The sequence below is a fragment of the Escherichia sp. MAL-1 genome (assembly GCF_052948035.1).
Window position 1 is genome coordinate 230,685 of sequence record NZ_CM129609.1, and the last position, 57,671, is coordinate 288,355.

A 57,671-nucleotide genomic window follows, 5' to 3' on the forward strand; every position below is an offset into this window, starting at 1 on the left:
CAGCGCAGCCAGCGTCACAAACAGCACAGGCAGGGTCATGATAATCCCTGTACGGAAGTAATATCCCCAGCTGATAGTCATATTCTTCTGCGAAAGTACGTGCAGCCAGAGTAGCGTAGCCAGGCTACCAATTGGGGTAATTTTCGGTCCCAAATCGCAGCCAATCACATTGGCATAAACCATCGCTTCTTTGATAACGCCAGATGCCGTGCTGCCATCAATGGACAACGCGCCAACCAGTACCGTCGGCATATTGTTCATAATAGAAGAGAGGAAGGCGGTGAGGAATCCGGTGCCGAGCGTCGCGGCCCACAGGCCGTTATCCGCCAGCACGTTGAGTACGCCAGAAAGATATTCCGTTAATCCGGCATTGCGCAGGCCATAAACCACCAGATACATGCCGAGCGAGAAGATGACAATCTGCCAGGGGGCACCGCGCAGGACTTTACCCGTATTAATCGCATGACCGCGTTTAGCGACGACAAATAATATCAGCGCGCCCACAGCTGCAATGGCGCTCACCGGAATGCCGAGCGGTTCCAGGACGAAAAATCCCACCAGCAGAAGCAGTAAAACAACCCAGCCAGTTTTGAACGTAGCAGGATCTTTGATCGCTTCTGCGGGAGATTTCAGCAGCGCCATATCGTAGTTCTGCGGAATATCTTTGCGAAAATAGAGATGTAGCATCACCAGCGTGGCAACAATCGCGGCGATATCCACCGGCACCATCACCGAGGCGTATTCGCGAAAGCCGAGGCCAAAGAAATCAGCGGAAACGATATTCACCAGGTTGGAGACAATAAGTGGCAGGCTGGCGGTATCGGCAATGAATCCGGCCGCCATCACGAACGCCAGCGTAGTGCCTTTACTGAACCCTAAAGCCAGCAGCATGGCGATGACAATCGGTGTCAAAATAAGCGCCGCGCCATCATTGGCAAACAGGGCGGCAACGGCAGCACCGAGCAGGACAATCCAGGTAAACAGCAAGCGACCACGACCATTACCCCAGCGTGAGACGTGCAGCGCCGCCCATTCAAAAAAGCCGGACTCATCCAGCAGCAGGCTGATGATAATGACGGCGATAAACGCAGCCGTCGCGTTCCAGACGATATTCCACACCACCGGAATATCACCCGGATGGACCACGCCCGTAACTAACGCCAGTACTGCGCCGAGCGTTGCACTCCAGCCGATGCCTAAACCTTTCGGCTGCCAGATAACCAATACGATGGTCAGGACAAAGATAGCGCCTGCCAGTAACATAATGCCTCCCGGATAAAACACATCTGAAAATTCATATGTGTTTAGCTAAATTTTTAACTGCAAATGTTCTTACTGTCCCCGGAACAGTTTTGTCGAGCCAGGTTGCGGACAATTGCCTGAATCTTTTCCTGTTCACATCGCCAGGCCTCATCAATAATTTTCGCCGCCCATGCTGGAATATGCGGTGATAAGCGGTAATGAACCCACTTACCTTGCTTGCGGTCCAGCAATAGCCCGCTTTCACGCAGCAATGCCAGGTGGCGGGAGATCTTGGGCTGCGACTGGTCGAGAGCAGTGCAGAGATCGCAGACGCATAACTCTCCCAGTTCGCTGAGCAGTAAAACGATGCCCAGACGGGTTTCATCAGCAAGAATTTTGAACAATTGGATGGGTAACAGAAATGACATATTGCGCTCCTGATTGTTGCAGGTAGTGTCTCTCTTCGAAGCGGATAAGTCAAAAACATATATGACTTAACGAATGTGTAAGTGCAGAGGAAGGTAATAGGTGTGAATTTTGAGTTGGCTATTCATTTGAAAGGAGGTCTGAATCAGGACGTAAAAAAACCGACTTTGCGTCGGTTTTTTACTTTCCAGCCCTGAGTTGGTGGCTCTGGCTGGAGTGAGAGAGTTCTTATCTAACAGCTCAATACTATTAGCCAGTGGCTAACATTGCAAGAATTAGCGATTTCTTCAGCTGGCGGAGGGAGCACTTCGGTATATATCGCAGTGACGATTTATATACTTTCACTAGGTCATCGTCATATTAAGCCTTGTCCGAATCCGGATGTAAAAAAACCGACTTTGCGTCGGTTTTTTACTTTCCAGCCCTGAGTTGGTGGCTCTGACTGGAGTGAGATAGCCATCATCTAACGCATCAATGCTAATACCATACTGAAACTATTGCAAGGACGTGCTGGTTTTATAACCTGCATGTACTGTATGATTATCCAGTTAGCTCTGAGGCATTTTCACTCTGGCAATGCGCATAAACGCTTTCAAAGTCCTGGTCAGAAGTACGGGTGGTGCCGTTAACTGATGCTCTGGCCGGAGTGAGAGAGTTCTTATCTAACAATGAGACATGCGCCGTGACAGGCAGTGGATGAGTAAGCGGATGCATTCTCACTCCATCGCATGGAGAAAACGGGTGATTGATAAAGCAATCATCGTTCTAGGGGCGTTAATTGCGCTGCTGGAACTGATCCGCTTTCTGCTTCAGCTTCTGAACTGATAGCGGAAACGTAATTAAGGGCTAAGAGCACACTACTCTTAGCCCTTTAACATTTAACGCATTGTCACGAACTCTTCTGCCGCCGTTGGGTGAATGGCGACGGTATTGTCGAAGTCTTTTTTGGTTGCCCCCATCTTCAGCGCCACCGCGAAGCCCTGCAACATTTCGTCCATACCAAAGCCAATGCCGTGAATACCGACAATCTTCTCTTCCGATCCAACGCACACCAGCTTCATGCGGCACGGCTGGCGGTGAGTGGTGACGGCGGTATACATCGCGGTGAAAGAGGATTTATACACTTTCACCTGATCGTCGCCATACTGCTCGCGCGCCTGCGGTTCCGTTAAACCAACAGTACCAATCGGCGGATGGCTGAAGACCACGGTCGGAATGTTGCTGTAATCCAGATGCTCATCCGGCTTGTTATTAAACAGGCGTTCAGAGAGACGGCGACCCGCTGCAACTGCCACCGGTGTCAGCTCCACTGCACCCGTGTTATCGCCCACCGCGTAAATACCTTCAATGTTGGTGTTTTGATATTTATCGACGACGATATAGCCTTTTTCGTTGGTTTTAACGCCAGCGGCTTCGAGGTTGATGTTGTCATTGGCAGGCTCGCGACCAATCGCCCAAATCAGGCAATCCACCGTTTCACTGCGACCATCTTCCAGCTCCAGCGTCAGGCTACCATCGGCATTTTTCACTACCGCTTTCGGGATGGCGTTGGTGTGCAGCTGCGGGCCTTCGGCGTTCATCACTTCGACCAGCGTTTCGGAAATCATCGGGTCGAAGCTGCGTAGCGGCGCATGTTTACGCACAAACAGATGCGTTTTCGTGCCGAGGCCGTTAATCACGCCCGCCAGCTCAACGGCGATGTAACCCGCGCCAACAACCGCCACGCGCTCTGGCAAAGCAGGAAGGGCGAAGAAGCCATCAGAATCAATACCGTATTCCACGCCCGGAATATCCGGGTGGCTCGGACGACCGCCTGTGGCGATCAGAATATGATCGGCCGTGATGGTTTCGCCGTTTACCTCCAGCGTTTTGGCATCAACGAAGCGGGCAAAGCCTTTGATTACATCAACGTTATTTTTACCGAGCACGTTTTCATAGGAAGTATGAATACGGTCGATATAGGCGGTACGGCTGGCGATCAACGTTTCCCAGTTGAACTTGTTGATGGTGGTATCGAAACCATAATCAGGGCCGTACATATGGATCGCTTCACGGATTTGCGCCGCGTGCCACATCACTTTTTTCGGCACGCAGCCGACGTTCACGCAGGTGCCGCCCAGCTCTTTGGCTTCAATCAGTGCGCATTTCTGGCCGTACATAGCCGCGCGGTTGATGGAGGCTATACCGCCGCTGCCGCCGCCGATGGCGATGTAATCATAGTGTTTAGTCATGACAGAGTGTCCTTATCGTTGATTACCGCGATTGTAGCGCGAGACGTAATAGGTGCCAGCAATGGCTGCAATTACTCCGGCACGATCCAGCTTACGGTGGCGTGCCCGGTGCCTGCCGGAACCAGTTTGCTGTGCAGCCACGGCAGCACGTTATTCATCTGCTGTTCCAGTTTCCACGGCGGGTTAATCACAATCATGCCGGAAGCGGTCATGCCACGGCGATCGCTGTCTGGCAGTACCGCCAGTTCAATTTGCAGAATTTTGCGAATACCGGTCGCTTCCAGATCGTGGATCATGCGCTTAATTTGCTGACGCAGCACCACCGGATACCACAGTGCGTAAGTACCAGTGGCGAAACGTTTGTAACCTTCTGCTATCCCGCTGACCACCGCCTGATAGTCGGTTTTCATTTCATACGGCGGGTCGATAAGGATTAAACCACGGCGGGAAACCGGCGGCAGTTTGGCCTTAAGCTGCTGGAAACCATCGGCTTTTTCGACGCGCGCACGGCTGTCTTTCTGAAATTCAGAACGCAGCAACGGGTAATCGCTCGGATGCAGTTCGGTCAGTTGCAGGCTGTCTTGTTCGCGCAGTAGCTGGCGAGCAATCAATGGCGAACCGGGGTAGTAACGCAACTGACCGCTACGGTTGAAGTGTTTTACCACATTGATGTACGCCTCCAGTTCTGCGGGCAAATCGTCCTGCTGCCAGATACGGGCGATGCCTTCGAGATATTCGCCGGTACGCTCGGCATGTTCGCTGCCTAACTGATAACGCCCGGCCCCTGCGTGGGTGTCGAGATAGAGAAACGGTTTATCTTTCTCTTTCAGCGACTCGATGATCAGGCTCTGAACGGTATGTTTAAGGACGTCGGCGTGGTTGCCAGCGTGAAAGCTGTGGCGATAACTGAGCATGGGTAAAGGTGTTCCGGTAAGTAAAAATCGGCCCGTATTCGGGGCGCACAAAAGCGTATCAGGACAGTATACCGAAAAGAGGCCGCCGCCGCGAAAGCGTAACGTTTCTCATTGAAATTCACTACACTTAACCCCATGCTACACACATTATGTAAAGCGCCTGTTGAGCGCTTCCTTAACCTCTTTAACCAGGACTGCGCGAATGACGAATCCGTTACTGACTCCCTTTGAATTGCCTCCGTTTTCTAAAATTCTCCCGGAACATGTCGTTCCAGCCGTGACTAAGGCGCTGAACGACTGCCGCGAAAATGTGGAGCGCGTAGTAGCGCAAGGAGCACCGTACACCTGGGAAAATCTCTGCCAGCCGTTGGCGGAAGTGGACGATGTGCTGGGGCGTATCTTCTCCCCGGTCAGCCACCTGAACTCGGTGAAAAATAGCCCGGAACTGCGTGAAGCGTACGAACAAACCCTGCCGCTGCTGTCGGAATACAGCACCTGGGTAGGGCAACATGAAGGGCTGTATAAAGCGTATCGCGACCTGCGCGATGGCGATCATTACGCCACGCTGAACACGGCTCAGAAAAAAGCGGTTGATAACGCACTGCGCGACTTCGAACTCTCTGGCATCGGTCTGCCAATAGAGAAACAACAACGCTACGGTGAGATTGCCACTCGTCTTTCCGAGCTGGGCAACCAGTACAGCAACAACGTCCTCGATGCGACAATGGGCTGGACCAAACTCGTTACCGACGAAGCGGAACTGGCGGGGATGCCAGAAAGCGCGCTGGCTGCGGCAAAAGCCCAGGCTGAAGCGAAAGAACTTGAAGGCTACCTGCTGACGCTGGATATCCCAAGCTACCTGCCGGTAATGACCTACTGCGACAACCAGGCTCTGCGTGAAGAGATGTATCGCGCTTACAGCACCCGCGCCTCCGATCAAGGCCCGAACGCCGGTAAGTGGGACAACAGCAAGGTGATGGAAGAGATCCTCGCGCTGCGTCACGAACTGGCGCAACTGCTGGGCTTTGAAAACTACGCCTTCAAATCACTTGCCACTAAAATGGCAGAAAACCCGCAGCAGGTGCTGGATTTCTTAACCGATCTGGCAAAACGCGCGCGTCCACAAGGCGAAAAAGAGCTGGCGCAATTGCGTGCCTTTGCCAAAGCCGAATTTGGCGTCGATGAGTTGCAGCCGTGGGATATCGCTTACTACAGCGAAAAACAAAAACAGCACCTCTACAGCATCAGTGACGAACAGCTGCGTCCGTACTTCCCGGAAAACAAAGCGGTTAACGGCCTGTTTGAAGTGGTTAAGCGTATTTACGGCATCACCGCTAAAGAGCGTAAAGATGTTGATGTCTGGCATCCGGATGTACGTTTCTTCGAACTGTATGACGAAAATAACGAACTGCGCGGTAGCTTCTACCTCGATCTGTATGCCCGTGAAAACAAGCGCGGCGGGGCGTGGATGGATGACTGCGTAGGCCAGATGCGTAAAGCTGATGGTTCTTTGCAAAAACCGGTCGCGTATTTGACTTGTAACTTCAACCGCCCGGTAAATGGTAAACCGGCGCTGTTCACTCACGACGAAGTGATCACCCTCTTCCACGAGTTCGGTCACGGCCTGCACCATATGCTGACCCGCATCGAAACCGCTGGTGTTTCCGGTATCAGCGGTGTGCCGTGGGATGCGGTCGAACTGCCGAGTCAGTTTATGGAAAACTGGTGCTGGGAGCCGGAGGCGCTGGCGTTTATCTCTGGTCACTATGAAACCGGCGAACCGCTGCCGAAAGAGTTGCTGGATAAAATGCTGGCGGCGAAGAACTACCAGGCGGCGCTGTTTATTCTGCGTCAGCTGGAGTTCGGCCTGTTTGATTTCCGCCTTCATGCCGAGTTCCGCCCGGATCAGGGGGCAAAAATCCTCGAAACTCTGGCAGAAATCAAGAAACTGGTTGCCGTGGTGCCATCTCCGTCCTGGGGCCGTTTCCCGCACGCTTTCAGCCATATTTTCGCCGGTGGTTATGCCGCAGGTTACTACAGCTACCTGTGGGCTGACGTACTGGCGGCAGATGCTTTCTCGCGCTTTGAGGAAGAGGGCATTTTCAACCGTGAAACCGGGCAGTCGTTCCTCGACAACATTCTGAGCCGTGGCGGTTCAGAAGAGCCGATGGATCTGTTCAAACGCTTCCGTGGTCGTGAACCGCAGCTGGATGCGATGCTGGAGCATTACGGCATTAAGGGCTGATCATTCAGTGAAAATCTGCTTAATTGATGAAACAGGCACCGGAGACGGTGCCTTATCTGTTCTGGCGGCCCGCTGGGGGCTGGAGCACGATGAAGACAACCTGATGGCGCTGGTGTTAACGCCGGAACATCTGGAATTGCGCAAGCGTGATGAGCCAAAACTTGGCGGCATCTTTGTTGATTTTGTTGGCGGAGCGATGGCGCACCGACGCAAATTCGGCGGTGGTCGCGGTGAGGCGGTGGCGAAAGCGGTGGGCATTAAAGGCGATTATTTGCCGGATGTGGTGGATGCCACTGCAGGACTTGGGCGCGATGCCTTTGTACTGGCTTCAGTCGGCTGCCGCGTGCGGATGCTGGAGCGTAATCCAGTGGTTGCCGCGCTACTCGACGACGGCCTGGCGCGTGGTTATGCGGATGCGGAAATCGGCGGCTGGTTGCAGGAGCGGTTGCAGTTAATTCACGCCTCCAGCCTGACGGCGCTGACTGATATTACCCCGCGCCCGCAGGTGGTTTATCTCGACCCGATGTTCCCGCATAAGCAGAAAAGCGCGCTAGTGAAAAAAGAGATGCGTGTCTTTCAGTCGCTGGTGGGACCGGATCTTGATGCCGATGGATTACTGGAGCCTGCACGCTTGCTGGCGACCAAACGCGTGGTGGTAAAGCGCCCGGACTACGCGCCACCGCTGGCGAATGTCGCCACGCCAAACGCGGTAGTCACTAAAGGGCATCGCTTTGATATCTATGCAGGTACGCCAGTGTAAAACTAAAACAGGGTAGCGATAACGCTACCCTGCTTTCTGCAAGAATAATTAATGGCTTTCCGGCGTCGCAATCATGCGTTTCAGCCACGGCACCATCAACAGCATCACTACTGCAACGCCCAGCGTGACCAGACCAATCTTACCAAACACGTTGGTATAGACGGGCAACGTCTCAAGCGGATCGGTAATGTTGTCCGGCACCGCGGTAAATGTTGCCACATAGCCGCCCAGCAAGAACGCGGCAGCCTGCGTCAGGAACCACATCCCGAGAATAAAGCCCATCAAATGCTGCGGCACCAGGGCAGCAATCATCGCCAGGCCAAGGGCGCTAATAAACAGTTCACCTAAGCTCTGGAATAAGTACACCAGCACGATAAACCATGGCGATGTCAGCCCTTGTGCATCCGCAAACCACATTCCCGCAGCTGCCGCCGTCAAAAAGCCCAGTGAGCACATAAACATGCCGAGAGTAAATTTCATCGGCATCGAGAGGTCTTTGCCTTTGTTACCCAGATGCGTGTAAATGCCTGCCAGTATTGGGCTGGCGAGTACCACCCAGAACGGGTTAAGCGCCTGGAAGCTGACCGGGTTGATGGAAAAACCGAGAATTTCATGATGCACGTTGTTGATGGCAAAGAAGTTCAGCGATGTTGGCATCTGGGCGTAGAGAATGTAAAACACCACCGCTTCGAGCATCAGGACAAAGGCGACAAACATTTTATTGCGCCCGGTTTTATCCAGCTTGAATGCCTGACGAAAGAAGATGATGGTGACGACGATGGAGAGAACAATCAGCACCAGATTGGCGACTTCTACGTTGTGCATCAGCCATGCGCATACGAAGATCATCACCACGCTGCCAAGTAACACGTACAACAGTTTGCTGAAGCTCATTGGCCGGAAGTCGGGTTCAGAACCAATGTCTTTCACCATTCCACGACAGGCGATGTAAACCAGTAATGCGATAATTAACCCCGCCCCGCACAGGTTGTAGGTGACTGAATAACCGAATCTATCAGCGATCACAGGGGCCAGCGATAACGCTATCAACGAGCCGATGTTGATCGACATATAGAACAGGGTGAATGCGCCATCAAGCCGCGGATCTTTCGGCGGATAGCACTTCGAAAGCAAGCTGGCTGGGTTAGCTTTAAACAGGCCGTTACCTACAGCGATAGTCCCCAGGGCGATGAAAATCAGGTCAGGCTTAAGTAGCGACATGCCGGTCATGAAGTAGCCAATCGCCAGCACAAGTGCACCAAGAACAATGGTGCGTTTGGTCCCCAGCAGGTGGTCGCCGACATAGCCGCCAATGGAAATGAGGCCATAGACCAGCGCAGCAAAAGCACCAAAAGTGACAAAAGCCTGCTCTTGCGAGAATCCAAGCTGTTTAACGAAGAAAACCGCCAGTACGCCCTGCACGCCGTAGTAGCCGAATCGCTCCCATAACTCGACAAAAAAGATCATGAAAAATGGGCGAGGTTGCTGCAGCATCCCCATGGGTGTTGTTGTATTCATATTTATTAACCTTCCAATACCATCCTGAAAAGTATGAACGCGTAAGGGATAACGCGCGAAAAAGTTTACATCTGTCAGAGATTCTTAATATTGATGCGGTGAATAGATTAATACACTATTACAACAGAAAATAACCAGCTGATCACACTAATGATGGAAAATATGATGGTGTTAAATGTTGTATTGGCAGGAGATTTTGATTGCGTACGCAGATCGTAGGCCAGATAAGGGGTTTACGCTGCATCAGGTAACAAGGCGCGCCAAAAAGCAAAACGCCCGCATATGCGGGCGTTCAGGAACACGTCGTGGAGGGATGATTATTCTTCTTCGTCGCGCAGCGGAACAATCAGCATATCAACGTGAACGGTGTTGATCAGCTGACGTGCGGAAGACATCAGTTTGCTCCAGAAGTCCTGGTGGTGACCACAAACCACCAGATCCATATCGTATTTCTTGATTGCATCGACCAGAACCTGGCCCAGGTCGCCGCTGCCGCTCAGGGTTTCAGTGATTGGGTAGCCTGCATTAGTGGAAAGCTCGGTCAGCGCATGATGTGTCTCTTCAGAGATGCGTTTCTGCATATCACCCAGATTCACATCAATAAGCCCGGTGTATAGGTCAGAGTAGTTTACATCTACGTGGATCAGAGAAACTTTCGCATTGTAGGGGCGAGCCATAGAGACTGCTTTCTCTACCAGAACTTTGCTTTCCGGGGAGAGATCGACTGCGATGAGAATGTGTTTATAAGCCATAGTGTTACTCCTTCCATAAAGTTGTCGATGACTGGCCAGCTAGCGTTTCTTGTGCCGTTACGTCACCCGCGTCCTGCGAACTACGTGCGCGGGGCTAACCCAGCCGTAAAGATTCAGTGTTAAGACCATCCTTACCTTATAGCGACCCGGATGATCCGTCAATCCGCCTTGCTTACCCGTTAGATAAACAAATTTTCGACATGAATATATTGATAGTGGTTAACCTTCTGGAAAAAAAACAACCTGATCTCCTACACTATCTATAGAGCCGCTCGGATGTTGGTCACCACAAAAGCGGTTTCTCCAGGACCTGGTGTTAACTGATTGGCAGCGTATCGGGAGCGGTAGCCCCGGGGTGGAACTCCGCGGGCAGGTCGCCGGGGAGGAGGTATGATAAGCACCGTCGCATTATTTTGGGCTTTATGTGTCGTTTGCATTGTTAACATGGCGCGCTATTTCTCATCACTACGCGCGTTGTTAGTGGTACTGCGTAACTGCGATCCATTGCTCTATCAATATGTTGATGGAGGGGGCTTTTTTACCTCACATGGCCAACCCAACAAACAGGTGCGTCTCGTTTGGTATATCTATGCCCAACGTTATCGCGATCATCACGATGATGAATTTATTCGCCGCTGTGAGCGGGTGCGTCGGCAGTTTATTCTGACCAGCGCATTGTGTGGTCTGGTGGTGGTCAGCCTGATTGCATTGATGATTTGGCATTAAGCACTTCAGCAATAATAACGCATAAAAAAAGCGGGCCAGTAAACTGACCCGCTCGAGACTGATTACAAACGCAAAATTGCCTGATGCGCTACGCTTATCAGGCCTACATAATCTCTGCAATCTATTGAATTTGCATGTTTTTGTAGGCCGGATAAGGCGTTCACGCCGCATCCGGCATGAACAAAGCGCACTATGTCACAATCTGAAGCGGGCCAGCTGACCCGCTCGTTTTGGTGCGTACGATTACAGGAACTGCAAGGAGAGCCAGTACAGCCCGCCGGAAAGCAGTACCGCAGCCGGAAGGGTAAACACCCAGGCCATCAGAATGCTGGTCACGGTTTTACGCTGTAAGCCGCCACCATCTACCACCATCGTCCCCGCGACAGAAGAGGAGAGTACGTGAGTGGTGGAAACCGGCATCCCGGTATAACTCGCCAGGCCGATAGACACTGCCGCCGTCATCTGGGCAGACATCCCCTGAGCGTAGGTCATGCCTTTCTTACCGATTTTCTCACCGATAGTCGTTGCCACTCGACGCCAGCCAATCATCGTACCGATACCTAACGCCAGCGCGACCGCCATGATGATCCACACCGGTGCATACTCGATGGTGCTAAGCATGTCGGACTTCAGTTTCTTCAACAGGCGCTGATCGTCAGCACTCACGCCAGGCATCTTCACCACTTTGTCGATAGTGTCAGAAACGCACAGCATAATGCGGCGCATCTGGCTACGTTGATCAAGCGACAGCTTGTCGTAGCTTTCCACATCGGTGGTCAACATACCTTTCAGGCGGTTGAGCGCGTTAATGGTATTCGACGGATGGCAGTGGAACTCCGCAGGTTGCGTTGCGCCAGCTTCCGGAGCCGGTACTAACTGATCAGCACCGGTAGCCTGTTTGAGCAGCGCAGGATGCTGCTCAAAGTAAGCTTCGACGTTGTTGATGGCATCACGGGTACGGGTGATTTCGTAGCCAGTGGCATTCATGTTCACCACGAAGCCTGCTGGCGCGACGCCAATCAATACCAACATAACCAGACCAATGCCTTTCTGACCATCGTTCGCGCCGTGCGAAAACGCCACGCCGATAGCGGAAAGGATCAGCGCGATACGCGTCCAGAATGGCGGCTTTTTCTTGCCGTCTTTCTTTTCACGCTCCGCTGGGGTCAGGTGGATACGGGCGCGTTTCTTGGTGCCGCTCCAGTAGCGACGCAGCAAGAAAATCAGACCGCCAGCAAACACCAGGCCGACAATAGGGGAAACGATCAGAGAACCGAAAATACTTAATACTTTCGGGATATTGAGTGCATCCACCACTGACGTCCCGGTCATCAACGCATTGGTTAAACCAATCCCGATGATCGCGCCAATCAGCGTATGAGAGCTGGATGCAGGTAAACCAAAGTACCAGGTACCCAGGTTCCAGATAATCGCCGCCAGCAACATAGAGAACACCATGGCAAGGCCATGAGACGATCCCATATTAAGCAGCAGATCCGTCGGCAGCATATGCACAATGGCATAGGCAACACTCAGACCACCCAGCAAAACACCCAAAAAGTTGAACACCGCCGCCATAACCACGGCGAGCTGAGAACGCATCGCGCGGGTATAGATAACGGTTGCCACGGCGTTGGCTGTGTCATGGAAACCATTGATGGCTTCGTAGAACAGCACAAAAGCCAGTGCAAGCAATAATAACAGCCCGGTATGCAAATCCAGGCCAGCAAACAAATGTAGCATAGGACGTTACGCCATTTTGAGGACATGAACGCGGCGCATTATCAGTGACTTTCGCGGCGCGGGCAAAGTGAAATATAGACTTTTTTTGATTTGCCTCCTGTATGGATTTCACTCAAAAAATAATTATCTTATATAATTCAGGCAAATACTTCCTTTTAGTAATATTGATGCTGGTGCGACCACTGAGGAATCTTTACAATTCACGCCCGTTTTTTCTAAGAGGAGCGCAACGTGGAAAGGTTTGATGCCATTATTATAGGCGCTGGTGCGGCGGGTATGTTCTGTTCTGCGCTGGCAGGTCAGGCAGGACGCCGGGTTCTGCTGATCGATAATGGTAAAAAACCAGGGCGCAAAATCCTTATGTCTGGCGGTGGGCGCTGCAACTTTACCAACCTTTATGTCGAACCAGGCGCTTATCTGAGCCAGAATCCGCATTTTTGTAAGTCTGCACTCGCGCGTTTTACCCAGTGGGATTTCATTGATCTGGTCAATAAACACGGCATCGCCTGGCACGAGAAAACGTTAGGACAACTCTTCTGCGATGACTCCGCGCAGCAGATTGTCGACATGCTGGTGGATGAGTGCGAGAAGGGCAATGTAACCTTCAGATTGCGTAGCGAAGTGCTGAGTGTGGCGAAGGATGAAACAGGCTTCACGCTTGAACTGAACGGCATGACTGTCGGTTGCGAAAAGCTGGTCATCGCGACCGGTGGGCTGTCAATGCCGGGGCTGGGCGCGTCGCCGTTTGGTTATAAGATTGCCGAACAATTTGGCCTCAACGTGCTGCCGACCCGTGCGGGTCTGGTGCCATTCACTCTGCATAAACCGTTGCTCGAAGAGTTACAGGTGCTGGCGGGCGTGGCGGTGCCTTCCGTGATTACCGCTGAAAACGGCATCGTTTTCCGTGAGAACTTACTCTTCACCCATCGCGGCTTGTCTGGACCGGCGGTGTTGCAGATTTCAAGCTACTGGCAACCGGGTGAATTTGTCAGTATCAATCTGCTACCTGATGTGGACCTCGAAACCTTCCTGAATGAGCAGCGTAACGCACATCCGAATCAGAGCCTGAAAAACACACTGGCGGTTCATCTACCGAAGCGGTTGGTTGAACGCTTACAGCAACTCGGGCAAATCCCGGATGTTTCGCTAAAACAGCTCAACGTGCGTGACCAACAGGCACTGATTAGCACATTGACCGACTGGCGCGTACAACCCAACGGCACTGAAGGCTATCGCACTGCCGAAGTGACGCTCGGCGGCGTGGACACCAACGAACTCTCTTCACGGACGATGGAAGCGCGCAAAGTGCCTGGGCTGTACTTCATCGGCGAAGTGATGGACGTCACCGGCTGGCTGGGGGGCTATAACTTCCAGTGGGCGTGGTCGAGTGCATGGGCTTGTGCGCAGGATTTGATTGCAGCGAAGTCGTCCTGACCTGTTACCTAAAGATGAAAATTATTAGAGCCGCATTAAAAATGAGCTAATTTTGATAGTGGCTATCTTGTGATTATTTTCTAATGAGCCCGTGAACTGAAACCCTCCAGGCTTAATATAAGGTGGAAGGAAAGGTGATTGAAAACTCACCCAGTGGCCAGATCTTTATAAAATATGAACAGGCTGAAAAAGACAGTAACTTTGTTGTTTTTTTATCCTTAACCACTATGCATTAATGCTGCGTTATTTCATGATGCCTAAGAAAAACCAGCGTTACGCAAATGGTCAACGCTGGTTTTATCCGGTACGTTGCAATTATTTTTTAGCAGAACCTGCTTCTAATATTGAAACGATTGAGAACAACGTAAAGCATACCGCTCCCAAACCGACCAAAACCCGCGAAGGAATAAAATATCCCATGTCGGTCTGCGCCATTTCCGCAAGAAACGATGCCAGGAAAAGGCAAAACAGGCAGGTGAAGACGGGAATCATCGGTATTCTGTTGGCTAACGAACAGGTACGTCTCCATACCAGTGCCAGTAGCCAGACTTTTGAGAATATGCTGTAACAGATCATTCCGAGGCAAATAAGAATAATGCCGGGAGCCAGTCGGGCGCTTGCATCGGAACTGACTAAGACGTATATCCCCTGCAGTACCGTGATTGAGCCGAGAAAAATAACCCAATAACACCACAGCCAGTGTTCTTTAGTTGAAAACGTATTACGTGTTTGATGGACAATTGTGGCAACAAGGCCAATTAGACAGGCACAGATTGCGGTTAACCCAAGCAATACGTGACCCGCGACATAATGCGGAGTTATGTCAGCACTACGTAACAGCGTAATAGACCAAATGAAACCGAGCAGGGTGAGTAAAACGGGAACGGCAATGAGGCAGTTACCGATTAATGAAGAATAAGCCTGTACCGGTGTTCCGTCGCTCTTGCTCCCCGCTGCATTTTTGGGAATGAGCAGAAAGTGACCGGATGACGCTGCCACCGTCGATACACAGGCGGCAATCATACCAACGCCGAAAATAACATGGCCGGCGACAAACTCGTCTGCCATCACATCATTGCCTGCTAACAGTGCCCAACCCCATATCATGGTGATAATTGACCCCGCATAGCCAATAATGGGGAACAATGTATTGTAAAACGTATTAACGCCGCGCGTGAGCTGCGAAATGATAATAAATGCGGTAGTGAATAATGCCAGGCATATGGCCGCCAGAGAAATCAGCACATGACCCGCGACGAAATACTCGCTTTGCCCTGAACTTTCCAGCACAAAGCCACCTAACGCGATACAAATTAAGCCCATAATCAAAGGGATTAATTTGAAAAGCCACCCGATATATATGTTCACTTTAAACTCCTCAGGTATCCCTGCTAATATTGAAATATGCATTAATGATAATTTCATCCTGTTAATATAATGACGAGATATCATTAAAGACAAATGCATAGCATAACTATAGCGGGGTTTACTTTGCAGAGCGCTACTTTTCAGCGTTCAAAAGGCCATGATAAATAAAAATTTATCCTAAGATTAATTCTTATGCTGTTGTTTTTTACAATTATCTTCCAGGGAGGGATTATTCTTCATTATTTGGTAAAAGACCGGATAGTCTCGGTGCTTAAAATCAGCGAACATATAAGTATTATTATTTTATATCGTCGTAAATCTGTTTTTCAGACAAGTATCATTTATTTTGTTACAAACAATTCAAAAATATCACAGGTTATTTATGAAAGCAATTGACAATCAGATTAGAAACATCTCTTCAAGCCATCAAGATAAGCATTCAGATAAAGTTAACAGTCATCAACACCATGGCAAGGTTGATAAAACACATCGTGCAAAGATAGTTGAATTTGATAAACTGGATAATGATTCGCAAATAGATAACGATTTTGGCCTGCATATCATCTATTTCCTGCAACATGGTCACTGGAAGGTAAATGATCGTAGTCACCAGATGGAGAAAGTATGGTTTTACAATAGTGAACCTTCTATAGATATTCAAGAATATAATAGATTCGCCGACAATACTACTGATACGTTTATCTTTACAATTATACCAGACAATAACCATGTGTTAAAATTATCGTCTCCCATTACCGTTACTGTTGAGTGTAAGGGCGGTTATTATTTTATTAATTCCTCTGGAGATAAATCAGATATAATTTATAAAGTTGATGGGCTTTCTATCATAGCGAGAAATTTCTTTACTCTTCTTAGTGGTAATTTCAAACCTGACTGGCGTTGGGATGTCTCTAAGGAGACGTTTACTAAGGAAAAGTTTGATAGCTATGTTAGATCTGTGTTTTCAAAAATAGACTTCTATAAACAGTGTGGTGTGATTAACCCACAAAATGCCAACACGGCTTATTTTGGCGATACAGATGGAAGAGTAGGCGCTGTACTTTATGCATTGCTCGTTTCAGGGCATATAGGCATCAGGGAAAAGGGTTGGAGTTTATTATGTGAATTATTAAAACACGAAGAGATGGCTTCATCTGCATACAAACATAAAAATAATAAAGTGCTCTACGATTTATTAAATACGAGAGACATGATCTTGAATGAGTTGCATCAACATGTTTTTTTAAAGGACGATGCGATAACCCCTTGTATCTTCCTTGGGGATCATACAGGCGATAGATTTAGTACTATTTTTGGTGATAAATATATCCTTACTTTGCTAAATTCTATGTGAAATATGGAGGGTAATAAAGATAGCCGTATTAATAAAAATGTCGTCGTTCTGGCTGGAAATCATGAAATCAATTTTAATGGTAACTATACTGCACGACTAGCAAATCATAAACTCTCTGCCGGTGATACGTATAACTTAATTAAAACGCTCGATGTTTGTAATTATGACTCAGAAAGGCAAGTTTTAACCAGTCATCACGGAATAATAAGAGATGAAGAAAAAAAATGTTATTGTCTCGGTGCTTTGCAGGTTCCATTTAATCAGATGAAAAATCCTACTGATCCTGAGGAATTAGCCAATATTTTTAATAAAAAACATAAAGAACACATGGATGATCCTCTATTCCATCTAATCCGAAGCAATACTTTGAAACCCACACCTGTATATGCTAATTATTTTGATAACACTACTGATTTCAGACCAGCACGTGAACGTATCTTCATATGTGGGGAGACACTCAAAGGTGAAGACCCCAGCAAATACATTAGACAAAAATATGGGCATCATGGGCCCGGGGTAGATCAGAATCAACAATTTGATAATGGTATTATGGGGCTAAATTCCCTGAAGGAAGCACGTGATAAAAATAATAAAATAATTTATTCCTCAGGGCTTAGTTGTTTTCAATCTCATTAAAACTCCATGAATACGGTGGTATGTCTTTTTAATCCTGCCAGTATTTCATAGGTTTTCTTAATCGATTGTAGAGGCATGTTCTGATGACGCCTCTACAATCTTTAGGGACTTTCTCTGCTATGAGATAAGAAATTTCATATTATGCTTTGAGGCTGAATGATTTGTGCAAAATATAATTATTTTCCCATCGAACATGAGGTGTATGTCATAAGATAAAATGTTAACTATGTATTCCTCGCGGTAAATAATATGAGGTAAAATATGAAAATTGGAACTGTGGCAGGCACTAACGACAGTACAACGACAATCGCAACAAATGATATGGTGCAAGAGCATGTTACCAACTTCACTAAAGAACTGTTTGGGTATATTGCAAATGGTATAGGTGATGATATATCAAGTATTGCCAGGACAATGCTCGGTGAGGTTGTGGAAAAAATAGATGATTGGCAAATAGAACGGTTCCAACAATCTATTCAAGATGACAAAATTTCATTTACCATACAAACGGATCATTCAGAAAAATATAGTATGCTATCGGGCATGCGTGCTCATATTCTACGTAGGAATAATAATTATCAGTTTATTGTGACAATTAATAGCAAAAATTACGGTTGCTCTCTTGATAATACCGATGTTAATTGGTGCAGTATTGTTTATTTACTTAATAATATGACAGTAAATGATAATGCTAATGATGTTGCAGTTACTGAGTCGTACAAACCCATCTGAAACTGGAAAATATCGCAATATAATGTATCTGATATTAAATTCGAAACAATGATAAAACCCCAGTTCGCTGACAGAATCTATTTCTCCAATTGTTCACCCGTTGATCCCACAAGTACCAGACCAACCTATTTTGGTGATACCGATGGCTCAGTCGGTGCAGTTTTGTACGCGCTTTTTGCAACGGGACATTTGAGAATCATGGCTGAAGGAGAAAATTTCCTTAGCCAGTTGCTTAATATAGAAGATGAAGTTCTCAACGTATTGCTAAGGGAGAACTTTAATGAGCAACTTGACACTAATGTTAATACAATAATCAGTATTCTGAACAGAAGAGATATAGTTTTAGAAAGTCTTCAGCCTTATTTAGTTATTAATAAAGACGCTGTGACGCCATGTACGTTTCTGGGCGACCAGACTGGCGATCGATTTAGTAATATCTGTGGCGATCAATTTATCATCGATTTATTAAAACGCATAATGAGTATCAATGAAAACGTTCATGTATTAGCTGGAAATCATGAAACGAATTGCAATGGTAACTATATGCAGAACTTCACGCGCATGAAACCACTTGATGAGGATACCTACTCTGGGATAAAAGATTATCCTGTATGTTTCTATGACCCCAAATACAAAATAATGGCAAATCATCATGGGATAACTTTTGATGATCAGCGAAAACGTTACATTATAGGACCGATAACAGTCTCTAGTGATGAAATGACCAATGCTCTCGAACCGGTCGAATTAGCGGCAATTATCAATAAAAAGCACCATGCTGTAATTAATGGCAAAAAGTTTAAAAATAGCCGGGCTATCTCTTGTCGATCCTTTAATCGTTATTTTTCTGTTTCGACAGATTACAGACCTAAACTTGAAGCACTATTAGCATGCTCACAAATGTTAGGTATAAATCAAGTTGTTGCACATAACGGTAATGGTGGAAGAGAATGTATAGGTGAAACGGGGACAGTTTTAGGTCTTAACGCCCGTGACAGTAAACATGCTGGAAGAATGTTCAGCATGCATAATTGCCAAATTAACCCTGGTGCAGGGCCTGAGATAACCACTCCCTGGAAGTCTTACCAGCATGAAAAAAACAGAAATGGACTTATGCCTTTGATCAGAAGGCGCACAATGTTACAGCTCTGAACCATAGACAACATGAATATTAATGTTACTATCTGGTTGAGACTGTTGATAAAACGTAAAAAGGAATGCTCTGTTCCTGCAACTGAACAGGCGTGAAACGCTATCCAACAGGATGGATACCGTTTTGTCAGCCAGTTTTATAGATCACACTTATGAGTATGCGTGTTTCATTTACGGCCAGGAATGCTGATGATGACAACATTACTACCCGTTTTCACTAAGCCTTCCCCGTTGGCGCTCAATGCTCTGCGCGCTGGTCGTATTTGTCGTTTCCTTCTTATCCCGGATGGAAGAATCCGCTGAACGTCGTTCGGCGGCAGTTGTAACACGCGTCGTTTGCTTACAGGGATTATGGCGGGTCGATTATGGATAAGAGTAAGCGCCATCTGGCGTGGTGGGTTGTCGGGTTACTGGCGGTGGCGGCTATCGTGGCGTGGTGGCTGTTGCGCCCGGCAGGTGTGCCGGAAGGCTTTGCCGTCAGCAATGGGCGCATTGAAGCGACGGAAGTGGATATCGCCAGCAAAATTGCCGGGCGTATCGACACCATTCTGGTGAAAGAAGGCCAGTTTGTTCGCGAAGGCGAAGTGCTGGCGAAGATGGATACTCGCGTGTTGCAGGAACAGCGACTGGAAGCCATCGCGCAAATCAAAGAAGCACAAAGTGCCGTTGCTGCCGCGCAGGCTTTGCTGGAGCAACGGCAAAGCGAAACTCGTGCCGCGCAGTCGCTGGTTAATCAACGCCAGGCCGAACTGGACTCCGTGGCTAAACGTCATACGCGTTCCCGCTCGCTCGCCCAACGAGGGGCTATTTCTGCGCAACAGCTGGATGACGATCGCGCCGCCGCTGAGAGCGCCCGAGCTGCGCTGGAATCGGCGAAAGCTCAGGTATCGGCTTCTAAAGCGGCTATAGAAGCGGCACGCACCAATATCATTCAGGCGCAAACTCGCGTCGAAGCCGCACAAGCCACTGAACGGCGCATTGCCGCAGATATCGATGACAGCGAACTGAAAGCCCCGCGTGATGGACGCGTACAATATCGCGTTGCCGAGCCAGGGGAAGTGCTGGCGGCAGGCGGTCGGGTGCTGAATATGGTCGATCTCAGCGACGTCTATATGACTTTCTTCCTGCCAACCGAACAGGCGGGCACGCTGAAACTTGGCGGTGAAGCCCGGCTGATCCTCGATGCCGCGCCAGATCTGCGTATTCCGGCGACCATCAGTTTTGTCGCCAGTGTCGCCCAGTTCACGCCAAAAACCGTCGAAACCAGCGATGAACGGCTGAAACTGATGTTCCGCGTCAAAGCGCGTATCCCACCGGAATTACTCCAGCAGCATCTGGAATATGTCAAAACCGGTTTACCGGGCGTAGCGTGGGTGCGGGTGAATGAAGAACTTCCGTGGCCTGACGACCTCGTGGTGAGGTTGCCGCAATGACGCATCTGGAACTGGTTCCCGTCCCGCCTGTCGCGCAACTGGCGGGCGTGAGCCAGCATTATGGAAAAACCGTTGCGCTGAACAATATCACTCTCGATATTCCGGCCCGTTGCATGGTCGGGCTGATTGGCCCGGACGGCGTCGGGAAGTCGAGTTTATTGTCACTGATTTCCGGTGCCCGCGTCATTGAGCAGGGCAATGTGGTGGTGCTGGGTGGCGATATGCACGACCCGAAGCATCGCCGAGACGTCTGCCCGCGCATCGCCTGGATGCCGCAGGGGCTGGGCAAAAACCTCTACCACACCTTGTCGGTGTATGAAAACGTCGATTTTTTCGCTCGCCTGTTCGGTCACGACAAAGCGGAGCGGGAAGTGCGAATTAATGAGCTGCTGACCAGCACGGGGTTAGCACCGTTTCGCGATCGTCCGGCAGGGAAACTCTCCGGCGGGATGAAGCAAAAACTTGGGCTGTGCTGCGCGTTAATCCACGACCCGGAACTGTTGATCCTTGATGAGCCAACAACGGGGGTTGACCCGCTCTCCCGCTCCCAGTTCTGGGATCTGATCGACAGTATTCGCCAGCGGCAGAGCAATATGAGCGTGCTGGTCGCCACCGCCTATATGGAAGAGGCCGAACGCTTCGACTGGCTGGTAGCGATGAATGCCGGAGAAGTGCTGGCAACTGGCAGCGCCGAAGAGCTACGGCAGCAAACGCAAAGCGCTACGCTGGAAGAAGCATTTATAAATCTGTTACCGCAAGCGCAACGCCAGGCGCATCAGGCGGTAGTGATCCCACCGTATCAACCTGAAAACGCAGAGATTGCCATCGAAGCGCGCGATCTGACCATGCGTTTTGGTTCCTTCGTTGCCGTTGATCACGTTAATTTCCGCATTCCACGCGGGGAGATTTTTGGTTTTCTTGGTTCGAACGGCTGCGGTAAATCCACCACCATGAAAATGCTCACCGGACTGCTGCCCGCCAGCGAAGGTGAGGCGTGGCTGTTCGGGCAACCGGTTGATCCAAAAGATATCGATACCCGCCGTCGGGTGGGCTATATGTCGCAGGCGTTTTCGCTCTATAACGAACTCACCGTGCGGCAAAACCTTGAGTTACATGCCCGTTTGTTTCACATCCCGGAAGCGGAAATTCCCGCAAGAGTGGCTGAAATGAGCGAGCGTTTTAAGCTCAACGACGTTGAAGATATTCTGCCGGAGTCATTGCCGCTCGGCATTCGCCAGCGGCTTTCGCTGGCGGTGGCGGTGATTCATCGCCCGGAGATGTTAATCCTCGATGAGCCTACTTCTGGTGTCGATCCGGTGGCGAGGGATATGTTCTGGCAGTTGATGGTCGATCTCTCGCGCCAGGACAAAGTGACTATCTTCATCTCCACCCACTTTATGAACGAAGCGGAACGTTGCGACCGCATCTCACTGATGCACGCCGGAAAAGTGCTTGCCAGCGGTACACCGCAGGAACTGGTTGAGAAACGCGGAGCCGCCAGTCTGGAAGAGGCATTTATCGCCTATTTGCAGGAAGCGGCAGGGCAGAGCAACGAAGCCGAAGCGCCGCCCGTGGTACACGACACCACCCACGCGCCGCGTCAGGGATTTAGCCTGCGCCGTCTGTTTAGCTACAGCCGCCGCGAAGCGCTGGAACTGCGACGCGATCCAGTACGTTCGACGCTGGCGCTGATGGGAACGGTGATCCTGATGCTGATAATGGGTTACGGCATCAGTATGGATGTGGAAAACCTGCGCTTTGCGGTGCTCGACCGCGACCAGACCGTCAGTAGCCAGGCGTGGACACTCAACCTCTCCGGTTCCCGTTACTTTATCGAACAGCCGCCGCTCACCAGTTATGACGAGCTTGATCGTCGGATGCGTGCGGGCGATATCACGGTGGCGATTGAGATCCCGCCCAATTTCGGGCGCGATATCGCGCGTGGTACGCCTGTGGAACTCGGCGTCTGGATCGACGGAGCGATGCCCAGTCGTGCCGAAACGGTAAAAGGTTACGTGCAGGCAATGCACCAGAGTTGGCTTCAGGATGTGGCGAGCCGACAATCGACACCCGCCAGCCAAAGCGGGCTGATGAACATTGAGACGCGTTATCGCTATAACCCGGACGTAAAAAGCCTGCCAGCGATTGTTCCGGCGGTGATCCCGCTTCTGCTGATGATGATCCCGTCAATGCTAAGCGCCCTTAGCGTGGTGCGGGAAAAAGAGCTTGGGTCGATTATCAACCTTTACGTGACCCCCACCACGCGTAGTGAATTTTTGCTTGGTAAACAGTTGCCATACATCGCGCTGGGGATGCTGAACTTTTTCCTGCTCTGCGGCCTGTCGGTGTTTGTGTTTGGCGTACCGCATAAAGGCAGTTTCCTGACGCTCACCCTGGCGGCGCTGCTGTATATCATCATTGCCACCGGAATGGGGCTGCTGATCTCCACCTTTATGAAAAGCCAGATTGCCGCCATTTTCGGAACGGCGATTATGACGTTGATCCCAGCGACACAGTTTTCCGGGATGATCGATCCGGTAGCTTCGCTGGAAGGGCCTGGACGTTGGATCGGCGAGGTTTACCCGACCAGTCATTTTCTGATTATCGCCCGCGGGACGTTCTCGAAAGCGCTGGATCTGACTGATTTGTGGCAACTTTTTATCCCGTTGCTGATAGCCATCCCGCTGGTGATGGGCTTAAGTATCCTGCTGCTGAAAAAACAGGAGGGATGATGCGCCATTTACGCAATATTTTTAATCTGGGTATCAAAGAGTTGCGCAGTCTGCTCGGTGATAAAGCGATGCTGACGCTGATTGTCTTCTCGTTTACGGTGTCGGTGTATTCGTCAGCGACCGTTACGCCAGGATCGTTGAACCTCGCGCCGATCGCCATTGCCGATATGGATCAATCGCAGTTATCGAACCGGATCGTTAACAGCTTCTATCGTCCGTGGTTTTTGCCACCGGAGATGATCACCGCCGATGAGATGGATGCCGGACTGGACGCCGGACGCTATACCTTCGCGATAAATATTCCGCCTAATTTTCAGCGTGATGTCCTCGCCGGACGCCAGCCGGATATTCAGGTGAACGTCGATGCCACGCGCATGAGCCAGGCATTTACCGGCAATGGGTATATCCAGAATATTATCAACGGTGAAGTGAACAGCTTTGTCGCGCGCTACCGTGATAACAGCGAACCGTTGGTATCGCTGGAAACCCGGATGCGCTTTAACCCGAACCTTGATCCCGCGTGGTTTGGCGGGGTGATGGCGATCATCAACAACATTACCATGCTGGCGATTGTATTGGCCGGATCGGCGCTGATCCGCGAGCGTGAACACGGCACGGTGGAACATTTACTGGTGATGCCGATAACGCCGTTTGAGATCATGATGGCGAAGATCTGGTCGATGGGGCTGGTGGTGCTGGTGGTATCGGGATTATCGCTGGTGCTGATGGTGAAAGGTGTACTGGGCGTACCGATTGAAGGCTCGATCCCGCTGTTTATGCTGGGCGTGGCGCTCAGTCTGTTTGCCACCACGTCAATCGGCATTTTTATGGGGACGATAGCGCGTTCAATGCCGCAACTGGGGCTGCTGGTGATTCTGGTGCTGCTGCCGCTGCAAATGCTTTCCGGTGGATCCACGCCGCGCGAAAGTATGCCGCAGATGGTGCAGGACACTATGCTGACCATGCCGACGACACACTTTGTTAGCCTCGCGCAGGCCATCCTCTACCGGGGTGCCGGATTCGAAATCGTCTGGCCGCAGTTCCTGACGCTGATGGCAATTGGCGGCGCGTTTTTCACCATTGCACTGCTGCGATTCAGGAAGACGATTGGGACAATGGCGTAAATACAATTGCCCGATGCGTAAGCTTATAGGGACTACGCATCGGTGCAATTTATTGAATTTTAGTTGTTTTTAGGCCGGATAAGGCGTTTATGAACTGACCCCCAAAACCTGGACAGTTTCAGTTAACCGGCTTTTTGATACTCAGTCCTGTATTCAGGGCAAGATTACGAAAGCCCGCTCCCCGCAAGGACTGACGCCAGATAGTTTCTGTCCATGGCTGCTTTTCGCATCTTACGTCTTAACCCTGCCTTGAATACCTTATCATTCGTCAAAATATTAATAGCAATGTGCCGTATCCCTGAAAATAATTCTGCTGCATTTCCTCTTCTTATTTTGCAGTCGTCTTCATTCATTACCACGTCCAGACGCCAGTGCAGCTTATTCTCCACGTGCCAGTGGTTTCGGATTGCTGTGGCGAACTTCTCTGCGGTTAAATCAGCAGAACTGATATAATATCTGACCGTCATTTCTGGCTCTTTCTTTTGTTCTGCTATTATGGACCGAAAGGAGACTGCCACGCATAATTTCTTCAGCCCTTTCCATTCAAACGTGAAATCAATAAGTTCATCAGGGACATCGCAAACAATATGAAGACGGATTTCTTCTCTGCCGTGACTCTTTTCACTCATTGCGTAACTGTCATGCTCTGGATTATTTAATTCTTTCAGCGGAAATTTTTCCTCAAAGGCTTTATTTAGCCGCCCCTGGTTTCCTTTTACCGCGAATAAATAATTACCTCCCTGTTTTTGTATCTTTTCTGCAATATCTTTCTGGCAGCCCATCGCATCAGTTGTGATGATTTTTCCTTTAATATCCATCATGTTAAGAAGTTCAGGAATGGCTGTAATCTCATTGGATTTCTCATCCGTCTTGATCTGTCCGAGGACCAGACTATGCATTGTTGAGAACGCACTAATGACATGAATCGCTCCCCTGCGACGACTCTTGTCATAAGAGTGCCGGAGCGTTTTTCCATCAATTGCAATGACGTCTTTATCATCTGAAGAATGGCAGTCACGCATCCAGTTAATAAAGCACTCGTGAAATTTTGCAGGACTGATACAGGATACAACTCTGGCAATGATATCGTGAACAGGAATACCATTTTCAAAATCACCATATCACTTCAAAACATCGGGATGTGTTTCCCCAAAATCCTCTATATCTTCCCAACCTTCTGCACCAGAAATAACGGCACAAATAGTCAACAGTAGAATATCCGATAATTTATGTTCCACTTTCCAGGTTTGTCTGTAATCGGGGATAATAGAAATATGTTCCATCAATTTTTTAAGTTCCATTTTGTTCTCCTTAATTAGGTAAGGAGTATTTGATCATGTATAAGCAATAAAAAACAGCTTCAGGTAATAAGGAATATCTCAATTTTTAAACATAAAATGCGAATTATTTAGTGCAAAAAGTGAACTTTTGATGATCTTTCCCTGGCCGTTGACTCGATTGCCGTAGCTCGAACGCAAGCACTCTTATCATTCAATGCCATATTGTTCAAAATATTAAAAACATTATCTTCGCATTTTTTGCAAATTTATATTTGCCCGAGTATAAATGCTCCGATATCTCTACGGATATAATTTTTGTCAGTGCAGAATTCAATTGCCAATCTAACAGCGTCTTGCCCCCCTCTTAACTGTAATACTCTGGCAGATGAAATCCTTTTCAAGGAATTGCGATCATCAAGTAAGCGAAATAATTCATCATCATTTAGTTTCTTACATTTATTATATAAACCATACTCTTTACTTGCCTTTCTTTTCTGGTATGTATTTGACATTGCAGGAACCTCCATAAAGGCTATCTTTTTCTATCGTTTGACTGTCTGGAGTCCTCCACCTACTCTGCCATCAGCGCACACGATGTTTGATTATCCTTACATACTTATTTTCCGTGGCCAAAATTCAGAATTCTCCCATCATTTTTGCCTATTTCTATAATAAAAACCCCACCAGCAATTTGGTCTGAGTGAATGGTACCTTCAACAACCCAACTTGTTGTTAACTCAGTGATTTCGTATGGTTTTTCTTCTTCTGCGGCATCCTGTCCATAACGATTCTTAACATATATCTCAGCTAATTCCAATGCTATAGCTTTATTTTTAACCAAATTTCTAACGGTATATTTACCTTCACTTTCATACTTGCGCATTATTTTAATATTATTATTACACTGCGCCCATGTGTTGTATGTAAAAACAAACAAAGATACAATGACACAGTTCCTAAACAATATTTTTTTACATATTACCATGAACTCTGCAGACATTAGGTAATCCTTTTCTGTTTGTTATTTCCTTCCCGTGGTTATCTATTGCTTTAAAATTACCACTGGGCGTACCTAAATAAAATGACTTGATATTGTTATCTTTACTTTTAACTATTTTCTCATCTTTACCTGAAAATATTTCGTCCCAATATTCTCCATGACTATCTGCACCATGAGTATGATAAGCTGATACTTTCTCAGTACCATTAGGGCAAGGGCTATTGAATGGATATGATCCTTTTCTTTCTCCTCGGTTAGGTGCTGTTGAGAAATATCTGCCACTATTATCCTTACATATTAAACCAGCGAACTCTTTATCTTCGCAAATAGATTGGCTATTTATTTTATTTAAGGCGTCATATGCGGTGCTATCTATAGAATCAAATTTATCTGGACCTATCATAGCGGATAGTGTGCCGCAAAGACCATTAGTACATGCCCCCGATTTTGCATCCTCCCACATAGATAAACCCAGGGGGTCGATGTCTGATATCGGATTCAATTGATATCCATACAGGTTCCATCCCCCCTTCAGTCCAATCGGATCCTGAGTGATATATCGCCCCTGCAGCGGGTCATAATAGCGGTGGCGGTTGTAATACAGGCCGGACTCCTCATCATACTGCTGCCCCGGCAGGCGGATAAGCTGCTGCAGCTGATGCGGGTTCTCTTCATTCAGCAGGTTGCCCCACTCATCGTATTCTGCGCACCATTCTGTTGCCCCTTCCTTACTGATAAGGGCCAGCGGCAGGCCGCGATGGTCGCAGTGGTACAGGTGGATTTTTCGCGCCGGCGTGTACACCGGGTCCATCTGGTTTTGCATCTGCGCCACGGTCAGGCCGCACGATGCCAGCCAGCGGCGGCTTTCCTCACTCACCCGGTCAGCCAGGATTTCACTTTCCAGCCGGTCGAGCATCTGCACCAGCACCGGCGGGAACACCACACTGCCACCGTCTTCGCCGCCGGACTGCTGAAGGGCATCCGCCAGGCTGCGGCGCTGCGTTTTCGCCAGCTCACCGGTGGCAGTTTCGACCCTGATGAGTGGCGTGAAGCTCCCCGGCTGATAAATCGTCTGGATGCGGCTCCTGTCGTTCTGTATCGTGGTCAGCCGGTCGCCGTCCCAGCCGTACCAGGTCACTTGCGGTTTCCGTGACAGCGACATCCAGCCCGTCAGGTCCCGTTCACGCCGCCACACCCGTTTTGCCACCCTGCGGCCCAGCGGGTCGTAAAGATAGCGACTTTCGACCAGCGGCTCTTCATATTGTGTCCGCGTGTAGTGCACCAGCCGGTGCTGACTGTCGTAATGGTACCGGTGAGTCCGCTCATCATCCGTGCGGATAACCCCTTCCGGGATGAGGTCGGTTTTCTCTGTCAGCCTGCCGTGACGGTCATACCGGTAAAGATAGTGCGCGTCACGGGCGATACGGTTATCCGGCCACATGCTGAGGGTGCTGTCCGGGTGCAGCTCCGGGTCGGGCAGGCGGTTACCTGCCGGGTCTGTGGCATACGGGATGCGGATATCCAGATTCGCTGCGGTGGTGTGAACGCCGGTCAGCCTGCCGGTGGTGCTGTAGCTGTAACTCCGGGTCTGGCGCGGGCTGCTGATGCGGATGAGTTCGCCGTTGTCGTTCCAGGTGTAATCGCGGTCAGACAGCAGGCTGTTCAGGTGCTGGCTCTGTAACTGCCCGGCAGGGGTATAAGCGGTGGTGAGTTCATAACGGCCGAAGCTGCGCAGCGTTTCCCGGTGCAGGCGGTCGCGGGTGTACTCCACCAGCGGTGTGTCGCCGAGTTTCATGCCTGCCAGGTAACCGCTGCCGTAGGTCAGCCATTCCACGGCGGGCAGGCTGTCCGGTATACAGCGGTTCGCCAGCCCCTGCGCGTTGTACGCATGTCTGGTCTCATGCTGCCAGAGCAGTGCTTCCGTCTGCGGGTGATGCACCGTCTGACGCTCACCGGTCAGCCGGCCTTTCTCATCATACCTGTAATGCACCGCCACCCGGTGCCCTTCGCTGATATGGCTGATGTCTGTCAGCCAGCCACGTTCGTCATACTGCCACCGCTCTGCGGTTTCACCCTTCACGGTGCGGTGCGTGAGGCGGTCTGCTTCGTCATAGTGCCAGTGGGTGACCAGACCCTCATCCTCGCTGCGGATAAGTTTGCCGGTCAGGTCGTGGTGATAACGCTGTGTGCGGCCGTCAAAGCCGGTTTCCTGTATCAGCCGGTCAAGTACATCGTAACGGAAGGTGGTGTGGCTGCCGTTTTCACTGGTCAGGCGGATGACCCGTCCGGCAGCATCGTATTCCATACTGCGCGTCAGCCCGCCCTGCGTGGTACGGACGGCCTTTCCCCACGCATCGTACTGTGTCCCGTTTCTGCTGCCGTCCGGGGCAATGACGGCGGTCAGGTCACCGGCGATGTTGTATTCATACCGCGTTTCATGGCCCTGCGTGTCTTTCACGGCAATTAACTGTCCACGGCTGTCGTATGCGCGGTACTGACTCAGCCCTTCCTCGCGGTGCACCGCCGTCATCTGCCCGAAGCGGTCATGGTCATAACGGGTTACATAACCGGAACAGTCGGTGAAGCTCAGCAACTGACCGTAACGGCTCCACGTCATGGTTTTCCGGCTGCCGGTGGCATCTTCCGTTGCGCAGGGTAAGTCACTGTGTGGATTATCATAACGGTAGCGGGTGATATCGCCGTCAGGGGCAGTTTCCTGAATCAGACGGCCCAATTCATCATATTCCCGGCGCAATTCCAGCCCGTCAGGCCCGGTGGCTGACGTTAACTGGTTGTGGTGGTTATAGTAAAACGCCGATGCCCTGCCATCCGGCGTGGTTATGCGCGTGATGAGGCCCGTCACCACATCCGGGCTGTACTCTGTTGTCCTGCCTGCGGCATCCGTCTGTGCCCTGAGCCTGCCCACGGCGTCAAACTGACTCTGCGTGACGCTGCCGTCCGCGTGTTCCTTTTTCACCACCCGCTTCAGCCCGGCTTCGCCCTGCGTGTGCAGCACTTCACGGCGGTCCAGGCTGTCGGTGATGGTGATGCGGTCTTTCTCATACTGATACGTGTAGCTTAAGCCTGCCGGGTTTAGCTGTTCTGTCACCCGCCCGTCGCTGTCGTAACGGTAACGGATTTCCGGCCGGCCCGTGTGACGGTGCGCCACCATCCGGCCCCGGTATTTATCATCGTAAGTAAAGCTGCGCACCTGTTTGCCACTACGGTCATACACCACCGCCAGTTCGCCGCGTGGCGTCCAGCCATAGCGCACCAGCGGCGCGGCAGGTAAATTCTCCGGGTATTCCGGGTCGTGCGTCAGCCACACGGCAGACAGACGGATGCCGTTGTCCCGGCCATATTCGGTGTAACCCGGCAGGGTATCAGGAAAAGCGGACGGTTCCGTCCCGCCGGAAATGGCCTGCTGCCGGGCTTCTTCTGCCCGCTGCGCCTGCGTGGTCAGTACCAGCCGGAAGTGACGCCAGGCACCATCCGTCACGCCGGTGATTTCGCCGCTGAATTCACCGGCGGCTTCGCGGTGGAACGTCTGTGTGCGCCCGAAGCGGTCCACCAGCCCGGTCAGTACCCGGTACGGCGGCAGCGGCGCAGGCAGCACCTCATCCGCTTCCGGCACCCGCTCACACCAGCCGAGCAGCCACCACGGCCCCTGCGGACTGTTTGTCGCCAGATAACGATGCGGACTTAAGCGGAGTTCTTCCGGCAGCGCCTGCCAGAGTGCGGCCAGCCGGTGACCTTCATCCAGTTTCGCCACGCCGCCGCGCACCATCCACAGTGACTCGCTGCGGCTGTAACCGTCCTCACCGGGAAACAGGTGCTCAAAATACAGGCTTCTGCCGCCGTTATCACTGAGTATCAGTGTGTTATCGCGCAGCTGTAAGCGGATATCCGCAGGCATTTTCCAGCCGGGGCCGAGGCTCCCCACCGGCGCGGGCGTTTTTGTCCGGTAACTGCTGTAGGTGCGGGAGAGGATGAACGGCAGCGGGCCGGGCAGGGCGATGTCGGTTTCACCGGGAAGGACCTTTGCACCCAGCAGCGGATTGACCGGATGGCCGGACGTCACCCCGCCGGGGCACACCGAACAGGCCACGCCGGTGGGGGCACCAATACGTACCCCGGCTGAACCCTGAACAATGCTACCGCCATACTGCGTCATGTCACCCTGACGCGCCGCCGGTTTTCCGCTCATCGTAAAATCCTTTTCTATTATTTTAATGACAGTATCTTCATACGAAAAAGCGAAGAAAAACTTGTGGTCACAATGAATTGAAGATTTTTAGGAATATATTTAGAACGTTACAAAAGAGAAGGTTCGGATAGGGTATTTAGAGAGGAATCAGGTGTGCTAGTGGCCCTTTGTTGATCGTTCACCAAAGGACCCAATAATAGACTCAATCTTCCTTCGGCAAGCACTGCAAATGCCCGTGCCGCACGCCGCGCTGGGCGATAACGTCATCGGCAAAATGCTGCACGTCACCCATGTCACCTTTCAACACGGCGATTTCCAGACAGTCGTCGTGGTTGATGTGCACATGCAGCGTGGCGACGGAGAGGTCGTGGTGATGATGCTGGGTGGAAACAATACGGCTGGCTAAGTCGCGTTTTTCGTGTTCATACACATACGACAGCACCGCGAAACCTTGTGTGCCGTGCTGCTGGGTAGCTTCCTGCGCCAGGGCGCTACGCAGAATATCGCGGATAGCTTCGGAACGGTTGTTATAACCACGACGCTGGCTCAGGCTGTCCAGCGTCTCCAGTAAATCGTCATCAAGCGTGATGGTGACTCGTTGCATTTGCGTTAAACCTTTTCTGTGGTGCGACGGCGCACGGGGAATGCGGGTAATACCGCGTTTTGTAGCACACGTCCGGCGTCAGAGGAAAAGGTTAATTTATCTCCCACCACCTGGGTTTCGACGATTTGTCCGTTGTCCATCACCATCACCCGCTGACAGAAGCGTTCCACCAGGCGTAAGTCGTGGGTGATGAACAGGCAGGCGGTGCCAAACTGTTGTTGTAGCTTTTTCAGCAGGCGAATGACGCCCGCCTGTAACACGAGATCAAGGTTAGAAACGGCTTCATCCAGAATCAGTAGTTTCGGTTCGACCGCCAGCGCGCGAGCCAGGCAGACGCGCTGGAGCTGGCCGCCGCTTAACTGCGGTGGGCGTTTGTCGAGAACGCTGTCATCGAGATCGACCGCCTTCAGCATTTCGCTGGCGCGCGCCAGTTGTTCGGATTTTTTCAGTGATAGCAGGTGGCGCATCGGTTCACGCAGGATCTCGCGCACGGTTTTGCGCGGATTCACGGCGCTGATGGAGTCCTGAAATACCATCTGAATATCGCGGCGGAACGCTTTACGCTGGGCGCGATTGAGTTTCGCCAGCGGTTCGCCGCGCCAGCTAATATTCCCTTGTGAGGGAGACTCTAAGCCTACCAGCAGCCGCGCGAGGGTGCTTTTTCCGCAGCCGCTGCGTCCCAGCAGGGCGACGGTTTCGCCGCTTTTCAGGGTCAGGGAAACGTTATTCAGCACCGCCTGATGTTGATGTTTTCCGCTAAATCCACCGTGGGCATAGTGATGGGAAAGGCCGCAGACGTTAAGTAAGGTCATGATGCCAGCTCCATACCGTAGAGGGCGAGATGAGCGGAAACCAGGCTGCGCGTCACCGTATGTTTGGGGGCGTTAAACAGCGTTTCTACATCGCCCTGTTCGACAATTTTACCTTGTGACATCACCGCCACGTCATCCGCCAGACGCGCCACAACGCCCATATCATGGGTGACCAGCAGCATTCCCGGCGCTTGTTTTTGCATAATGCTTTCCAGCAGATCGAGGATGCGCGCCTGTGCTACCACGTCGAGGTCGGTGGTCGGTTCATCGGCGATGATAAACGGTGATTCACACAGCACCGCCATCGCAATCATCATGCGCTGCAACATGCCGCCGCTCATCTCGAACGGGTACAGCTTCAGCACGCGCGCGGCGTTTTCCAGCCCCACCGCTTCTATGGCAGCGGTAAGCGTAGCGTCATCGGCGGGTTTCCCTAACGCCAGGCAGGTTTCCCGCGCGTGGGTGTGCATGGTGTGCAGTGGATTAAAGGCGCTGCGCGGGTTCTGCATGATGGTGGCAATTTTGATGCCGCGCAGGGCGCAAGGCGAAACCGGTTTGCCATCGGCTAAAATTTCCCCCGCCGTCTGGCGAACGCCAGCGGGCAAAATGCCCAGCGTCGCGGCGCAGGTTAATGATTTCCCGCTGCCGCTACCGCCGACTAACGCCAGCACGCGCCCGCGTTGCAGGGTTAACGATACACCGTGTACCAGCGGCTGCGCGGCCTGTAGCGCGATATTACGTAGTTCAATCTGTTGCGGCATTAGTGTGCGTGCTCCGTCACCAGATGAGGGTCCAGATGATCGCGCAGTGCGTCACCCACCAGGTTAAAGGCCATCACGCTGATAAACAGCGCCAGCCCCGGCCAGAACATTTGCAGCGGCTGGGTCCAGATATACTGGCGCGCGTCGTTAATCATCACGCCCCATTCGGCGGTCGGCGCGGTCACACCGAGGCCAAGGAAAGACATCCCCGCGACGTGCAGCATCATATGGCCGATATCCAGCGTTGCCAGCACCAGCAGCGAAGGGATCACCGCGCCTGCCAGATGATCAACAAACACCCGCACATGGCCTGCGCCAGAAAGCCGTGATGCCAGCACAAACTCGCGCTGGCGCAGTGAAATCACCAGGCTGCGCACCATGCGTGCATACCACGCCCAGTGCGACAGGGCGATGGCGATAATTACGTTGGTCAGCCCGGTGCCGAGCACGCCAACCATAAAGAACGACAGAATCGAGGTCGGGAAGGTCATAAACATATCGGCGACGCGCATGGTGGCCTGATCAACGCGTCCGCCAATCAACCCGGCGCTGCCGCCAATAACCAGCCCTAATGTCAGCACCAGCAGCAGGCAGGCCATTACCGAACCGAGCGACACGCGGGTCGCTGCCATCAGCCGCGAGAAAATATCGCGACCTAAGTGATCGGTGCCCAGCCAGTGCTGCGCATCCGGCGAAAGCAGGCGCGACGGCAAATCAATCGCCTGGGGGTCATACGGCAGCCACCACTGGCTGGTGAGCGCAATCAGCGCCAGCAGGGCGATAATGATCAGCGCCAGGCGTACCGACCAGCGGGAAGAGAGGAAAAAGTTCACGCGTGCGCTCCTTCATGACGACGAATGCGCGGGTCCAGCGCGGCGTTGAGCAAATCGACAATCAAATTACAGACCACAAAAACCACCACCATCATCAGCGTAAAGCACTGGATCACCGGATAGTCACGGTTAAAAATCGCCGACACCGCATAGCGCCCGACGCCCGGCCAGGCAAAGATGTTTTCGATAATCATCGTCCCGCCAATCAGTTCGCCGATGTGCATCCCCACGGCGGTGATCATCGGCAGCGAGGCATTGCGCAGGATGTGGCGACGTTCGGTCTGTTTGTCGTTCAGGCCGCGCAGACGCGCCCAGGTGACGTGACGCTGACCGGCGACGTCCAGCATACTGGCGCGCAGTAAACGCGCGTTAATCGCCAGCGACATAAAGGCAATGGAAACCGCAGGCAAAATGATGTGCTGCCAGCCGCCGTAACCCATCGCGGGTAGCCATTGCAGATACACCGAAAACGCCATCACCAGTAAAAACGCCAGCCAGAAGTTAGGCATCGACACGCCAAGAAACGCGATGAAACGTACGGCGAAATCCGGCAGACGGTCGCGATGGCGCGCCGCCCAGATACCGAGCGGTACGGAAGTGAGCAGAATTAATACCAGCGCCGCACCTGCAAGTTCCAGCGTGGCGGGCAGGAAGTTCAGCATATCGTCCAGTACCGGGCGTTGGCTGGCGAATGAGATACCAAAGTCAAGATGCAGCGCCTTCCACAACCAGGTGCCGTACTGGACGTACAGCGGCTGATCCAGTCCCAGCATGGTGCGGGTAGAGGCCAGCATCTCCGGCGTCGGCGGCAGGTTAGACAGACGCAAATAATCGAGCGCCGGGTCGCCGGTACCGAGGCGCAGCATCAGAAAAATGATCACCGAGGCGGCGAGCACCATCGGGATCAGCAGCAGAAAGCGGCGTAATACGTAACGCAACATTAAGGTTTCACCGGTTTAATCTGTTCGAACGGAATTTCGGTGGCGATCGGCGCGTAGGGGATGTTACCCAGCTCCGGTTTTGATACCACCATCATTGAGATGTAACTGATAGGCAGATAAACCGCCTCGTCATGCAGACGGGTCAGAATGTCGCGATACAGCGCCTGACGTTGCGTTTCGTCATGGGTCGCCAGCACTTCGCCGATCTCTTTATCAATCAGCGGTTTGTCGGCTAATCCTTGCTGTGCCTGGAAGTCAGCGTGTGACGGTACGCGCATTGAACTGAGGAAGGCGTGTGGATCATATGGCGCGCCCCAGGTGCGGTGGAAAATCATGCCAAAACGACCGTCGCGCTGACGAGCATAGATACTGCTCTCTTCTTCGCCAATCAGCGAGACATCTGCGCCAATCTGGCGCATATCAGCCTGAATGATTTCCGCCATCGATTTGCTTAACGCATCGGTGCCGATGAACGACAGTTCAATGCGCAGCGGCTGACCATTTTTCTCGCGGATGTCTTTGCCCGCAGGCAGCGTCCAACCGGCTTTTTCCAGCAACGCTTTCGCTTTCTGCGGATCGTACTGGCGCGGTTTCAGGCCGAGGTTGGCGTAGGGCACAGAAGGGGCAAACAGGGTGTCGGCGACCTGCTGGGTGCCATACAACGCGTTATCAATCAGCGATTTTTTGTTTACCGCGTAATTAAGAGCTTCACGTACTGCCAGCTCATTGGTGGGGGCTTTGGCGGTATTAAGCGCCAGCATCACGGTTTCGATCGGCTGTGACAGTTGGGTATGGTAAGCCGGGTTCTGGCTAAAGCGGGCGAAGGTATCGAGCGGTAATAACCCTTCGTTTCCGTACAGCAGGTCGATATCGCCAGTTTCAAACGCCACCGCGCGGGTAGTCGGGTCCGGGATGACGTTAAAGGTGATCTTTTTAATCGCTGGCTTTTCGCCCCAGTAGTTTTCGTTACGGACGAAGACATCGTACTGATTCAGTTTCGATTCCTGCAAAATCCACGGTCCGGTGCCAATCGGCGCTTTAATTCCGTTCATGGTTTCATGGTTTTTAAACTGCGAGGGGGCGATAAAGCGGAAAGGGCGCGGCAGGGCCAGTTCTTGCAGGAAAGGATAGTAGGCGCTTTTCAGGGTGATTTGCAGCTCTGTTTTACTGAGTGCTTTAACATCAACAATCTGGTTTGCCAGCTCCAGCCAGGCGTGACGTTGACGGTTATCGAGCACTGCGCGGAAGTTTTCTGCCGCCGCCTCGGCATCGAACGGTTCACCGTTGGAGAATTTCACGTCATCACGCAGGGTGAAGGTCCAGGTTTTACCATCTTCTGAATGAGTCCAGCTTTTTGCCAGCCACGGGATCACCGAACCGTCTGCCTGATATTTCACCAATGGTTCATAAACCATGCTCTGGGCGAACATCTGGTTAGGCGTGTAAAGGTGCGGGTTTAGTGGCCCGACATTCACCGGCCAGGCGGTGGTGATTTCATCTGGTGCAGCGGCATGGACGATAAAAGACGCACAAGCCAGCAGCGCAAATAGAGTGCGGCGGAGTGTGGAGAGCATGGTAACCCCAATGGATTAAAATAGATGGCGGAAATAAGTATGACGATTTTAAGTATTCGTCATACTGATTACCTGTTCTGGATCAATAGATGGGCAGTCGGGTGGGCGGATCAGTTAACTGAATCGATCCATTGCACACTCTCGGCGGTGAGCGTAAAGGGGGTGGGGGTGCAGATCGCAAGGCTTAAATTTTCTAGCTGACAATGGCTGACTGACAGCGAGGAGTGATAGGTGCTATCTACGCTGACGATTTGCCAGGCGCTGCCGCCACGCTGTTTAACGATGGCTTCTTTGCGCGTCCAGATGCGCCAGAACATTTCCAGTTGCTGCTCAGGATGCACGGCGTCCATTTCAGCGTGTTCCCCGAGGCTGAACACGGCGTTCGCCAGCCAGCGCCAGTTGGCGCGCGGGCGAATCACTTCGATATCGCAGCCGACTTCGCCTTCATCGCTCAACAGCAGAGCGATATCGTCACCGCTATGGCTTAAGTTGAACCATAGCGGCGTTTCCGGCGCGAATGCAGGTTTGCCTTGTTCGCCATAGATGATCTCCGGTAGCGGGGAAAGCGTGTGCGAAAGCAATGCACGCCCCGCCAGCCAGCGTTCGCGTCGTGGACCTTGCGGTGCTTGCTCGCGTAAACCCGGTGGCAGTGGAGCTGCGCTTAAGGTCGAAACTTTCCCCAGAACTATCCGATACATATCAGGGCCAACGTTTAATGGAAAATGAAAGTGCGTATCGTATCACTTGTCGCCTCATCCCGGTAACCGACTTTTCGGTCTGCCTGGCCCCAGTAAAATCGCCAGTTTGCTACCGCCTTTGGTGGTTTCCATCCAGATTTTACACACACTGGTTAATGGCACCGAAAGTAGCATCCCTACCGGGCCGAGCAGCCATCCCCAAATTAACAATGAAAGAAATACCACCATGGTGGACATCCCCAGGCGATGGCCCATCATCCGTGGCTCTAAAATATTGCCGATGACCATATGGACAACTAAAAACAATGCGCCGACCAGAATACATTCGTAAATACCATTAAACAGCAGCACCTGAATCATTGGCGGTACGGCGGAAATTACCGCGCCGATATTGGGCACGTAGTTAAGCAAAAACGCCAGTACTGCCCACATCAGCGCAAACTGTACCCCCATCAGCTCCAGCCCCAGCCAGACGATGACACCTGTCCATAAACTGAGTAGCGTCTTCAATGCAAGATAGTGCGAAACGCCTTTAAGTGCGCGGTGTAATCCCGCGATGTGAATCTGTGGATTATTCAGCGCAAAACGCATTTTGTAAGGGACGTGGCGCACTTCAAACAGCATAAAAACTACGGTCATCACCAGCAAAAGCACGCTCGCCATTGCCCCGGAAAGCCCGGTCATTAGCGCTGTGGTGAAGGTAACCACTTTTTCCGAGTCCATCCGCTGCAGCATTCGCTCCGGCGACATATGCAAATTAAGAAAAGGCAACATCTCCTGCAATTTAAAAAGTTTGCGCGTCAGCTCCTTATTAAACTTCGGCAGCATAGAGATAAATTCGTTAAACGATGCCGCCAGTACGCCGACCAGCGCGGTTAGTGCGATCAGCATCACCACCACTACAATCGTAATGGCAACGGGGCGTTGTACTCCCCGACGAATAAACCAGGTGACGAGCGGGTTGAGGACGATGGCAAAAAACAGCGCCAGTAACAGCTGCACAATGATATCTGCCGCTGCGTGAATGCCCGCGAGGATCACTACCAGCGAGGCCAGCTTGAGCAGAATGTGCATGCCCGTTTTATCGGGTTGAGGGGTTTCCATTGGGGCTTCCTTGTGACTTTTTGTATTAAGTGTAGCGGGAGTCACGCCAGCAATATTCTGATTCTTACTGCTGATTTTCACGTCAGCACATGGTAAAAATGAAACACTGTTGTAAAAATGTGGTGATCCTCATGCCCGAACCCGTAGCCGAACCCGCGCTAAACGGATTGCGCCTGAATTTGCGCATTGTCTCCATTGTCATGTTTAACTTCGCCAGCTACCTCACCATCGGGTTGCCGCTCGCTGTATTACCGGGCTATGTCCATGATGTGATGGGCTTTAGCGCTTTCTGGGCAGGATTGGTTATCAGCCTGCAATATTTCGCCACCTTGCTGAGCCGCCCTCATGCCGGACGTTATGCCGATTTGCTGGGACCCAAAAAGATTGTCGTCTTCGGTTTATGCGGCTGCTTTTTGAGCGGTCTGGGATATCTGACGGCAGGATTAACCGCCAGTCTGCCCGTCATCAGCCTGTTATTACTTTGCCTGGGACGCGTGATCCTTGGGATTGGGCAAAGTTTTGCCGGAACGGGATCGACCCTGTGGGGCGTTGGCGTGGTTGGCTCGCTGCATATCGGGCGGGTGATTTCGTGGAACGGCATTGTCACTTACGGGGCGATGGCGATGGGTGCGCCGTTAGGCGTCGTGTTTTATCACTGGGGCGGCTTGCAGGCGTTAGCGTTAATCATTATGGGCGTGGCGCTGGTGGCCATTTTGTTGGCGCTCCCGCGTCCGACGGTAAAAGCCAGTAAAGGCAAACCGCTGCCGTTTCGCGCGGTGCTTGGGCGCGTCTGGCTGTACGGTATGGCACTGGCACTGGCTTCCGCCGGATTTGGCGTTATCGCCACCTTTATCACGCTGTTTTATGACGCTAAAGGTTGGGACGGTGCGGCTTTCGCGCTGACGCTGTTTAGCTGTGCGTTTGTCGGTACGCGTTTGTTATTCCCTAACGGCATTAACCGTATCGGCGGCTTAAACGTGGCGATGATTTGCTTTAGCGTTGAGATAATCGGCCTGCTACTGGTTGGCGTGGCGACTATGCCGTGGATGGCGAAAATCGGCGTCTTACTGGCGGGGGCAGGGTTTTCGCTGGTGTTCCCGGCATTGGGTGTAGTGGCGGTAAAAGCGGTTCCGCAGCAAAATCAGGGGGCGGCGCTGGCAACTTACACCGTATTTATGGATTTATCGCTTGGCGTGACTGGACCACTGGCTGGGCTGGTGATGAGCTGGGCGGGCGTACCGGTGATTTATCTGGCGGCGGCGGGACTGGTCGCAATCGCGTTATTACTGACGTGGCGATTAAAAAAACGGCCTCCGGAACACGTCCCTGAGGCCGCCTCATCATCTTAAAACTTACTGAATAACCAGCGTATTAATGATGTTTTCTGCGGTGGTCTGCGCTTTTTGCTGATCGTCAGCGGGCAGCGTAATTTGCATGGTCAGCAGTTGATTACCCACGTTACCCAGAATAACGGAAGAGTACGCCGTCTGGCCTTTCGCGGAGATAATACTGTCTAACTGCTGCATTTTGTGACCTTTCAGCTCAATGGCTTTATTGGTTACCACTTGCAGCTGCGGATCGCGGCTACGTTGCTGATCTTCCAGACGCTTCGCCAGCACCGCCAGATCTTCTTTTGGATCATCGCCCATGATGACGATGACTGCTTTCTGCCCGGTGGCGTCGGACCAGACATGCATGTTATTGGCCTGCGTTCCCAGCTTACCGCTCTGGTCGGTCATATCCGCTGGCAGCGAGAAACTTAACTTGCCATCAAGCAGGTTGACGGGATTCCCGGTAGCGTTACTTTCCGCGACCGAACCCTGCGCCGTAGCGTTAGTGTCTTTATCATCACAGGCCGCAAGCCCCATAACCAGCAGGCCAATTCCGACATATTTAACCAGATTGCGCATTGACTTCTTCCTTTCGATAAACGGCCATAACGGCTCATTCATCCATCTTATCACAACTCTGATAACGAACCTTTAACTCGCCTGCAAAGCGTTGATTTCGGATTTATCTGCCAGTCTTTTCAACAGCATATTGAGTAATACGCCATACATTGGCAGGAAGAAAACGATACTGATTAACACTTTGAAACAGTAATCGACCAGCGCGATTTCCATCCAGTGTTCAGCCATAAAGGCATCCGGGCTACGCCAGAAGGCAATGAAGAAAAAGGCCAGCGTGTCGCTGACGTTACCGAACAGTGTGGACGCTGTCGGTGCCAGCCACCAGCGGCGACTCTGACGCAGGCGGTTAAAAACGTGCACGTCGAGGATCTGCCCCAGCGCGTAGGCCATGAAACTGGCGGTGGCGATACGGGCGACAAACAGGTTGAAGTGGGCGAGTGCGCCGAATCCCTGCCAGGAACCCATATAGAATAGCGACGAGATGACGTAGGAGATCAGCAACGCCGGGATCATCACCGCAAAGATGATACGACGGGCCAGCGGTGCGCCAAAAATACGTACGGTCAGGTCGGTAGCGAGAAAGATAAACGGAAAGCTAAACGCGCCCCAGGTGGTATGGAAAACAAAAATGGAGACGGGAAGCTGAACCAGATAGTTACTGGAGGTGATCACCAGCAGATGAAATAACGATAACCAGAACAACGCCTTATAGCGTTGAGTTTGCGAGAAAACGTTCATATTGTACCTTTTTGATTAACCATTGGGGTGAGGGAACCCAATACGTACGACACGTCTGTTACCTTAACATAATAACGTGCTTACCCTTTTTTCGAGCCGCCGCATGATACTGCTTTACGTTGACAATGCAATGGTTAATTTTCACGCAATCGTTAACCTGGTTTGCTTACGGACTCACAGGGCGTAAACTAGCGCCGTTTTTTTATGTGATGAGAAGAAAATGACCGATCTCTTTTCCAGCCCTGACCACACACTCGACGCACTTGGCCTGCGCTGCCCGGAACCCGTAATGATGGTGCGCAAAACTGTGCGCAATATGCAGCCCGGCGAAACGTTGCTGATTATCGCCGACGATCCGGCCACTACCCGCGATATTCCTGGGTTTTGTACCTTTATGGAACACGAACTGGTTGCGAAAGAGACGGATGGACTGCCTTATCGTTATTTGATTCGTAAAGGCGGTTGATGGGGGCTGATTGGCTTCGATGCCGCCTTTTCCCCTCACCCTAACCCTCTCCCCAGAGGGGCGAGGGGACCGATCGCGCTCAATGTTGCGATCGGTTTGCCTTATCTCCTGCGCAACAATCTTAACGCATTCGCTGTCACCAGCACCGTCGCACCCGTATCTGCCAGCACCGCCAGCCATAGTCCGGTCATCCCTAAAAGCGTGGTGACGAGGAAGATCCCTTTCAGTCCCAGCGCAATGGTGATGTTCTGGCGGATATTGGCGTGAGTGGCGCGTGCCAGTTCAATCATTTGCACCAGGCCGCGCAGGTGGTTATGGGTTAATGCTGCATCAGCGGTTTCCAGCGCCACGTCTGTGCCACTGCCCATTGCAATCCCAATGGCGGCAGCTTTCATCGCTGGCGCGTCGTTAATACCGTCACCGACCATCGCCAGCGGCGCATGTTGATTCAGCTCGGTCACCGCTTTGACTTTATCTTCCGGCAACAGGCCCGCTTTAAACTCCAGCCCCAGCTCCCCGGCAATTGCCGCCGCTGCGCGTGGATTATCGCCGGTGAGGATCACCCCTTTGACGCCCAGCGCGTTCAGTTCACTGATGGCAGTTGCAGCATCGGCGCGCAGGGTATCCTGTAACGCAATGACACCAAGCACGTCATCGTTACGTACTACCAGCACTACCGTTTGCCCGGCGCTTTCCAGTTCGTTAATTAAACCAGCAAATGCATCAGCGGGATGTTTCCCGGCAGCGCAAATCAATACGCGCTCACCGTTAACCTGCGCTTCAATGCCAGACCCGACCAGCGCCCGCTGTGATTCGGCGGCGGGAATGGCGAGTGCAGCAACCTGTGCTTCGCGCACGATCGCCTGCGCCAGTGGATGCGTCGCGCCTTGCTCGACCGCCGCCGCCAGTGTCAGCAGTTCAGATTCACTAATACCCGTTGCCGGATGAATCGCGGTAACGCGCGGTTTACCGACGGTCAGCGTACCGGTTTTATCAAACGCCACCTGGGTAACACGACCTAGCTGCTCCAGCGCCGCACCGCCTTTAATTAACGCCCCACGACGTGCCGCTGCTGCCAGCCCGGAGGTAATCGCCGCAGGCGTTGAGATAACTAACGCACACGGGCAACCAATCAGCAGCAGCGTCAGCCCTTTATAAATCCACTCCTGCCAGTTGGCGGCAAACAGCAGCGGTGGCACCAGCGTCACCAGCAGAGCGACGGCCATAATCGCGGGCGTATAGATACGGCTGAAACGGTCGATAAAACGCTCAATGGGTGCGCGACGCTCTTCGGCTTCTTCGATCAGTTTCAGAATCCGGTCAATGGCGCTGGCACCCGGTTCTGACAGCACTTCCAGCGTTACCAGACGGTCTACGCTGGTGGCTCCTGCAGGAACTTTATCGCCCGTTGCGCGCTCCACCGGAATAGATTCGCCGGTCAGGGCGCTTTCATCAAAACTGGCAAACGGTGAGAGCAATTTACCGTCGGCAGGCAAACGCCCACCTGCGGCGACTTCAATCACATCGCCAGGGCGCAGGCTGTTAATCGCCACCTCTTCCCGCTCACCGTTACGCAGGCGCGTGGCGGTTTCTGGTTTCAGCGCCATTAACGCGCTAACGCCCTGACGCGCGCGGCTGGCGGCCCAGCCTTCCAGTCGTTCACCAATCAAAAACAGCAGCAACACCATCGCAGCTTCAGCCGTTGCGCCAATAAACAGTGCACCAATAGCGGCTACGCTCATTAAGGTTTCAATGGCGAAGTAGCTGCCGGATTTGATCAGCCGTAATGCCTGACGAGCAATCGGGTACAGCCCAACCAGCGTGGTCGCGATAAATGCCTGTTGCCCGAACGGATGATTGAACTGCTCCAGACCCCAGCTGATTGCCATCATCACGATTAGCGTAATCAGCGGCAGATTCTCTTTCAGGCGTGATTCTTGTTGTTCGTCGGCGGCCTGTTCATCGCGCAGGGAATAGCCCGCTTTTTGCACCGCAGATTCAACTTGTGCACGAATGTCATTGTCGGCATCAACCACCAGTTTTTCGGTGGCGAACAACACCTGCACCTGATTCACACCTGCAAGCTGGCGCACGGCATTTTCTACCTTGCGCGCACAGGCGGCGCAGTCCATGCCACTGACTTTCCAGCTATAGCGGGTGCCGGAGACGTTTTCAGAGAGAGTTGGCGAGCTGGAACATGCGCCGTCGCAGCAACAGTCGTTGGCGTTCTGTACCGTGGTTAGCGGTTTGAACGCAGCAAATTGAGGGGCTTTCTTGCCGTGATTGTCAGGAGTCGACATGGCATCCTCCGGTTAAGTTTTTTCTCATTAACCGAAGGATACACTCTGGAGTCGACTCCAGAGTCAAGTTTTATCAGAGATACAGTGAGCGGACGATGAGGAAGTGACCGGCAAAGTAGCAGGCCGCAGCAATCGCGTTATCCGCACGGAAGCGTCGGCGATAGTGGCTCCCCAGCCAGACAAAGTTACTGATAAACAGCAACGAAGCTCCAACAAACGCAGAGAGCGCCGGAGCGGTCGGACGGAAGAACCACAGTTCACCTGCCAGCCACACCATCACCAGCGTCATGCCGATAAACGTGCAGATAGGCCAACGATACTCTTCCAGCCGCGTCCAGATAATCGCCAGTAACAGCGCACCCAGAACCAGCAACACCAGTGGCAGAGGCCAGAAGAAAGAGAGCGTCATCTGACTGGCGAAATAGATGGTGTACAGCAGGTGCGAGAGGAAAAACGCGCCGATGGCGTACATCAGACGTTGACGTGGCAACAGGGTTAGCGCATCGCCCAGCAGTGAGGCGCACAGCCCTGCCAGCACCAGATAGCTAATGGCGTCGAACATCGGCGCTTGCCAGGCCAGTAACAGCAGGAGAAGAAGGGTTAACGGTTTAAACACCCAGCGTTGCCAGGTTGGCCCACGATACGATGCATCCACAGATAGCCATGCGGAAAGACAGACAGCGATAAACGACCAAAGCATCTTAGTTCCTTGAATTCGTTATTTTTTCGTAAGCGGAATGCCTACGGTCTTGCTTCCAGTTTAGTGGCGAGGGTGGACGGATGACAACACCATAACTGGCAGGGTATGCTTATTTCCGCATTTTCCGATGAGGGATAAAGATGAGCAAACCACCTCTTTTCTTTATTGTTATCATTGGCTTAATTGTCGTCGCCGCATCGTTTCGTTTTATGCAACAGCGACGGGAAAAAGCTGATAATGATATGGCTCCGCTCCAGCAAAAGCTGGTGGTGGTGAGCAACAAGCGGGAAAAACCGATTAACGATCGCCGTTCGCGCCAGCAGGAAGTGACTCCGGCAGGCACCAGTATGCGCTATGAGGTAAGCTTCAAACCGCAAAGCGGAGGAATGGAGCAGACGTTTCGCCTCGACGCCCAGCAGTACCATGCCCTGACAGTGGGCGATAAAGGTACGCTGAGCTATAAAGGAACGCGCTTTGTTAGCTTTGTTGGCGAACAATAAGGTTATTTTTTAACTTTAAATTTCTTCTGCCAGACCAGCAGTTCAAACACGCCGAAAAGGAAAATCCGCACCTTTTCGGCGGTAGTCATCTGCGGGCCATCTTTCGGTAAAGTGGATTTCAATAGCGCCAGCTGCATACCATGCATCAGCACGGTAAAAATCAGCGCCACGTTAACGAAAATATTCAGCGGGCGCGGGAAGGGATGCACCAGATTGAGGATTAAAAATCCCCAAACGCAGAGCATTAACAAACGACCAATATTAATCAGCATCACTTTCTCCTTGTGCTTCGCGTTGATACAGCCGATAAGCCACCTGACCCGCCACTTTTTCCCGATGTAATGACCAGTTTGCCGGAACAGTGGGCAGACCGTTTTCGACTTCGCTTTCGACATAAATCAGGGCTTCGTCAGCCAGCCAGCCGTTATCTTCCAGTAAATTTATCGTCTCTTCTAACAAGCCACGGCGGAACGGTGGATCGACAAACACGATATTATGCGGTGTACCTTTTTGCGCCAGGAATGACATCGCGTTGCTGTTCACCACGCGTGCATTGCCTGCTTTTAGTGTCGCCAGATTCTTAATTAACTGCTGAGAAACCGCGCGATCCATCTCAATCAACGTGGCCCCCGCAGCGTAGCGCGATAACGCTTCCAGTCCCAGCGCGCCGCTCCCGGCGAAGCAATCCAGACATTGGGCGTCAACAATGACCGGAGCCAGCCAGTTAAACAACGTTTCGCGTACGCGGTCGGTGGTGGGGCGCAGACCTGGGCTATCAGGAACCGGGAGTTTACGGCCTCGCCACTGCCCGCCAATAATGCGGATTTGGCCGCTGCCGGAATGATTCGGTTTTTTCATGATAAATTGCTCAATCCGCCAGATAACACATACTTGCAGGCGGTGATGTGAATTAAGTTAAGTGATAGACTATTTCATCATTTTTTTAGCTGCTATGTACATAGCGTTAACGCTGTGCCATGAAGCAACAGCGAGGAGTGTAGTCGCAAATGGCGAAAGAAAAAAAACGTGGCTTTTTTTCCTGGCTGGGCTTTGGTCAAAAAGAGCAGACCCCGGAAAAAGAGACAGAAGTTCAGAATGAACAATCGGTTGTAGAAGAAATCGTTCAGGTGCAAGAGCCTGCGAAGGCTTCTGAACAAGCCGTTGAAGAGCAGCCGCAGGCGCATACTGAAGCCGAGGCGGAAACTTTTGCTGCCGACGTTGTGGAAGTCACTGAACAGGTTGCTGAAAGTGAAAAAGCGCAGCCTGAAGCGGGAGTCGTTGCACAGCCGGAACCGGTCGTAGAAGAAACGCCGGAGCCAGTGGCTATCGAACGTGAAGAGCTGCCGTTGCCGGAAGACGTCAACGCCGAAGAGGTTTCGCCAGAAGAGTGGCAGGCTGAAGCGGAAACCGTAGAGATTGTCGAAGCGGCGGAAGAAGAAGCGGCTAAAGAAGAAATCACCGACGAAGAGCTGGAAGCACAGGCGCTGGCTGCCGAAGCGGCAGAAGAGGCGGTGATGGTGGTTCCTCCGGCAGAAGAAGAGCAGCCGGTGGAAGAAATCGCTCAGGAGCAGGAAAAACCGACCAAAGAAGGTTTCTTCGCGCGCCTGAAACGCAGCCTGTTAAAAACCAAAGAAAATCTCGGTTCCGGATTTATCAGCCTGTTCCGCGGTAAAAAAATCGACGATGATCTGTTTGAAGAGCTGGAAGAACAGCTTTTGATCGCCGATGTGGGCGTGGAAACCACACGTAAAATTATCACCAATCTGACGGAAGGCGCATCCCGCAAGCAGCTTCGTGATGCCGAGGCGCTCTATGGCCTGCTGAAAGAAGAGATGGGCGAGATTCTGGCGAAAGTCGATGAGCCGCTGAATGTTGAAGGTAAAACGCCGTTCGTGATCCTGATGGTGGGCGTCAACGGTGTGGGTAAAACCACGACGATTGGTAAGCTGGCACGTCAGTTTGAGCAGCAGGGTAAATCGGTGATGCTGGCGGCGGGCGATACTTTCCGTGCAGCAGCGGTTGAACAGCTTCAGGTCTGGGGTCAGCGCAACAATATTCCGGTGATTGCCCAGCATACCGGTGCGGATTCCGCCTCTGTTATCTTCGACGCCATTCAGGCAGCTAAAGCGCGTAATATCGACGTCCTGATTGCCGATACCGCCGGACGCCTGCAGAACAAATCGCACCTGATGGAAGAGTTGAAGAAAATCGTCCGCGTGATGAAGAAACTCGACGTTGAAGCGCCGCATGAAGTTATGCTGACTATCGATGCCAGCACCGGGCAGAACGCGGTAAGCCAGGCCAAACTGTTCCATGAAGCCGTTGGTTTAACCGGCATCACGCTAACGAAACTGGACGGCACGGCGAAAGGCGGGGTAATTTTCTCGGTGGCTGACCAGTTTGGTATCCCTATCCGCTACATTGGTGTCGGCGAACGTATTGAGGATTTGCGTCCGTTTAAGGCGGACGACTTTATAGAGGCACTTTTTGCCCGAGAGGATTAACAATGATTCGCTTTGAACATGTCAGCAAGGCTTATCTCGGTGGGAGACAGGCGCTGCAGGGCGTTACGTTCCATATGCAGCCGGGTGAGATGGCGTTTCTGACCGGTCATTCCGGCGCAGGGAAAAGTACCCTCCTGAAGCTGATCTGTGGGATTGAGCGGCCCAACGCCGGGAAAATCTGGTTTAGCGGCCATGACATCACGCGTCTGAAAAACCGTGAAGTTCCGTTTCTGCGCCGCCAGATTGGCATGATTTTCCAGGATCACCATCTACTGATGGACCGTACTGTCTACGATAACGTGGCGATCCCGCTGATTATCGCTGGTGCCAGCGGTGACGATATTCGTCGCCGGGTGTCGGCGGCACTGGATAAAGTCGGGCTACTGGACAAAGCGAAGAACTTCCCTATTCAGCTTTCGGGCGGTGAACAACAGCGTGTTGGCATTGCCCGCGCGGTGGTGAATAAGCCCGCGGTACTGCTGGCGGACGAACCGACTGGTAACCTGGACGACGCGTTGTCGGAAGGGATTCTACGTCTGTTTGAAGAGTTTAACCGCGTTGGGGTAACCGTATTGATGGCAACGCACGACCTCAACCTGATTTCACGGCGTTCCTATCGCATGCTCACCCTGAGCGATGGTCACTTGCATGGAGGCGTGGGCCATGAATAAGCGCGATGCAATCAATCATATTCGGCAGTTTGGCGGGCGTCTGGATCGCTTCCGTAAATCGGTCGGCGGCTCAGGCGATGGCGGTCGTAACGCACCGAAACGCGCGAAATCCTCGCCAAAACCGGTAAATCGCAAAACCAACGTTTTCAACGAACAGGTGCGCTATGCCTTCCACGGCGCATTGCAGGATCTGAAAAGCAAACCGTTCGCCACATTTTTAACGGTGATGGTTATCGCCATCTCCCTGACGCTGCCCAGCGTCTGTTATATGGTGTACAAAAACGTTAACCAGGCGGCGACGCAGTATTATCCGTCACCGCAAATCACTGTTTATCTGCAAAAAACGCTGGACGATGACGCTGCTGCGGGCGTGGTGGCACAGTTGCAGGCCGAGCAAGGCGTGGAGAAAGTGAATTATCTTTCTCGTGAAGACGCGCTGGGCGAGTTCCGTAACTGGTCTGGCTTTGGCGGCGCGCTGGATATGCTGGAAGAAAACCCGCTTCCGGCAGTGGCGGTGGTGATCCCGAAACTCGATTTTCAGGGGACGGAATCACTCAATACGCTGCGTGATCGTATCACGCAGATTAACGGCATTGACGAAGTGCGGATGGATGACAGCTGGTTTGCCCGTCTGGCGGCGTTGACTGGGCTGGTCGGGCGCGTTTCGGCGATGATCGGCGTATTGATGGTGGCGGCCGTGTTCCTCGTCATCGGCAACAGCGTACGTCTGAGCATCTTTGCTCGCCGTGACTCCATTAACGTGCAGAAACTGATTGGTGCGACGGATGGTTTCATCCTGCGCCCGTTCCTGTACGGTGGCGCACTGCTGGGATTTTCTGGCGCATTGTTGTCACTAATTTTGTCAGAAATTCTGGTACTGCGATTGTCATCGGCGGTTGCGGAAGTGGCACAGGTTTTCGGAACGAAGTTTGATATCAATGGTTTATCGTTCGATGAATGCCTGCTGTTGCTGCTGGTATGCTCGATGATTGGCTGGGTGGCAGCGTGGCTTGCCACGGTACAACATTTACGCCACTTTACGCCTGAATAATAAAAGCGTGTTATACTCTTTCCCTGCAATGGGTTCCGTAGCAGGGAAAGAGACCCCGTTGTCTCTTCCCGGTATTTCATCTCTATGTCACATTTTGTGCGTAATTTATTCACAAGCTTGCATTGAACTTGTGGATAAAATCACGGTCTGATAAAACAGTGAATGATAACCTCGTTGCTCTTAAGCTCTGGCACAGTTGTTGCTACCACTGAAGCGCCAGAAGATATCGATTGAGAGGATTTGAATGACTGACAAAATGCAAAGTTTAGCTTTAGCCCCAGTTGGCAACCTGGATTCCTACATCCGGGCAGCTAACGCGTGGCCGATGTTGTCGGCTGACGAGGAGCGGGCGCTGGCTGAAAAGCTGCATTACCATGGCGATCTGGAAGCAGCTAAAACGCTGATCCTGTCTCACCTGCGGTTTGTTGTTCATATTGCTCGTAATTATGCGGGCTATGGCCTGCCACAGGCGGATTTGATTCAGGAAGGTAACATCGGCCTGATGAAAGCAGTGCGCCGTTTTAACCCGGAAGTGGGTGTGCGCCTGGTCTCCTTCGCCGTTCACTGGATCAAAGCAGAGATCCACGAATACGTCCTGCGTAACTGGCGTATCGTCAAAGTTGCGACCACCAAAGCGCAGCGCAAACTGTTCTTCAACCTGCGTAAAACCAAGCAGCGTCTGGGCTGGTTTAACCAGGATGAAGTCGAAATGGTGGCCCGTGAACTGGGCGTAACCAGCAAAGACGTACGTGAGATGGAATCACGTATGGCGGCACAGGACATGACCTTTGACCTGTCTTCCGACGACGATTCCGACAGCCAACCGATGGCACCGGTGCTCTATCTGCAGGATAAATCATCTAACTTTGCCGACGGCATCGAAGATGATAACTGGGAAGAGCAGGCGGCAAACCGTCTGACCGACGCGATGCAGGGTCTGGACGAACGCAGCCAGGACATCATCCGCGCGCGCTGGCTGGACGAAGACAACAAGTCCACGTTGCAGGAACTGGCTGACCGTTACGGCGTTTCCGCTGAACGTGTACGCCAGCTGGAAAAGAACGCGATGAAAAAACTGCGCGCTGCTATAGAAGCGTAATTTCCGCTATTAAGCAGAGAACCCTGGATGCGAGTCCGGGGTTTTTGTTTTTTGAGCCTCTACAATAATCAATTTCCCCTCCGGCAAAACGCCAATCCCCACGCAGATTGTTAATAAACTGTCAAAATAGCTATTCCAATATCATAAAAATCGGGTATGTTTTAGCAGAGTATGCTGCTAAAGCACGGGTAGTCATGCATAAAACGAAATAAAGTGCTGAACAACAACATCACAACACACGTAATAACCAGAAGAATGGGGATTCTCAGGATGAACATAAAGGGTAAAGCGTTACTGGCAGGATGTATCGCGCTGGCATTCAGCAATATGGCTCTGGCAGAAGATATTAAAGTCGCGGTCGTGGGCGCAATGTCCGGTCCGGTGGCCCAGTACGGTGACCAGGAGTTTACCGGCGCAGAGCAGGCGGTTGCGGATATCAACGCTAAAGGCGGCATTAAAGGCAACAAACTGCAAATCGTAAAATATGACGATGCCTGTGACCCGAAACAGGCGGTTGCGGTGGCGAACAAAGTCGTTAACGACGGCATTAAATACGTGATTGGTCACCTCTGTTCTTCATCAACGCAGCCTGCGTCTGATATCTACGAAGACGAAGGCATTTTAATGATCACCCCAGCGGCAACCGCGCCGGAGCTGACCGCCCGTAGCTATCAGCTGATCCTGCGCACCACCGGCCTGGACTCCGACCAGGGGCCGACGGCGGCGAAATATATTCTTGAGAAAGTGAAACCGCAGCGTATTGCTATCGTTCACGACAAACAGCAATACGGCGAAGGTCTGGCGCGAGCGGTGCAGGACGGCCTGAAGAAAGGCAATGCTAACGTGGTGTTCTTTGATGGTATCACCGCCGGGGAAAAAGATTTCTCAACGCTGGTGGCGCGTCTGAAAAAAGAGAATATCGACTTCGTTTACTACGGCGGTTATCACCCGGAAATGGGGCAAATCCTGCGTCAGGCACGCGCGGCAGGGCTGAAAACTCAGTTTATGGGGCCGGAAGGTGTGGCTAACGTTTCGCTGTCTAACATTGCGGGCGAATCAGCGGAAGGGCTGCTGGTGACCAAGCCGAAGAACTACGATCAGGTTCCGGCGAACAAACCCATTGTTGACGCGATCAAAGCGAAAAAACAGGACCCAAGCGGCGCATTCGTCTGGACCACCTACGCCGCGCTGCAATCTTTGCAGGCGGGCCTGAATCAGTCTGACGATCCGGCTGAAATCGCCAAATACCTGAAAGCGAACTCCGTGGATACCGTAATGGGACCGCTGACGTGGGATGAGAAAGGCGATCTGAAAGGCTTTGAGTTCGGCGTATTTGACTGGCACGCCAACGGCACGGCGACCGATGCGAAGTAATCATTAATCGGCAACTTTGGGTTGCCGCCAAATTGCTAATATCGAGTACGTTGCTTCATGCCGGATGCGGCGTAAACGCCTTATCCGGCCTACAAGATCCAAAGAAATCAGTAAATTGCAACACACATTGTAGGCCTGATAAGCGTAGCGCATCAGGCAATTTCTCGTTGGTCATCACTTTTGAAATCAACTTGACGATTAACGCTTCTCCCAGCCGCCCTGTTGCGCCGTAAATCCCAGTGCCTGCATAAACGCCGTCATCACACCGCGATCTTCCACGCCTGCATCCGCCATCCACCAGCATGAAACGCCAGGATTGTTACGCAAAACCTCTTCCAGCAGATATTGCCCCACACCGCGACGTCGGGTGACTTCCCGCACACGCAGGGAATCCAGTGCTCCCTCGGTGCCGCTTAAGGTTACCCGTACGGCAGCGAGCAGGCGCTCGTTAAAACGCGCGGCGTAGATACGGTGGTTATCGTCAACCTGTAAAGAGGAAGGGGAATACTCCGGCCAGATCTTTTGCAGGTCAATCCGGTCCTGGTCGCTAAAGTTTTCTAATCGAATGATGGTCAGCTTCATGGGTAACCCGTGTAAATCACAAAAGTGGAACCAGTGTAGCGAAATAATTTAATCGGAGGCTTTCTCTTTTTTATTTCTTTTGGCAGGTGATTAATTTTTTAACAGCAATAATTACAAAGTTAAAACATTAGAGAATGAAAAATACCCAGCATAATCCCCTGAATGGTAGTGAATTATTCCGCCCTTTGTGCCGTTATTTTATGCTGACAAAGGCACTTTTTTCTGTTTATCTATCAATAAATTCAGAATATTATCTGTTCTTAATCGACTGAAAAATAGGGATTTTAATCACTATTATCACAAAATACTGCGCTAAACCCTTAATCAGACAGGCAAAAACAGTGCAGTATAAAAAAAGAACAGTCTGATTTGTTAACACATAAAAACAAAGCAACACAACATCACGAATGGGGATTTTTGACTATGAAACGGAATGCGAAAACTATCATCGCAGGGATGATTGCACTGGCAATTTCACACACCGCTATGGCTGACGATATTAAAGTCGCCGTTGTCGGCGCGATGTCCGGCCCGATTGCCCAGTGGGGCGATATGGAATTTAACGGCGCGCGTCAGGCGATTAAAGACATTAATGCCAAAGGGGGAATTAAGGGCGACAAGCTGGTTGGCGTGGAATATGACGACGCCTGCGACCCGAAACAAGCCGTTGCGGTCGCCAACAAAATCGTTAATGACGGCATTAAATACGTTATTGGTCATCTGTGTTCTTCTTCTACCCAACCTGCATCAGATATCTACGAAGACGAAGGTATTCTGATGATCTCGCCGGGAGCGACCAACCCGGAGCTGACCCAACGCGGTTATCAACACATTATGCGTACTGCCGGGCTGGACTCTTCCCAGGGGCCAACGGCGGCAAAATACATTCTTGAGACGGTGAAGCCCCAGCGCATCGCCATCATTCACGACAAACAACAGTATGGCGAAGGGCTGGCGCGTTCGGTGCAGGACGGGCTGAAAGCGGCTAACGCCAACGTCGTCTTCTTCGACGGTATTACCGCCGGGGAGAAAGATTTCTCCGCGCTGATCGCCCGCCTGAAAAAAGAAAACATCGACTTCGTTTACTACGGCGGTTACTACCCGGAAATGGGGCAGATGCTGCGCCAGGCCCGTTCCGTTGGCCTGAAAACTCAGTTTATGGGGCCGGAAGGTGTGGGTAACGCATCATTGTCGAATATTGCCGGTGATGCTGCCGAAGGCATGTTGGTCACTATGCCAAAACGCTATGACCAGGATCCGGCAAACCAGGGCATCGTTGATGCGCTGAAAGCAGACAAGAAAGATCCGTCCGGGCCTTATGTCTGGATCACTTACGCGGCGGTGCAATCTCTGGCGACTGCCCTTGAGCGTACTGGCAGCGATGAGCCGCTGGCGCTGGTGAAAGATTTAAAAGCTAACGGTGCAAACACCGTGATTGGGCCGCTGAACTGGGATGAAAAAGGCGATCTTAAGGGATTTGATTTTGGTGTCTTCCAGTGGCACGCCGACGGTTCATCCACGGCAGCCAAGTGATCATCCTACCGCCCGTAAAATGCGGGCGGGTTTAGAAAGGTTACCTTATGTCTGAGCAGTTTTTGTATTTCTTGCAGCAGATGTTTAACGGCGTCACGCTGGGCAGTACCTACGCGCTGATAGCCATCGGCTACACCATGGTTTACGGCATTATCGGCATGATCAACTTCGCCCACGGCGAGGTTTATATGATTGGCAGCTACGTCTCATTTATGATCATCGCCGCGCTGATGATGATGGGCATTGATACCGGCTGGCTGCTGGTGGCGGCGGGATTCGTCGGCGCAATCGTCATTGCCAGCGCCTACGGCTGGAGTATCGAACGGGTGGCTTACCGCCCGGTGCGTAATTCTAAGCGCCTGATTGCGCTTATTTCCGCAATCGGTATGTCCATCTTCCTGCAAAACTACGTCAGCCTGACCGAAGGTTCGCGCGATGTGGCGCTGCCCAGCCTGTTTAACGGTCAGTGGGTGGTGGGCCATAGCGAAAACTTCTCTGCCTCTATTACCACCATGCAGGCGGTGATCTGGATTGTCACCTTCCTCGCCATGCTGGCGCTGACGATTTTCATTCGCTATTCCCGTATGGGGCGCGCCTGTCGTGCCTGCGCGGAAGATCTGAAAATGGCGAGCCTGCTTGGCATCAACACCGACCGGGTGATTGCTTTGACCTTTGTTATTGGCGCGGCGATGGCGGCAGTGGCTGGCGTACTGCTCGGTCAGTTCTATGGCGTCATTAACCCCTATATCGGCTTTATGGCCGGGATGAAAGCCTTTACCGCTGCGGTGCTCGGTGGGATTGGCAGCATTCCAGGGGCGATGATTGGCGGGCTGATCTTGGGGATTGCGGAGGCGCTCTCTTCTGCCTATCTGAGTACGGAATATAAGGATGTGGTTTCATTTGCCCTGCTGATTCTGGTGCTGCTGGTGATGCCGACCGGTATTCTGGGTCGCCCGGAGGTAGAGAAAGTATGAAACCGATGCATATTGCAATGGCGCTGCTCTCTGCCGCGATGTTCTTTGTCCTCGCTGGCGTCTTTATGGGCGTGCAACTGGAGCTGGATGGCACCAAACTGGTGGTCGACAGCGCTTCGGATGTCCGTTGGCAGTGGGTGTTTATCGGCACGGCGGTGGTCTTTTTCTTTCAGCTTTTGCGACCTGCTTTCCAGAAAGGGTTGAAAAGTGTTTCCGGACCGAAGTTTATTCTGCCCGCCATTGATGGCTCCACGGTGAAGCAGAAACTGTTCCTCGTGGCGCTGCTGGTGCTTGCGGTGGCGTGGCCGTTTATGGTGTCACGTGGGACGGTGGATATCGCCACTCTGACCATGATCTACATTATCCTCGGTCTCGGGCTGAATGTGGTTGTTGGTCTTTCTGGTCTGCTGGTGCTGGGGTACGGCGGTTTTTACGCCATCGGCGCTTACACCTTTGCGCTGCTCAATCACTATTACGGCTTGGGCTTCTGGACTTGTCTGCCGATTGCCGGGTTAATGGCAGCGGCGGCGGGCTTCCTGCTCGGCTTTCCGGTGCTGCGTCTGCGTGGTGATTATCTGGCGATCGTTACCCTTGGCTTCGGCGAAATTGTGCGCATATTGCTGCTCAATAACACCGAAATTACCGGCGGCCCGAACGGAATCAGTCAGATCCCGAAACCGACTTTCTTCGGCCTTGAGTTCAGCCGTACCGCTCGTGAAGGCGGCTGGGACACGTTCAGTAATTTCTTTGGCCTGAAATACGATCCCTCCGATCGCGTCATCTTCCTGTATCTGGTGGCGTTGCTGCTGGTGGTGCTAAGCCTGTTTGTCATTAACCGCCTGCTGCGGATGCCGCTGGGGCGTGCGTGGGAAGCATTGCGTGAAGATGAAATTGCCTGCCGTTCGCTGGGCTTAAGCCCGCGTCGTATCAAGCTGACCGCCTTTACCATCAGCGCCGCGTTTGCCGGTTTTGCCGGAACGCTGTTTGCGGCGCGTCAGGGCTTTGTCAGCCCGGAATCCTTCACCTTTGCCGAATCGGCGTTTGTGCTGGCGATAGTGGTGCTCGGCGGTATGGGCTCGCAATTTGCGGTGATTCTGGCGGCAATTTTGCTGGTGGTGTCGCGCGAATTGATGCGTGATTTCAACGAATACAGCATGTTAATGCTCGGTGGTTTGATGGTGCTGATGATGATCTGGCGTCCGCAGGGCTTGCTGCCCATGACGCGCCCGCAACTGAAGCTGAAAAACGGCGCAGCGAAAGGAGAGCAGGCATGAGTCAGCCATTATTATCTGTTAACGGTCTGATGATGCGCTTCGGCGGCCTGCTGGCGGTGAACAACGTCAATCTTGAACTGTACCCGCAGGAAATCGTCTCGTTAATCGGCCCTAACGGTGCCGGAAAAACCACGGTTTTTAACTGCCTGACCGGTTTCTACAAACCCACCGGCGGCACCATTTTACTGCGCGATCAGCATCTTGAAGGTTTACCGGGGCAGCAAATTGCCCGCATGGGCGTGGTGCGCACCTTCCAGCATGTGCGTCTGTTCCGTGAAATGACGGTAATTGAAAACCTGCTGGTGGCGCAGCATCAGCAACTGAAAACCGGGCTGTTCTCTGGCCTGTTGAAAACGCCTTCTTTCCGTCGCGCCCAGAGCGAAGCGCTCGACCGCGCCGCCACCTGGCTTGAGCGCATTGGTTTGCTGGAACACGCCAACCGTCAGGCGAGTAACCTGGCCTATGGTGACCAACGCCGTCTGGAGATTGCCCGTTGCATGGTGACGCAGCCGGAGATTTTAATGCTCGACGAACCGGCGGCAGGTCTTAACCCGAAAGAGACGAAAGAGCTGGATGAGCTGATTGCCGAACTGCGCAATCATCACAACACCACTATCTTGTTGATTGAACACGATATGAAGCTGGTGATGGGGATTTCAGACCGAATTTACGTGGTCAATCAGGGGACGCCACTGGCAAACGGTACGCCGGAGCAAATCCGTAATAACCCGGACGTGATCCGTGCCTATTTAGGTGAGGCATAAGATGGAAAAAGTCATGTTGTCCTTTGACAAAGTCAGCGCCCACTACGGCAAAATCCAGGCGCTGCATGAGGTGAGCTTGCATATCAATCAGGGCGAGATTGTCACGCTGATTGGCGCGAACGGGGCGGGGAAAACCACCTTGCTTGGTACGTTATGCGGCGATCCGCGCGCCACCAGCGGGCGAATTGTGTTTGATGATAAAGACATTACCGACTGGCAGACGGCGAAAATCATGCGCGAAGCGGTAGCGATTGTCCCGGAAGGGCGTCGCGTCTTCTCGCGGATGACGGTGGAAGAGAACCTGGCGATGGGCGGCTTCTTTGCCGAACGTGACCAGTTTCAGGAGCGCATAAAGTGGGTGTATGAACTGTTTCCACGTCTGCATGAGCGCCGTGTTCAGCGGGCGGGCACCATGTCCGGCGGTGAACAGCAGATGCTGGCGATTGGTCGCGCGCTGATGAGCAATCCGCGTTTGCTGCTACTTGATGAGCCATCGCTCGGTCTTGCGCCGATTATCATCCAGCAAATTTTCGACACCATCGAGCAGCTGCGCGAGCAGGGGATGACTATCTTCCTCGTCGAGCAGAACGCCAACCAGGCGCTAAAGCTGGCGGATCGCGGCTACGTGCTGGAAAACGGCCATGTGGTGCTCTCCGATACCGGCGACGTGCTGCTGGCGAACGAAGCAGTGAGAAGTGCGTATTTAGGCGGGTAATAACACGTTGATTGATAAGGAGTCAAAAGACTCCTTTGAGACAGGTGACAAATGTAAAATTGCCTGATGCGCTGCGCTTATCAGGCCTACTGGGTGAGTTGCAATATATTGAATTTGCACGATTTTGTAGGCCGGATAAGGCGTTTACGCCGCATCTGGCATGAAACGATGAGTAATCTG

General features: G+C 52.0%; 48 protein-coding genes and 4 pseudogenes (1 of these 52 only partly in view). 25 read left to right on the forward strand and 27 right to left on the reverse strand.

Annotated elements, in window-relative coordinates:
- On the reverse strand, positions 1-1,263 hold the 5' portion of the coding sequence (gene arsB, locus ACU8XX_RS01090) for an arsenite/antimonite:H(+) antiporter ArsB (protein WP_000922639.1). Its footprint begins 27 nt before the window's first position; the window shows 1,263 of its 1,290 coding nt (coding positions 1-1,263); the start codon lies at positions 1,261-1,263; its stop codon lies off the left edge, out of view.
- A gap of 53 nt (positions 1,264-1,316) precedes the next feature.
- Positions 1,317-1,670: an As(III)-sensing metalloregulatory transcriptional repressor ArsR gene (arsR, locus tag ACU8XX_RS01095; RefSeq protein ID WP_000008955.1), complete on the reverse strand. Its 354-nt coding sequence runs from the start codon at positions 1,668-1,670 to the stop codon at positions 1,317-1,319.
- Positions 1,671-2,409: 739 nt separating this feature from the next.
- On the opposite strand from arsR, the gene dinQ reads away from it, so the two are divergent.
- A complete protein-coding gene (dinQ, locus tag ACU8XX_RS01100; protein WP_001295215.1) occupies positions 2,410-2,493 on the forward strand; it encodes a damage-inducible type I toxin DinQ in 84 nt (27 codons plus the stop codon).
- Positions 2,494-2,546: 53 nt separating this feature from the next.
- Here the strand turns inward: dinQ and gorA are convergent, their stop codons facing one another.
- Positions 2,547-3,899 carry a glutathione-disulfide reductase gene (gorA, locus tag ACU8XX_RS01105; RefSeq protein ID WP_016241686.1) on the reverse strand — a complete coding sequence of 451 codons (1,353 nt, stop codon included), beginning with the start codon at positions 3,897-3,899 and terminating at the stop codon, positions 2,547-2,549.
- Between the two features lie 71 nt (positions 3,900-3,970).
- A complete protein-coding gene (rlmJ, locus tag ACU8XX_RS01110; protein WP_000954225.1) occupies positions 3,971-4,813 on the reverse strand; it encodes a 23S rRNA (adenine(2030)-N(6))-methyltransferase in 843 nt (280 codons plus the stop codon).
- Between the two features lie 202 nt (positions 4,814-5,015).
- Between rlmJ and prlC the strand changes: the two genes are divergently transcribed.
- Together prlC and rsmJ are read left to right on the forward strand one after the other, a co-directional pair.
- Positions 5,016-7,058 carry an oligopeptidase A gene (gene prlC / locus ACU8XX_RS01115; protein ID WP_001295214.1) on the forward strand — a complete coding sequence of 681 codons (2,043 nt, stop codon included), beginning with the start codon at positions 5,016-5,018 and terminating at the stop codon, positions 7,056-7,058.
- Positions 7,059-7,065: 7 nt separating this feature from the next.
- Complete coding sequence (gene rsmJ / locus ACU8XX_RS01120; RefSeq protein ID WP_000686620.1) at positions 7,066-7,818, forward strand: 16S rRNA (guanine(1516)-N(2))-methyltransferase RsmJ; 753 nt, start codon at positions 7,066-7,068, stop codon at positions 7,816-7,818.
- A 48-nt stretch (positions 7,819-7,866) separates the two neighbouring features.
- On the opposite strand, the gene dtpB is transcribed toward rsmJ, so the two are convergent.
- Positions 7,867-9,336: a dipeptide/tripeptide permease DtpB gene (dtpB, locus tag ACU8XX_RS01125; protein WP_001098652.1), complete on the reverse strand. Its 1,470-nt coding sequence runs from the start codon at positions 9,334-9,336 to the stop codon at positions 7,867-7,869.
- 165 nt (positions 9,337-9,501) lie between these two features.
- On the opposite strand from dtpB, the gene ACU8XX_RS01130 reads away from it, so the two are divergent.
- Positions 9,502-9,555 (forward strand): hypothetical protein, encoded by a 54-nt coding sequence (locus ACU8XX_RS01130; RefSeq protein WP_212591402.1) that lies wholly within the window; start codon positions 9,502-9,504, stop codon positions 9,553-9,555.
- Positions 9,556-9,653: 98 nt separating this feature from the next.
- Here ACU8XX_RS01130 and uspA read toward each other — a convergent pair whose 3' ends face one another.
- Positions 9,654-10,088 (reverse strand): universal stress protein UspA, encoded by a 435-nt coding sequence (gene uspA / locus ACU8XX_RS01135; RefSeq protein WP_000323571.1) that lies wholly within the window; start codon positions 10,086-10,088, stop codon positions 9,654-9,656.
- Between the two features lie 390 nt (positions 10,089-10,478).
- On the opposite strand from uspA, the gene uspB reads away from it, so the two are divergent.
- Positions 10,479-10,814, forward strand: a complete 336-nt coding sequence (uspB, locus tag ACU8XX_RS01140; RefSeq protein ID WP_000626187.1) for a universal stress protein UspB — start codon at positions 10,479-10,481, stop codon at positions 10,812-10,814.
- Between the two features lie 243 nt (positions 10,815-11,057).
- On the opposite strand, the gene pitA is transcribed toward uspB, so the two are convergent.
- The gene (gene pitA / locus ACU8XX_RS01145) at positions 11,058-12,557 is read right to left on the reverse strand and encodes an inorganic phosphate transporter PitA (RefSeq protein ID WP_000902780.1); all 1,500 of its coding nucleotides are present in this window, start codon (positions 12,555-12,557) and stop codon (positions 11,058-11,060) included.
- A 231-nt stretch (positions 12,558-12,788) separates the two neighbouring features.
- Between pitA and ACU8XX_RS01150 the strand changes: the two genes are divergently transcribed.
- On the forward strand, positions 12,789-13,991 hold the full coding sequence (locus tag ACU8XX_RS01150; RefSeq protein WP_000439180.1) for a BaiN/RdsA family NAD(P)/FAD-dependent oxidoreductase: 1,203 nt from the start codon (positions 12,789-12,791) through the stop codon (positions 13,989-13,991).
- A 315-nt stretch (positions 13,992-14,306) separates the two neighbouring features.
- Here ACU8XX_RS01150 and ACU8XX_RS01155 read toward each other — a convergent pair whose 3' ends face one another.
- Positions 14,307-15,359 carry a DUF2776 domain-containing protein gene (locus ACU8XX_RS01155; protein WP_001028905.1) on the reverse strand — a complete coding sequence of 351 codons (1,053 nt, stop codon included), beginning with the start codon at positions 15,357-15,359 and terminating at the stop codon, positions 14,307-14,309.
- Positions 15,360-15,741: 382 nt separating this feature from the next.
- Between ACU8XX_RS01155 and ACU8XX_RS01160 the strand changes: the two are divergent.
- The 6 genes and pseudogenes from ACU8XX_RS01160 (at position 15,742) to ACU8XX_RS01185 (ending at position 24,522) form a co-directional block, all read left to right on the forward strand.
- Positions 15,742-17,349 (forward strand): annotated as a pseudogene (locus ACU8XX_RS01160) (YhiJ/YhiL family protein).
- Between the two features lie 261 nt (positions 17,350-17,610).
- Positions 17,611-19,233 (forward strand): annotated as a pseudogene (locus tag ACU8XX_RS01165) (DUF4049 domain-containing protein).
- A 189-nt stretch (positions 19,234-19,422) separates the two neighbouring features.
- The gene (gene yhiY / locus ACU8XX_RS01170) at positions 19,423-19,536 is read left to right on the forward strand and encodes a protein YhiY (protein WP_001296785.1); all 114 of its coding nucleotides are present in this window, start codon (positions 19,423-19,425) and stop codon (positions 19,534-19,536) included.
- A 62-nt stretch (positions 19,537-19,598) separates the two neighbouring features.
- Positions 19,599-20,666 (forward strand): HlyD family secretion protein, encoded by a 1,068-nt coding sequence (locus ACU8XX_RS01175; protein ID WP_000361491.1) that lies wholly within the window; start codon positions 19,599-19,601, stop codon positions 20,664-20,666.
- Entirely contained in the window at positions 20,663-23,398 is a 2,736-nt protein-coding gene (gene rbbA / locus ACU8XX_RS01180) for a ribosome-associated ATPase/putative transporter RbbA (protein WP_112033967.1), read from the forward strand. The genes ACU8XX_RS01175 and rbbA overlap by 4 nt, the downstream gene beginning before the upstream one ends.
- On the forward strand, positions 23,398-24,522 hold the full coding sequence (locus ACU8XX_RS01185; protein ID WP_240765332.1) for an ABC transporter permease: 1,125 nt from the start codon (positions 23,398-23,400) through the stop codon (positions 24,520-24,522). The genes rbbA and ACU8XX_RS01185 overlap by 1 nt, the downstream gene beginning before the upstream one ends.
- Before the next feature lie 164 nt (positions 24,523-24,686).
- Here the strand turns inward: ACU8XX_RS01185 and ACU8XX_RS01190 are convergent.
- The 12 genes and pseudogenes from ACU8XX_RS01190 to ACU8XX_RS01245 all read right to left on the reverse strand — a co-directional run bounded on the left by ACU8XX_RS01190 (position 24,687) and on the right by ACU8XX_RS01245 (position 38,336).
- Positions 24,687-25,823, reverse strand: a pseudogene (locus tag ACU8XX_RS01190) (ISAs1 family transposase).
- Positions 25,824-25,963: 140 nt separating this feature from the next.
- Positions 25,964-26,314 (reverse strand): annotated as a pseudogene (locus tag ACU8XX_RS01195) (HEAT repeat domain-containing protein); the annotation flags it as partial.
- 104 nt (positions 26,315-26,418) lie between these two features.
- Entirely contained in the window at positions 26,419-26,802 is a 384-nt protein-coding gene (gene yhhH, locus ACU8XX_RS01200) for a protein YhhH (protein ID WP_001271686.1), read from the reverse strand.
- Entirely contained in the window at positions 26,774-31,009 is a 4,236-nt protein-coding gene (gene rhsB, locus ACU8XX_RS01205) for a rhs element protein RhsB (RefSeq protein WP_446908432.1), read from the reverse strand. Before rhsB ends, yhhH begins: the two co-directional genes overlap by 29 nt.
- Before the next feature lie 202 nt (positions 31,010-31,211).
- Positions 31,212-31,613, reverse strand: coding sequence for a nickel-responsive transcriptional regulator NikR (gene nikR / locus ACU8XX_RS01210; RefSeq protein ID WP_001190062.1), 402 nt, complete (start codon positions 31,611-31,613; stop codon positions 31,212-31,214).
- Positions 31,614-31,618: 5 nt separating this feature from the next.
- Positions 31,619-32,425: a nickel import ATP-binding protein NikE gene (gene nikE, locus ACU8XX_RS01215; RefSeq protein WP_000173666.1), complete on the reverse strand. Its 807-nt coding sequence runs from the start codon at positions 32,423-32,425 to the stop codon at positions 31,619-31,621.
- On the reverse strand, positions 32,422-33,186 hold the full coding sequence (gene nikD / locus ACU8XX_RS01220; RefSeq protein ID WP_001136236.1) for a nickel import ATP-binding protein NikD: 765 nt from the start codon (positions 33,184-33,186) through the stop codon (positions 32,422-32,424). The genes nikE and nikD overlap by 4 nt, the downstream gene beginning before the upstream one ends.
- Complete coding sequence (gene nikC, locus ACU8XX_RS01225) at positions 33,186-34,019, reverse strand: nickel ABC transporter permease subunit NikC (protein WP_001008963.1); 834 nt, start codon at positions 34,017-34,019, stop codon at positions 33,186-33,188. Before nikC ends, nikD begins: the two co-directional genes overlap by 1 nt.
- Complete coding sequence (gene nikB / locus ACU8XX_RS01230; RefSeq protein WP_000947068.1) at positions 34,016-34,960, reverse strand: nickel ABC transporter permease subunit NikB; 945 nt, start codon at positions 34,958-34,960, stop codon at positions 34,016-34,018. Before nikB ends, nikC begins: the two co-directional genes overlap by 4 nt.
- A complete protein-coding gene (nikA, locus tag ACU8XX_RS01235) occupies positions 34,960-36,534 on the reverse strand; it encodes a nickel ABC transporter substrate-binding protein (RefSeq protein ID WP_000953353.1) in 1,575 nt (524 codons plus the stop codon). Before nikA ends, nikB begins: the two co-directional genes overlap by 1 nt.
- 110 nt (positions 36,535-36,644) lie before the next feature.
- The gene (gene acpT, locus ACU8XX_RS01240) at positions 36,645-37,232 is read right to left on the reverse strand and encodes a 4'-phosphopantetheinyl transferase AcpT (protein ID WP_000285791.1); all 588 of its coding nucleotides are present in this window, start codon (positions 37,230-37,232) and stop codon (positions 36,645-36,647) included.
- A gap of 54 nt (positions 37,233-37,286) precedes the next feature.
- Entirely contained in the window at positions 37,287-38,336 is a 1,050-nt protein-coding gene (locus ACU8XX_RS01245; RefSeq protein WP_001297848.1) for an AI-2E family transporter, read from the reverse strand.
- Between the two features lie 131 nt (positions 38,337-38,467).
- Between ACU8XX_RS01245 and ACU8XX_RS01250 the strand changes: the two genes are divergently transcribed.
- Positions 38,468-39,685 (forward strand): MFS transporter, encoded by a 1,218-nt coding sequence (locus ACU8XX_RS01250; RefSeq protein ID WP_001307440.1) that lies wholly within the window; start codon positions 38,468-38,470, stop codon positions 39,683-39,685.
- 3 nt (positions 39,686-39,688) lie between these two features.
- On the opposite strand, the gene dcrB is transcribed toward ACU8XX_RS01250, so the two are convergent.
- The gene (dcrB, locus tag ACU8XX_RS01255; protein ID WP_001245295.1) at positions 39,689-40,246 is read right to left on the reverse strand and encodes a phage sensitivity protein DcrB; all 558 of its coding nucleotides are present in this window, start codon (positions 40,244-40,246) and stop codon (positions 39,689-39,691) included.
- Positions 40,247-40,318: 72 nt separating this feature from the next.
- Positions 40,319-40,984 (reverse strand): 7-cyano-7-deazaguanine/7-aminomethyl-7-deazaguanine transporter, encoded by a 666-nt coding sequence (locus ACU8XX_RS01260; protein ID WP_016241677.1) that lies wholly within the window; start codon positions 40,982-40,984, stop codon positions 40,319-40,321.
- A gap of 220 nt (positions 40,985-41,204) precedes the next feature.
- Between ACU8XX_RS01260 and tusA the strand changes: the two genes are divergently transcribed.
- On the forward strand, positions 41,205-41,450 hold the full coding sequence (gene tusA / locus ACU8XX_RS01265; RefSeq protein WP_000130621.1) for a sulfurtransferase TusA: 246 nt from the start codon (positions 41,205-41,207) through the stop codon (positions 41,448-41,450).
- Between the two features lie 101 nt (positions 41,451-41,551).
- On the opposite strand, the gene zntA is transcribed toward tusA, so the two are convergent.
- Both zntA and ACU8XX_RS01275 read right to left on the reverse strand, forming a co-directional pair.
- A complete protein-coding gene (gene zntA / locus ACU8XX_RS01270) occupies positions 41,552-43,750 on the reverse strand; it encodes a Zn(II)/Cd(II)/Pb(II) translocating P-type ATPase ZntA (protein ID WP_000106538.1) in 2,199 nt (732 codons plus the stop codon).
- 73 nt (positions 43,751-43,823) lie between these two features.
- The gene (locus ACU8XX_RS01275) at positions 43,824-44,450 is read right to left on the reverse strand and encodes a lysoplasmalogenase (protein WP_000964718.1); all 627 of its coding nucleotides are present in this window, start codon (positions 44,448-44,450) and stop codon (positions 43,824-43,826) included.
- Positions 44,451-44,590: 140 nt separating this feature from the next.
- On the opposite strand from ACU8XX_RS01275, the gene ACU8XX_RS01280 reads away from it, so the two are divergent.
- Positions 44,591-44,950: a DUF2500 domain-containing protein gene (locus ACU8XX_RS01280; RefSeq protein ID WP_000042903.1), complete on the forward strand. Its 360-nt coding sequence runs from the start codon at positions 44,591-44,593 to the stop codon at positions 44,948-44,950.
- A gap of 2 nt (positions 44,951-44,952) precedes the next feature.
- On the opposite strand, the gene ACU8XX_RS01285 is transcribed toward ACU8XX_RS01280, so the two are convergent.
- Together ACU8XX_RS01285 and rsmD are read right to left on the reverse strand one after the other, a co-directional pair.
- On the reverse strand, positions 44,953-45,222 hold the full coding sequence (locus ACU8XX_RS01285; RefSeq protein WP_001295207.1) for a DUF1145 family protein: 270 nt from the start codon (positions 45,220-45,222) through the stop codon (positions 44,953-44,955).
- Positions 45,212-45,808, reverse strand: coding sequence for a 16S rRNA (guanine(966)-N(2))-methyltransferase (rsmD, locus tag ACU8XX_RS01290; RefSeq protein WP_000743193.1), 597 nt, complete (start codon positions 45,806-45,808; stop codon positions 45,212-45,214). The genes ACU8XX_RS01285 and rsmD overlap by 11 nt, the downstream gene beginning before the upstream one ends.
- Positions 45,809-45,957: 149 nt before the next feature.
- Between rsmD and ftsY the strand changes: the two genes are divergently transcribed.
- The 5 genes from ftsY to livJ all read left to right on the forward strand — a co-directional run bounded on the left by ftsY (position 45,958) and on the right by livJ (position 51,649).
- A complete protein-coding gene (ftsY, locus tag ACU8XX_RS01295) occupies positions 45,958-47,454 on the forward strand; it encodes a signal recognition particle-docking protein FtsY (protein WP_001040683.1) in 1,497 nt (498 codons plus the stop codon).
- A 2-nt stretch (positions 47,455-47,456) separates the two neighbouring features.
- Entirely contained in the window at positions 47,457-48,125 is a 669-nt protein-coding gene (gene ftsE, locus ACU8XX_RS01300) for a cell division ATP-binding protein FtsE (protein ID WP_240765336.1), read from the forward strand.
- Positions 48,118-49,176: a permease-like cell division protein FtsX gene (gene ftsX, locus ACU8XX_RS01305; protein WP_001042003.1), complete on the forward strand. Its 1,059-nt coding sequence runs from the start codon at positions 48,118-48,120 to the stop codon at positions 49,174-49,176. Before ftsE ends, ftsX begins: the two co-directional genes overlap by 8 nt.
- A gap of 244 nt (positions 49,177-49,420) precedes the next feature.
- Positions 49,421-50,275, forward strand: coding sequence for an RNA polymerase sigma factor RpoH (rpoH, locus tag ACU8XX_RS01310; protein WP_000130217.1), 855 nt, complete (start codon positions 49,421-49,423; stop codon positions 50,273-50,275).
- 270 nt (positions 50,276-50,545) lie between these two features.
- Positions 50,546-51,649: a branched chain amino acid ABC transporter substrate-binding protein LivJ gene (gene livJ / locus ACU8XX_RS01315; RefSeq protein ID WP_001022007.1), complete on the forward strand. Its 1,104-nt coding sequence runs from the start codon at positions 50,546-50,548 to the stop codon at positions 51,647-51,649.
- Positions 51,650-51,847: 198 nt separating this feature from the next.
- Here livJ and panM read toward each other — a convergent pair whose 3' ends face one another.
- Positions 51,848-52,231, reverse strand: coding sequence for an aspartate 1-decarboxylase autocleavage activator PanM (panM, locus tag ACU8XX_RS01320; RefSeq protein ID WP_000778795.1), 384 nt, complete (start codon positions 52,229-52,231; stop codon positions 51,848-51,850).
- Positions 52,232-52,654: 423 nt separating this feature from the next.
- Between panM and livK the strand changes: the two genes are divergently transcribed.
- From livK to livF, 5 genes are read left to right on the forward strand one after another with little or no spacing between them, the layout of a single operon-like run.
- Positions 52,655-53,764, forward strand: a complete 1,110-nt coding sequence (livK, locus tag ACU8XX_RS01325; protein ID WP_000827696.1) for a high-affinity branched-chain amino acid ABC transporter substrate-binding protein LivK — start codon at positions 52,655-52,657, stop codon at positions 53,762-53,764.
- 47 nt (positions 53,765-53,811) lie between these two features.
- The gene (livH, locus tag ACU8XX_RS01330; protein WP_001295111.1) at positions 53,812-54,738 is read left to right on the forward strand and encodes a high-affinity branched-chain amino acid ABC transporter permease LivH; all 927 of its coding nucleotides are present in this window, start codon (positions 53,812-53,814) and stop codon (positions 54,736-54,738) included.
- Positions 54,735-56,012, forward strand: a complete 1,278-nt coding sequence (gene livM, locus ACU8XX_RS01335) for a branched chain amino acid ABC transporter permease LivM (RefSeq protein WP_000803782.1) — start codon at positions 54,735-54,737, stop codon at positions 56,010-56,012. Before livH ends, livM begins: the two co-directional genes overlap by 4 nt.
- Positions 56,009-56,776, forward strand: a complete 768-nt coding sequence (livG, locus tag ACU8XX_RS01340) for a high-affinity branched-chain amino acid ABC transporter ATP-binding protein LivG (RefSeq protein ID WP_000082101.1) — start codon at positions 56,009-56,011, stop codon at positions 56,774-56,776. Before livM ends, livG begins: the two co-directional genes overlap by 4 nt.
- Position 56,777: 1 nt before the next feature.
- On the forward strand, positions 56,778-57,491 hold the full coding sequence (gene livF, locus ACU8XX_RS01345; RefSeq protein WP_000416900.1) for a high-affinity branched-chain amino acid ABC transporter ATP-binding protein LivF: 714 nt from the start codon (positions 56,778-56,780) through the stop codon (positions 57,489-57,491).
- Positions 57,492-57,671: the final 180 nt, after the last annotated feature.

Excerpts from the sequence above, each read along its gene's own strand:
- arsR (WP_000008955.1), bottom strand. The coding sequence starts at position 1,670 with ATGTCATTTCTGTTACCCATCCAATTGTTCAAAATTCTTGCTGATGAA.
- gorA (WP_016241686.1), bottom strand. The coding sequence starts at position 3,899 with ATGACTAAACACTATGATTACATCGCCATCGGCGGCGGCAGCGGCGGT.
- rlmJ (WP_000954225.1), bottom strand. The coding sequence starts at position 4,813 with ATGCTCAGTTATCGCCACAGCTTTCACGCTGGCAACCACGCCGACGTC.
- prlC (WP_001295214.1), top strand. The coding sequence starts at position 5,016 with ATGACGAATCCGTTACTGACTCCCTTTGAATTGCCTCCGTTTTCTAAA.
- dtpB (WP_001098652.1), bottom strand. The coding sequence starts at position 9,336 with ATGAATACAACAACACCCATGGGGATGCTGCAGCAACCTCGCCCATTT.
- uspA (WP_000323571.1), bottom strand. The coding sequence starts at position 10,088 with ATGGCTTATAAACACATTCTCATCGCAGTCGATCTCTCCCCGGAAAGC.
- uspB (WP_000626187.1), top strand. The coding sequence starts at position 10,479 with ATGATAAGCACCGTCGCATTATTTTGGGCTTTATGTGTCGTTTGCATT.
- pitA (WP_000902780.1), bottom strand. The coding sequence starts at position 12,557 with ATGCTACATTTGTTTGCTGGCCTGGATTTGCATACCGGGCTGTTATTA.
- yhiY (WP_001296785.1), top strand. The coding sequence starts at position 19,423 with ATGATGACAACATTACTACCCGTTTTCACTAAGCCTTCCCCGTTGGCG.
- ACU8XX_RS01175 (WP_000361491.1), top strand. The coding sequence starts at position 19,599 with ATGGATAAGAGTAAGCGCCATCTGGCGTGGTGGGTTGTCGGGTTACTG.
- rbbA (WP_112033967.1), top strand. The coding sequence starts at position 20,663 with ATGACGCATCTGGAACTGGTTCCCGTCCCGCCTGTCGCGCAACTGGCG.
- ACU8XX_RS01185 (WP_240765332.1), top strand. The coding sequence starts at position 23,398 with ATGCGCCATTTACGCAATATTTTTAATCTGGGTATCAAAGAGTTGCGC.
- yhhH (WP_001271686.1), bottom strand. The coding sequence starts at position 26,802 with ATGTCTGCAGAGTTCATGGTAATATGTAAAAAAATATTGTTTAGGAAC.
- rhsB (WP_446908432.1), bottom strand. The coding sequence starts at position 31,009 with ATGAGCGGAAAACCGGCGGCGCGTCAGGGTGACATGACGCAGTATGGC.
- nikR (WP_001190062.1), bottom strand. The coding sequence starts at position 31,613 with ATGCAACGAGTCACCATCACGCTTGATGACGATTTACTGGAGACGCTG.
- nikE (WP_000173666.1), bottom strand. The coding sequence starts at position 32,425 with ATGACCTTACTTAACGTCTGCGGCCTTTCCCATCACTATGCCCACGGT.
- nikD (WP_001136236.1), bottom strand. The coding sequence starts at position 33,186 with ATGCCGCAACAGATTGAACTACGTAATATCGCGCTACAGGCCGCGCAG.
- nikB (WP_000947068.1), bottom strand. The coding sequence starts at position 34,960 with ATGTTGCGTTACGTATTACGCCGCTTTCTGCTGCTGATCCCGATGGTG.
- nikA (WP_000953353.1), bottom strand. The coding sequence starts at position 36,534 with ATGCTCTCCACACTCCGCCGCACTCTATTTGCGCTGCTGGCTTGTGCG.
- acpT (WP_000285791.1), bottom strand. The coding sequence starts at position 37,232 with ATGTATCGGATAGTTCTGGGGAAAGTTTCGACCTTAAGCGCAGCTCCA.
- ACU8XX_RS01245 (WP_001297848.1), bottom strand. The coding sequence starts at position 38,336 with ATGGAAACCCCTCAACCCGATAAAACGGGCATGCACATTCTGCTCAAG.
- ACU8XX_RS01250 (WP_001307440.1), top strand. The coding sequence starts at position 38,468 with ATGCCCGAACCCGTAGCCGAACCCGCGCTAAACGGATTGCGCCTGAAT.
- dcrB (WP_001245295.1), bottom strand. The coding sequence starts at position 40,246 with ATGCGCAATCTGGTTAAATATGTCGGAATTGGCCTGCTGGTTATGGGG.
- ACU8XX_RS01260 (WP_016241677.1), bottom strand. The coding sequence starts at position 40,984 with ATGAACGTTTTCTCGCAAACTCAACGCTATAAGGCGTTGTTCTGGTTA.
- tusA (WP_000130621.1), top strand. The coding sequence starts at position 41,205 with ATGACCGATCTCTTTTCCAGCCCTGACCACACACTCGACGCACTTGGC.
- zntA (WP_000106538.1), bottom strand. The coding sequence starts at position 43,750 with ATGTCGACTCCTGACAATCACGGCAAGAAAGCCCCTCAATTTGCTGCG.
- ACU8XX_RS01275 (WP_000964718.1), bottom strand. The coding sequence starts at position 44,450 with ATGCTTTGGTCGTTTATCGCTGTCTGTCTTTCCGCATGGCTATCTGTG.
- ACU8XX_RS01280 (WP_000042903.1), top strand. The coding sequence starts at position 44,591 with ATGAGCAAACCACCTCTTTTCTTTATTGTTATCATTGGCTTAATTGTC.
- ACU8XX_RS01285 (WP_001295207.1), bottom strand. The coding sequence starts at position 45,222 with ATGCTGATTAATATTGGTCGTTTGTTAATGCTCTGCGTTTGGGGATTT.
- rsmD (WP_000743193.1), bottom strand. The coding sequence starts at position 45,808 with ATGAAAAAACCGAATCATTCCGGCAGCGGCCAAATCCGCATTATTGGC.
- ftsY (WP_001040683.1), top strand. The coding sequence starts at position 45,958 with ATGGCGAAAGAAAAAAAACGTGGCTTTTTTTCCTGGCTGGGCTTTGGT.
- ftsE (WP_240765336.1), top strand. The coding sequence starts at position 47,457 with ATGATTCGCTTTGAACATGTCAGCAAGGCTTATCTCGGTGGGAGACAG.
- ftsX (WP_001042003.1), top strand. The coding sequence starts at position 48,118 with ATGAATAAGCGCGATGCAATCAATCATATTCGGCAGTTTGGCGGGCGT.
- rpoH (WP_000130217.1), top strand. The coding sequence starts at position 49,421 with ATGACTGACAAAATGCAAAGTTTAGCTTTAGCCCCAGTTGGCAACCTG.
- livJ (WP_001022007.1), top strand. The coding sequence starts at position 50,546 with ATGAACATAAAGGGTAAAGCGTTACTGGCAGGATGTATCGCGCTGGCA.
- panM (WP_000778795.1), bottom strand. The coding sequence starts at position 52,231 with ATGAAGCTGACCATCATTCGATTAGAAAACTTTAGCGACCAGGACCGG.
- livK (WP_000827696.1), top strand. The coding sequence starts at position 52,655 with ATGAAACGGAATGCGAAAACTATCATCGCAGGGATGATTGCACTGGCA.
- livH (WP_001295111.1), top strand. The coding sequence starts at position 53,812 with ATGTCTGAGCAGTTTTTGTATTTCTTGCAGCAGATGTTTAACGGCGTC.
- livM (WP_000803782.1), top strand. The coding sequence starts at position 54,735 with ATGAAACCGATGCATATTGCAATGGCGCTGCTCTCTGCCGCGATGTTC.
- livG (WP_000082101.1), top strand. The coding sequence starts at position 56,009 with ATGAGTCAGCCATTATTATCTGTTAACGGTCTGATGATGCGCTTCGGC.
- livF (WP_000416900.1), top strand. The coding sequence starts at position 56,778 with ATGGAAAAAGTCATGTTGTCCTTTGACAAAGTCAGCGCCCACTACGGC.